Annotated in this window: 45 protein-coding genes and 3 tRNA genes (1 of these 48 running past the window's edge); 12 read left to right on the top strand and 36 right to left on the bottom strand. The window is 41.2% G+C overall.

The features are described 5' to 3' along the window. On the top strand, positions 1 to 217 hold a 217-nt coding region (locus B5D29_RS05900), incomplete at its 5' end, for an integrase core domain-containing protein (RefSeq protein WP_143406739.1). 120 nt (positions 218 to 337) lie between these two features. On the opposite strand, the gene B5D29_RS05905 is transcribed toward B5D29_RS05900, so the two are convergent. The 4 genes from B5D29_RS05905 to B5D29_RS05920 all read right to left on the bottom strand — a co-directional run bounded on the left by B5D29_RS05905 (position 338) and on the right by B5D29_RS05920 (position 4,686). Then, the gene (locus B5D29_RS05905; protein ID WP_078768663.1) at positions 338 to 844 is read right to left on the bottom strand and encodes a flavin reductase family protein; all 507 of its coding nucleotides are present in this window, start codon (positions 842 to 844) and stop codon (positions 338 to 340) included. Positions 845 to 979: 135 nt separating this feature from the next. Further along, entirely contained in the window at positions 980 to 2,053 is a 1,074-nt protein-coding gene (locus B5D29_RS05910; RefSeq protein ID WP_078768664.1) for a fibronectin type III domain-containing protein, read from the bottom strand. Between the two features lie 215 nt (positions 2,054 to 2,268). Continuing rightward, complete coding sequence (locus B5D29_RS05915) at positions 2,269 to 3,924, bottom strand: PASTA domain-containing protein (protein ID WP_078768665.1); 1,656 nt, start codon at positions 3,922 to 3,924, stop codon at positions 2,269 to 2,271. Between the two features lie 66 nt (positions 3,925 to 3,990). Continuing rightward, the gene (locus tag B5D29_RS05920; protein ID WP_078768666.1) at positions 3,991 to 4,686 is read right to left on the bottom strand and encodes a JAB domain-containing protein; all 696 of its coding nucleotides are present in this window, start codon (positions 4,684 to 4,686) and stop codon (positions 3,991 to 3,993) included. Positions 4,687 to 4,880: 194 nt separating this feature from the next. On the opposite strand from B5D29_RS05920, the gene B5D29_RS05925 reads away from it, so the two are divergent. Then, positions 4,881 to 4,956, top strand: a tRNA-Asn gene (locus B5D29_RS05925). Between the two features lie 114 nt (positions 4,957 to 5,070). Here B5D29_RS05925 and B5D29_RS05930 read toward each other — a convergent pair. Further along, positions 5,071 to 5,760 carry an alpha/beta hydrolase gene (locus B5D29_RS05930; RefSeq protein WP_078768667.1) on the bottom strand — a complete coding sequence of 230 codons (690 nt, stop codon included), beginning with the start codon at positions 5,758 to 5,760 and terminating at the stop codon, positions 5,071 to 5,073. A 326-nt stretch (positions 5,761 to 6,086) separates the two neighbouring features. On the opposite strand from B5D29_RS05930, the gene B5D29_RS05935 reads away from it, so the two are divergent. The 3 genes from B5D29_RS05935 to B5D29_RS05945 all read left to right on the top strand — a co-directional run bounded on the left by B5D29_RS05935 (position 6,087) and on the right by B5D29_RS05945 (position 9,339). Further along, a complete protein-coding gene (locus B5D29_RS05935) occupies positions 6,087 to 7,433 on the top strand; it encodes a citrate/2-methylcitrate synthase (RefSeq protein WP_078768668.1) in 1,347 nt (448 codons plus the stop codon). A 1-nt stretch (position 7,434) separates the two neighbouring features. Continuing rightward, on the top strand, positions 7,435 to 7,860 hold the full coding sequence (locus B5D29_RS05940; protein ID WP_078768669.1) for a MarR family winged helix-turn-helix transcriptional regulator: 426 nt from the start codon (positions 7,435 to 7,437) through the stop codon (positions 7,858 to 7,860). Positions 7,861 to 8,346: 486 nt separating this feature from the next. After that, positions 8,347 to 9,339 carry an aldo/keto reductase gene (locus tag B5D29_RS05945; RefSeq protein ID WP_078768670.1) on the top strand — a complete coding sequence of 331 codons (993 nt, stop codon included), beginning with the start codon at positions 8,347 to 8,349 and terminating at the stop codon, positions 9,337 to 9,339. A gap of 264 nt (positions 9,340 to 9,603) precedes the next feature. On the opposite strand, the gene B5D29_RS05950 is transcribed toward B5D29_RS05945, so the two are convergent. From B5D29_RS05950 to B5D29_RS05965, 4 genes are all read right to left on the bottom strand, one after another. Then, positions 9,604 to 10,431, bottom strand: a complete 828-nt coding sequence (locus B5D29_RS05950; protein WP_078768671.1) for an alpha/beta hydrolase family protein — start codon at positions 10,429 to 10,431, stop codon at positions 9,604 to 9,606. Between the two features lie 30 nt (positions 10,432 to 10,461). Next, on the bottom strand, positions 10,462 to 10,731 hold the full coding sequence (locus B5D29_RS05955) for a type II toxin-antitoxin system RelE/ParE family toxin (RefSeq protein WP_078768672.1): 270 nt from the start codon (positions 10,729 to 10,731) through the stop codon (positions 10,462 to 10,464). Continuing rightward, a complete protein-coding gene (locus B5D29_RS05960; RefSeq protein ID WP_078768714.1) occupies positions 10,721 to 10,981 on the bottom strand; it encodes a type II toxin-antitoxin system Phd/YefM family antitoxin in 261 nt (86 codons plus the stop codon). Before B5D29_RS05960 ends, B5D29_RS05955 begins: the two co-directional genes overlap by 11 nt. Before the next feature lie 271 nt (positions 10,982 to 11,252). Continuing rightward, complete coding sequence (locus B5D29_RS05965) at positions 11,253 to 13,181, bottom strand: glycoside hydrolase family 127 protein (RefSeq protein WP_078768673.1); 1,929 nt, start codon at positions 13,179 to 13,181, stop codon at positions 11,253 to 11,255. 611 nt (positions 13,182 to 13,792) lie between these two features. Between B5D29_RS05965 and B5D29_RS05970 the strand changes: the two genes are divergently transcribed. Continuing rightward, positions 13,793 to 14,704, top strand: a complete 912-nt coding sequence (locus B5D29_RS05970; protein ID WP_078768674.1) for a restriction endonuclease — start codon at positions 13,793 to 13,795, stop codon at positions 14,702 to 14,704. A 131-nt stretch (positions 14,705 to 14,835) separates the two neighbouring features. On the opposite strand, the gene B5D29_RS05975 is transcribed toward B5D29_RS05970, so the two are convergent. From B5D29_RS05975 to B5D29_RS05995, 5 genes are all read right to left on the bottom strand, one after another. Next, positions 14,836 to 14,909, bottom strand: a tRNA-Gln gene (locus B5D29_RS05975). 164 nt (positions 14,910 to 15,073) lie between these two features. After that, complete coding sequence (gene fucO, locus B5D29_RS05980) at positions 15,074 to 16,222, bottom strand: lactaldehyde reductase (RefSeq protein ID WP_078768675.1); 1,149 nt, start codon at positions 16,220 to 16,222, stop codon at positions 15,074 to 15,076. Between the two features lie 309 nt (positions 16,223 to 16,531). Next, a complete protein-coding gene (gene gnpA, locus B5D29_RS05985; protein ID WP_078768676.1) occupies positions 16,532 to 18,754 on the bottom strand; it encodes a 1,3-beta-galactosyl-N-acetylhexosamine phosphorylase in 2,223 nt (740 codons plus the stop codon). 12 nt (positions 18,755 to 18,766) lie between these two features. Then, the gene (locus tag B5D29_RS05990; RefSeq protein ID WP_242941754.1) at positions 18,767 to 20,053 is read right to left on the bottom strand and encodes a polyhydroxyalkanoate depolymerase; all 1,287 of its coding nucleotides are present in this window, start codon (positions 20,051 to 20,053) and stop codon (positions 18,767 to 18,769) included. Continuing rightward, positions 20,019 to 20,465 carry a hypothetical protein gene (locus B5D29_RS05995; RefSeq protein ID WP_078768678.1) on the bottom strand — a complete coding sequence of 149 codons (447 nt, stop codon included), beginning with the start codon at positions 20,463 to 20,465 and terminating at the stop codon, positions 20,019 to 20,021. Before B5D29_RS05995 ends, B5D29_RS05990 begins: the two co-directional genes overlap by 35 nt. 248 nt (positions 20,466 to 20,713) lie before the next feature. Here B5D29_RS05995 and B5D29_RS06000 point away from each other — a divergent pair, with 248 nt between their 5' ends. Further along, positions 20,714 to 22,876, top strand: coding sequence for a Tex family protein (locus B5D29_RS06000; RefSeq protein ID WP_078768679.1), 2,163 nt, complete (start codon positions 20,714 to 20,716; stop codon positions 22,874 to 22,876). 45 nt (positions 22,877 to 22,921) lie between these two features. On the opposite strand, the gene B5D29_RS06005 is transcribed toward B5D29_RS06000, so the two are convergent. The 18 genes from B5D29_RS06005 to B5D29_RS06090 form a co-directional block, all read right to left on the bottom strand. Next, positions 22,922 to 23,488: a 4'-phosphopantetheinyl transferase family protein gene (locus B5D29_RS06005; RefSeq protein WP_078768680.1), complete on the bottom strand. Its 567-nt coding sequence runs from the start codon at positions 23,486 to 23,488 to the stop codon at positions 22,922 to 22,924. Next, complete coding sequence (locus tag B5D29_RS06010) at positions 23,488 to 24,267, bottom strand: SGNH/GDSL hydrolase family protein (protein ID WP_078768681.1); 780 nt, start codon at positions 24,265 to 24,267, stop codon at positions 23,488 to 23,490. The genes B5D29_RS06005 and B5D29_RS06010 overlap by 1 nt, the downstream gene beginning before the upstream one ends. Before the next feature lie 77 nt (positions 24,268 to 24,344). Continuing rightward, positions 24,345 to 35,312 carry a TadE/TadG family type IV pilus assembly protein gene (locus tag B5D29_RS06015; protein WP_159443414.1) on the bottom strand — a complete coding sequence of 3,656 codons (10,968 nt, stop codon included), beginning with the start codon at positions 35,310 to 35,312 and terminating at the stop codon, positions 24,345 to 24,347. 49 nt (positions 35,313 to 35,361) lie between these two features. Then, on the bottom strand, positions 35,362 to 36,009 hold the full coding sequence (locus B5D29_RS06020) for a DivIVA domain-containing protein (protein ID WP_078768683.1): 648 nt from the start codon (positions 36,007 to 36,009) through the stop codon (positions 35,362 to 35,364). A gap of 24 nt (positions 36,010 to 36,033) precedes the next feature. Next, on the bottom strand, positions 36,034 to 36,378 hold the full coding sequence (locus tag B5D29_RS06025; protein WP_078768684.1) for a DUF192 domain-containing protein: 345 nt from the start codon (positions 36,376 to 36,378) through the stop codon (positions 36,034 to 36,036). Positions 36,379 to 36,380: 2 nt separating this feature from the next. Beyond that, positions 36,381 to 37,325, bottom strand: coding sequence for a type II secretion system F family protein (locus tag B5D29_RS06030; protein ID WP_078768685.1), 945 nt, complete (start codon positions 37,323 to 37,325; stop codon positions 36,381 to 36,383). Positions 37,326 to 37,335: 10 nt separating this feature from the next. Then, entirely contained in the window at positions 37,336 to 38,307 is a 972-nt protein-coding gene (locus B5D29_RS06035) for a type II secretion system F family protein (protein WP_078768686.1), read from the bottom strand. Then, positions 38,288 to 39,643, bottom strand: coding sequence for a TadA family conjugal transfer-associated ATPase (locus tag B5D29_RS06040; protein ID WP_078768687.1), 1,356 nt, complete (start codon positions 39,641 to 39,643; stop codon positions 38,288 to 38,290). The genes B5D29_RS06035 and B5D29_RS06040 overlap by 20 nt, the downstream gene beginning before the upstream one ends. A 30-nt stretch (positions 39,644 to 39,673) precedes the next feature. Then, entirely contained in the window at positions 39,674 to 40,879 is a 1,206-nt protein-coding gene (locus tag B5D29_RS06045) for an AAA family ATPase (protein ID WP_159443415.1), read from the bottom strand. 37 nt (positions 40,880 to 40,916) lie between these two features. Then, entirely contained in the window at positions 40,917 to 41,627 is a 711-nt protein-coding gene (gene cpaB / locus B5D29_RS06050; protein ID WP_078768689.1) for a Flp pilus assembly protein CpaB, read from the bottom strand. A gap of 115 nt (positions 41,628 to 41,742) precedes the next feature. Then, the gene (locus B5D29_RS06055; protein WP_078768690.1) at positions 41,743 to 42,408 is read right to left on the bottom strand and encodes a TadE/TadG family type IV pilus assembly protein; all 666 of its coding nucleotides are present in this window, start codon (positions 42,406 to 42,408) and stop codon (positions 41,743 to 41,745) included. Between the two features lie 127 nt (positions 42,409 to 42,535). Beyond that, complete coding sequence (locus B5D29_RS08795) at positions 42,536 to 42,754, bottom strand: Flp family type IVb pilin (protein WP_078768691.1); 219 nt, start codon at positions 42,752 to 42,754, stop codon at positions 42,536 to 42,538. Positions 42,755 to 42,796: 42 nt separating this feature from the next. Beyond that, positions 42,797 to 43,486, bottom strand: a complete 690-nt coding sequence (locus B5D29_RS06065) for a prepilin peptidase (protein WP_078768692.1) — start codon at positions 43,484 to 43,486, stop codon at positions 42,797 to 42,799. A gap of 166 nt (positions 43,487 to 43,652) precedes the next feature. Then, entirely contained in the window at positions 43,653 to 44,804 is a 1,152-nt protein-coding gene (locus B5D29_RS06070) for a class I SAM-dependent methyltransferase (protein ID WP_078768693.1), read from the bottom strand. A 118-nt stretch (positions 44,805 to 44,922) separates the two neighbouring features. After that, the gene (locus tag B5D29_RS06075) at positions 44,923 to 46,707 is read right to left on the bottom strand and encodes an L-fucose isomerase (protein ID WP_078768694.1); all 1,785 of its coding nucleotides are present in this window, start codon (positions 46,705 to 46,707) and stop codon (positions 44,923 to 44,925) included. Positions 46,708 to 46,729: 22 nt separating this feature from the next. Continuing rightward, positions 46,730 to 48,139: a rhamnulokinase gene (locus tag B5D29_RS06080; protein WP_078768695.1), complete on the bottom strand. Its 1,410-nt coding sequence runs from the start codon at positions 48,137 to 48,139 to the stop codon at positions 46,730 to 46,732. Continuing rightward, positions 48,136 to 48,576, bottom strand: coding sequence for an RbsD/FucU family protein (locus B5D29_RS06085; RefSeq protein WP_078768696.1), 441 nt, complete (start codon positions 48,574 to 48,576; stop codon positions 48,136 to 48,138). The genes B5D29_RS06080 and B5D29_RS06085 overlap by 4 nt, the downstream gene beginning before the upstream one ends. Positions 48,577 to 48,578: 2 nt before the next feature. Further along, a complete protein-coding gene (locus B5D29_RS06090) occupies positions 48,579 to 49,289 on the bottom strand; it encodes a class II aldolase/adducin family protein (RefSeq protein WP_078768697.1) in 711 nt (236 codons plus the stop codon). Between the two features lie 115 nt (positions 49,290 to 49,404). Here B5D29_RS06090 and B5D29_RS06095 point away from each other — a divergent pair, with 115 nt between their 5' ends. Both B5D29_RS06095 and B5D29_RS06100 read left to right on the top strand, forming a co-directional pair. Further along, the gene (locus tag B5D29_RS06095; protein WP_078768698.1) at positions 49,405 to 50,253 is read left to right on the top strand and encodes an AraC family transcriptional regulator; all 849 of its coding nucleotides are present in this window, start codon (positions 49,405 to 49,407) and stop codon (positions 50,251 to 50,253) included. 37 nt (positions 50,254 to 50,290) lie between these two features. Further along, a complete protein-coding gene (locus B5D29_RS06100) occupies positions 50,291 to 51,364 on the top strand; it encodes a hypothetical protein (protein WP_078768699.1) in 1,074 nt (357 codons plus the stop codon). 50 nt (positions 51,365 to 51,414) lie between these two features. Here B5D29_RS06100 and B5D29_RS06105 read toward each other — a convergent pair. After that, a tRNA-Pro gene (locus B5D29_RS06105) sits at positions 51,415 to 51,491 on the bottom strand. A gap of 121 nt (positions 51,492 to 51,612) precedes the next feature. Further along, positions 51,613 to 52,251, bottom strand: coding sequence for a TM2 domain-containing protein (locus tag B5D29_RS06110; RefSeq protein WP_078768700.1), 639 nt, complete (start codon positions 52,249 to 52,251; stop codon positions 51,613 to 51,615). Between the two features lie 243 nt (positions 52,252 to 52,494). On the opposite strand from B5D29_RS06110, the gene uxaC reads away from it, so the two are divergent. Genes uxaC through B5D29_RS06125 form a run of 3 tightly spaced genes read left to right on the top strand, consistent with a single transcriptional unit; the run spans position 52,495 to position 55,713 of the window. Then, positions 52,495 to 53,895, top strand: a complete 1,401-nt coding sequence (gene uxaC, locus B5D29_RS06115) for a glucuronate isomerase (protein WP_078768701.1) — start codon at positions 52,495 to 52,497, stop codon at positions 53,893 to 53,895. Between the two features lie 25 nt (positions 53,896 to 53,920). Further along, positions 53,921 to 55,018 carry a sugar kinase gene (locus B5D29_RS06120; protein WP_078768702.1) on the top strand — a complete coding sequence of 366 codons (1,098 nt, stop codon included), beginning with the start codon at positions 53,921 to 53,923 and terminating at the stop codon, positions 55,016 to 55,018. A 38-nt stretch (positions 55,019 to 55,056) separates the two neighbouring features. Next, on the top strand, positions 55,057 to 55,713 hold the full coding sequence (locus B5D29_RS06125) for a bifunctional 2-keto-4-hydroxyglutarate aldolase/2-keto-3-deoxy-6-phosphogluconate aldolase (protein WP_078768703.1): 657 nt from the start codon (positions 55,057 to 55,059) through the stop codon (positions 55,711 to 55,713). Positions 55,714 to 55,785: 72 nt separating this feature from the next. On the opposite strand, the gene B5D29_RS06130 is transcribed toward B5D29_RS06125, so the two are convergent. Further along, positions 55,786 to 56,634 (bottom strand): SDR family oxidoreductase, encoded by an 849-nt coding sequence (locus B5D29_RS06130; RefSeq protein ID WP_078768704.1) that lies wholly within the window; start codon positions 56,632 to 56,634, stop codon positions 55,786 to 55,788. A gap of 29 nt (positions 56,635 to 56,663) precedes the next feature. Next, positions 56,664 to 57,671, bottom strand: partial view of a mannonate dehydratase gene (uxuA, locus tag B5D29_RS06135; protein WP_078768705.1) — the 3' portion only. It continues 57 nt past the right edge of the window; the window shows 1,008 of its 1,065 coding nt (coding positions 58–1,065); the start codon falls outside the window, past its right edge; its stop codon occupies positions 56,664 to 56,666.

Below are 57,671 nucleotides of genomic sequence, written 5' to 3' on the forward strand. Positions count from 1 at the left end.
TATCAGACCAAGAACACCTTGGCATAACGGAAAGGTTGAAAGAAGCCACAGAAATGACCAAGAAAGATTTTACAATTATTTGAGCTTTTACTCTTACGATGATTTAATTGTTCAAATGAAACAATATCTCAAACGTTCAAACAACATACCTATGTCTGTTTTGGGTTGGAAATCACCATTACAAAAACGAGCAGAACTCGAATACATCGTTGATTAAAGCCGCCGACAATGTGATGATTTCACTTCGCTACGCTCCGTTTAATCATCACATTGTCCTTTTCCCAATACTTTTTATTTTAATATCTCGGTGTCACATCATTGACAAATGAACATATTTTTATTCTTTAACAAGAACCTTTTCAATTGCTCCGTAATAAATATTGTGATAGTCCTTTTGAGGATACCATCTTTCATCAACGGTTTTGTCGATAAATTGTTCAGGCTCAAATTTGCCCTTTGCCATTTTTCTGCAAACAAGAACAAGTTTTGCTTCCTCAAAATACGGTGCTTTTTCATCAAAAACAGGAGTAATTCCGGCTTCCTTTGCCTTGTCTACATCTCTGCCGCTTTTTGAACCGCACACACCGTGAATTTGATTTTTTAGTTCGGCAGGATAAAAGCTGACTGTGAAATAATCGTTTTTCTCAATAAACTGCTCCGTGTATCTCTGCGGACGGATATAAACGGTTGCTGTGTCAACGCCCCAAAGTTCGCCGACTGCGCCCCAAGACACTGTCATTGTGTTGTAGCCGTCTTTGTCGCCTGCCGTAACAAGTGCCCACTGCTTTGCAATAAGGTCAACAACATTTTCCTTGACCTCGCTGAATTCTATTTCCTTAAACATATATGTCACCTCGTTAATTATATACATTATATACTAATATTATAACACAAAACGCAGTGCTCGTCAAAACGAGTTTGGTCCATTTCAAAAGCGAACAGCCCTCCAAAATTGAAGAGCTGTTTGTCATACATTTGATTACAACGAATATCTTTCTATTTTAACAATTTCTCCGCTGAATTGTTCAAGGTTTCCGTAATTGCCACGAACATTTGACGGGATTTTGCCCTTTTCAACATAGAATTCCATAATATCGCAATTTCTTACTGCGTACTGATGGTTACTGTCGGTGTGTCTGTCCGACTTTTGATCACAAAGAATAACTTTTATGGATTTGCCTGTTGAAAATGTAATGCGGTATCTTGTGCCGATTGTACTGCCATAGAATGAGCCGAGGGCAACGCAATAATAGTCGCCTATCATACGGATGCCTGTTTCCTCATCGGTATAACATTCGTCTGAATTGAGAAGTGCGTACTGCGGTGAACCTTTGGCAGTTACAGCAGTGTAGTAGGCATAGGTTTTTGTTTCGCCCGAAACTTCAGGCAAGCCCATTTCTTCAGGTATTTCCGCTTCAACCGCATCACTGAATCTGTCCTTATGAGCGGAAACCATTTTCACCTTGTAGGTGTAACGAACATTAACTTTTGCTTGCTCATCAACAAATGAGTTTTCACCTTTTACAACACCTATTTTTTCAAATTCCTTGTCGTTGTCGCTTCTGTAAACAACAATTTTTGAATCGTCATAGATATTTTCAACCGTCAATTTGATTCCGTCAGACGATATTTCATCAATCTTAAGTTGTGGTTTCAACGATGTTGTCTTAAAACTTACAATACCCAATGATTCATCGCTGATAGCGGATGCCACCATAAATTTGTATGTTGAATCATCACACAAACCGCTGATTGATATGCCGGTTGTATTTGTGGTTGCATACTCTTCAAAGCCATGCGTAACAGGGTTAAACATATAAATGTTATAGCCCAAGTAAATCTTGTCGCCCGACCACTTGATTTTTGCAGTTGATTCGCCGATGTCATAAGCCTCAACGCTGAACACTTCCGTTTTTTTCGGTTGCATCATATCGAATGTACTTTGAACAAGCGGGGCTTCACCTGTCATTGCCGTTTTTACTCCCGTGTAGTCCTGATGAACCGAGCCGGCATAAGCCGGAACAGACGCACCAAAAACAACGATTGCCGTCATCACGAAAGAAACGATTTTTATTGATAGTCTACTGATAACAAAATCTCCTTTACAAACTTGTAATTTTTGTAACCTTTTTGTAACCGACTAATGTTATATCAAATTTGAAACCAAAAGTCAAATTTTTTTGAAAATAAACTACCTTTTGCACTTTTTAAGTTTAGTAAACAACAAAAACGCCCCTCGAACGAGAAGCGTTTTATCTTTTTTATAACTTATTCGGTTTCAGCCGATTCTGTCACAGCAGGAGCGGTTGTTGTTTCGACTTCGCCGTAAACCTGAAGAATAACCTCTTCGCCGACAGCGGCAATTGAACCTGCTGCCGGAGCAGATGCGTCTGTGTTTTTAACGGTATTTGCAACATGAGTTCCGTCATTGTAAACAGCAACAGTGCTGACCTTGAAACCAAGTTCTTCAAGCTGTTTTGTTGCATCTTCAAGGGTCAAGCCTCTAACATCGGGAACGGTTTGAGTTTGGATACCCTTTGACACGGTGAGAATAATCTCTGTGCCCTCGTCAACAGTTTCGCCTGCATTGACGCTTTGCTTAAATATTATACCCTCCTCGGTATCGGATGAATATTCGCCTTGGAAAGTGAACTTGAACTGCTCATTCCAAGCGCCGTTGTTTTCAATATCGCTTTGGGTGTAGCCTGCGCCGACAAAATTCGGAACTTGGTGGGTTTTAATCGGTGCGGAAGTTGTGGTGTTATCCTTGTTGTTATCAATCAATCCCGAAAACTGCACAACATAAACAGCAGCGGCAATTGCGGCAACAATCAAAATAACAAGCACCCAAACGACTGCCTTGCGTTTTTTGTCGCCCTTGGCATCATCGTAATCGGGATAACCGCCCTTTGCGCCCTCTTGATAAACATCCTCATGCTCAACGGCTGCCTTTGCTCTTACGGCAGGAGCGGCGTCAAGAAGTTCTCTGAAATCATCAACGGTCTTTACTCTCTTTTCAGGATAAACCTGCAAACCGCCGACAAGCGCCTTGATTACATGCATAGGGATTTTTTCGGCAATAGTATTCGGAATCATCAACTTGTCATTTGCCTCTCTTGAAACAGCAGACGGCGGATTTGCTCCGACAAGTGCTCTGTATATGCAAGCCGAAAAGCTGTAAATATCCGTTGCCGCACAAATTCTGTGCTTATTGTCATACTGCTCAAGTGCTGTGTAGCCTTCGTTTTCGGTGAATTCCAAAGCGGTCGCCTTGTCGCTTGCCTCTGTGATTGGAAACGGAGCAAGATGCACCTTGCCGTCTCTGCAAAGAACAAGATTATCCGGTGTGATTGAGCCGTGAACAATACCGTTTGAATGAAGTGCCTCGATTGTTGTGAGAACAGGCATAAACATAAGTCTTGCAGTATCCCAAGAAATATAGCCTTCCTCGTTGCGGAGCAAATACTCACGAAGCGGAACAGATTCTGTTTTTTCAATAATTGCATAATAAGTGCCGTTTGCTTCAACAAGGTCATAAACAGGCACAACGGCAGAAAGGTTGTGGAGCTTTTGCATGGTTGTCCACAAATTGAAAAATGATTTTTTGTATCGTGCAAACTCATTCACAAACTTTTGGCGAACATGAATTTCGTCGCCGTCGTCAAATCTGCTTGCAATCCCCTTTGGGAAAAATTCTCTGATATAAATAGGCTTTTCGATTTGTCCGTCATAACCTGAATAGGTGACGGAATCGCTTTCAACCTTAATAACCTTGCCAACCACATATTTGTCGGCAAGGAGCGTTTTTATTTTAAGATTAATGCTGTCGTTTTGAGTGTTGTTGTCGTAACCGCATTCGGCACAAACAGAACCTTCTGTGAGTTCTTCCCAGCAATTTGCGCAAAGATTATCAAAATCTCTCATAGTATCACTCCGTATATAGTAATCTATTATTTATAATATCAATATAGTTAATCAATGTCAACAATGTCAGTCAAAAATAAATTTGTATTCTTCTTCCATCGCCATTGATGTTGAACAGCTTTTGCAGACAATTATGTGGTCAAGCAGTTTTATTCCGAATTGACTTAACCAATTTGTCAAATTTATTGTAAAATTGATATCCGAAAAAGAAGGCTCGCCGTTGTCAACCAAATGATTGTGAGCCACAACAACATAGCAAGGCTTTTCGGCAACCAACCGTTTCGAAACCTCAACAGGCATTACATTTGCGAAATTTGCCGTTCCCTGCGAAATGTAATCGGATTTGATTACCCTGAAATCCTCATCAAGAGTTATCAACACAACCCGTTCCACATCTTGAAACAAGAGCATATTTTTTGCATACTCAATTGCGCTGTTGACATCAGCGAGGACATCGACGCTTTGATTTTTTCGGAGCTCGATTCTTGCCAAAATATCACGCATAAGCGAAAGATAAGTTGCAACTTGTTCGTTGACCCCGTCAATTTGCATCAATCGCTTGGGAGAAGCAACCGAAACACTTTTCAGATTGTTAAACTCATTCATCAAGTTATCGGCAATCTCTTTACTGTTATTCTTTGCAACAGCAAGTGAAAGTGCTTTTTCAAGAAGCTCAAAATCAGACAAATCGGAACTGCCGTTGAGCAAATAATCATCTTGCAGATTTTCGCACATTTGCTTTTTCAACTCTGAATCCGTCATAGCCTGCCTCCATAAAATACTTATTAAAGTGTACCATTATTGTCGCTTTAATTCAAGAGCAAGTGTGCCATAAAACCACGAGAAAAGCGACAAAAAACCACATCTCAAAAAAAGTTTAAAAAAATTCAAAAAAAGGCTTGACATATCGTTAATAAAGTGATATTATGTGTAAGCACTCGAGAGAGAAGACACATTCCTCCTTAGCTCAGTCGGTAGAGCACTCGGCTGTTAACCGAGTTGTCGTTGGTTCAAGTCCAACAGGGGGAGCCACAAAAAGACAAGTCTATGACTTGTCTTTTTTCTTTATTTAACACCAACAAATGACAAAGCCCTCAGAATTTTTCGAGGGTTTTGTTTTATATACGCTTTTGCTTTTTGTTTGGATTAATCCAAATGCTTTTTGAGGAAGGTTTCGACTGTATTCCAATAAAGTTTTGGGGCAACGGATGACGAAAGTGCGTGGCCTGCGCCTTGAATTGTCAGGATTTCTTTTTCGCAATTCGCTGCCGAATACAGTTCGTTCAACATTCCGTATGGCACAAGTTCATCCTTTGAACCATGGTTGAACAAGGTTGGAATATGGCTCTTTTTGACCTGTTCAACTGCACTTGCCTGCTTAAAATTGTAGCCGTCACGAACCTTTGAAATTGCAGAACTTGCGTTGAGAACAGGAAACCACGGAATGTGCAAAACATTATAGCCGAGCGAGTGAAATTTGTTGACAAAGCCTGCCATATGCTTTGCCTTGCTTGTATATCCGTGGCAGACAAGAGCATATTTTGTGCCGGGATTTTTGAATAATTTGCCGTGCAAACGAAGTGAATCGGACATAATGTAAACATCTTCACCGTTTTCGCCATACCATTTTTTCATCTCCGGAGTGCCGGTCAGTCCGCTGTATTTTGCGCTTGCGTCTTCTTCACTGCCGTTGGTGTTTGTGGCTTTTTGAACAAGGTTGTTGAGCTTGCTCATATGTATCGGTGATTTTGTGTTTATTGAGAAATCATAAAACACTTCTGCCGATATTGCAGTCAAAGCCGTCAGCCCGCAAATTGCGCCAAAAATTGTGCCCACACCCTTTTTTGTTCATAAAAATCCCTCCTGCCTTTTTTTAAATTATATTATAACCGCAAAAGCCGTTGCAAGATTCTTCAAATTATTTTATTATTACAAAAACGAGTTTTTAGCTAAAAATATAACAGCGTGTTAGTTATATGAGATTTAACAGTTTGTTTTATTTTTGTTCATTGTTAGTAGATTTTTTTGCGATATTATTAAATTTGGGATACATCATCAAATTTTTGGATTTTGTTTAGGATGGAAAGTTTCAAATAAAATCTCGAGAACTTATTGGATATACTTGATATAAAATCGAAACAGAGCAATGAAAGGAAAATAAAATGACCAATTTAGAAAATTATATGAAGCAACAGTCTGTTCTCTGCGAGCAGAACGACAGCATTAACAAAAATTTATATGCAGAATACGGCGTTAAGCGTGGACTGCGTGACGAAAACGGACAAGGCGTTTTGACCGGACTTACAAACATTTCAAACATCAAGGCTTTTGACTACCACGATGGGGAAAAATACCCGTGTGACGGCGTATTGTCTTATCGTGGATACAACATTGAAGATTTGGTTGCAGGAAGCAAGGGCAAACGATTTGTCTTTGAGGAAGGCGCATATCTTCTTTTATTCGGTGAGTTGCCGAGCGAAGCACAGCTAAAGGAATTTCAGGACCATTTGTCCGAATGTATGGAACTTCCTACCTACTTTGTAAGAGATGTTATTATGGATTCGCCGACATCGGATATTATGGGCTCAATGACAAGAAGTATTCTCACTTTAGGCTCTTATGACAAGCAGAAAGAACTGCTTGAAATTCCAAATGTTTTGAAACAAAGTATGCAGTTGATTGCAACATTTCCTATGCTTGCCGTTTACGCATACCACGCATATAATCACTACGAAAAGAACGAAAGTATGTACATCCACAGACCTGAAAAGAACCTGTCGTTGGCAGAGAACTTTTTGCGTATGTTAAGACCTGATTTGCAGTTCACAGAGCTTGAAGCGAGGGTTTTGGATGTTGCGTTGCTGTTGCATATGGAGCACGGCGGAGGTAACAATTCAACTTTCACAACAAGAGTTGTAACATCATCGGGCTCGGATACATATTCTGTAATTTCTGCCGCCATGTCATCATTGAAGGGCAAAAAGCACGGCGGTGCAAATCTTATGGTAATGAATATGATGGATGACATCAGAGCACATGTCAATGATTACGCAGACGAGGAAGAAATCGCAGCATATTTGAGCAAAATTCTCAACAAGGAAGCGTTCGACAAAAAGGGGCTTATCTACGGAATGGGTCACGCTGTATATTCAATTTCCGACCCAAGAGAAAGGGTGTTCAAGGGATTTGTTGAACAGCTTGCAAACGAAAAAGGCCGTGGCGATGATATGCTTCTTTATAACAATGTTGAAAAGATTGCACCGATTTTGATTGCCGAACAACGCAAAATATTTAAGGGTGTCAGCCCTAACATCGACTTTTACAGCGGTTTTGTTTATGATATGCTCAATATTCCGAGAGAGCTGTACACTCCGCTTTTTGCAATTGCAAGAATTGTCGGTTGGAGCACTCACCGTTTGGAAGAATTGATAACCACAGACAAAATCATCCGTCCTGCTTACAAGAGCTTGATGGAGCCAAAGGATTATATCACAAGAGAGGAACGATAATATGGGAATTACTAATAATGCGGAGGAATTTTTGCTCAGGATACTCAATTTTGAGATTGTGTTTGAGTTTGCGGAAAAAACAGACTATCTGTTCCTCTACAAAATCAAGGAGTGCATCAAGCATTCGGAATGTCCGGAGGGTGCATATCTTTCCGAAGTGGCAAATTATATGGATTTGTCTATGCCTGCAACATCAAAAATGATAACCAACCTTGAAAAAAAAGGCTACATCATTTGGAAGCTGGACGAGAAAAAAGAGCAAACCTACATTGCTTTGACAAGCAAAGCAATTGAATTGACAAATTGCGAAAAAAACAAAATCATTTCTATTTATGACAAGGTGGTGTCCGAAATCGACCCTGACGATTTGGAAACCACACGAAACACGCTTGAAAAAATCAGGCAGGTTATGGAAGAAACGAAATAAACAAAATGCTGTAAGTTCGACACTTACAGCATTTATTTTTAGTTATACGACATTTAAAGATTAGGCATATTTTTTCTGTTCAAAACTATGCTATAAAACGACAAAATTGACAGAACAGTTTTTTCTCACAGAATGTGCTTGCCCTTGCTTTTGCAGTAATTGTTCACTCTATTCATAAAATAGCATTGAAACTCATCCTCGTGCTTCGGCTTGTCCTTGATTGGTAAGGTACTTCTTCGCCGTACTAAAAAAGGATTTGTTTCAGCGTTTTAGTTTCGCTTATTTCCGCAAATTTCGGTGTCGGAATAAGTTTTAACATAATGTATATCCTTTTATTTATTGGAGTTTATTATACAATTATTTTTAATTTTTGGTAACTGCCAAACGCCCATTGATTGTTGCAGAATTATGTGCTATATTTGTTATGTAGAGCATAGAATTTTGATGTTGCTCAATGAATGATTTTTATTTATAGGAGGAAAAATTATGTACATTGCGTCAAAGGATAGATATTCGGCTATGGAATATAATCGTTGCGGAAGAAGTGGCTTGATGCTTCCGAAAGTATCGCTCGGATTGTGGCATAATTTTGGTGACACGGCTAATTTTGAAAATATGAAATCACTGTGTTTCACGGCTTTTGACAACGGAATCACTCATTTTGATTTGGCAAACAACTACGGTCCACAGCCTGGAAGTGCGGAGAAAAACTTCGGCAGAATTATGAAAGAGGACCTGCGCCCTTATCGTGACGAAATGATAATTTCAACAAAGGCGGGCTATCTTATGTGGGACGGTCCTTACGGTGACTGGGGCAGTCGCAAGTATCTCCTTGCAAGCCTTGACCAAAGTTTACAGCGTATGGGACTTGACTATGTTGACATTTTCTATCATCACAGAATGGACCCCGACACACCGCTTGAGGAAACTATGGGTGCGCTTGCAACAGCAGTCAACAGCGGTAAAGCGCTTTATGTCGGACTTTCAAACTATGACGGAAAGACGCTGAAAAAGGCAACTTCGATTTTGAAAGATTTGAATTGCCCGTTTGTAATCAATCAAAACCGTTATTCGATTTTTGACAGAACGGTAGAAAACAACGGCTTAAAAGAAGCAGTTAGCAAGCTACACAAAGGCTTGATTACATTCAGTCCGCTTGCACAAGGTCAGCTCACCGACCGTTATTTGAACGGAATCCCGGAGGACAGCCGAATCAGAACAGACGGCAGATACCTCAAGGAGAGCACTCTTGACGAGCACAGAATGGAACAAATCCGTCAACTCAACGATTTGGCAAAACAGCGTGGAGAAAAACTTGCCGATATGGCACTCGCTTGGTTGCTCCAAAAAGAGGAAGTCACCAGCGTTTTAATCGGTGCATCAAAGCCACAACAAATCCTCGACAACATCAAGGCAACCGATTCCGCACCGTTCACCAAGGAAGAACTGCAACTCATCGACAACATTTCATTAGGTTGATATAAAACAGTCAAAACCCCTAAAGGGAAACTGAAAACTTTGCCGACTGCATTGTTTTTCAGACTATCCCTCAAGGGGTTATTTTTGTTCATTTCACTTTCTTTACTAATCGCTTTATTGCCATTTCAATTTTCCACCTCTGTTTTATCATTTTTTACCTCATTGAACAACAAAAAGGCTCGATTTCTCGAGCCTTTTTCGACAATATAGATTATTGTTACAAACTATATATTTCCTATTTGTCCATATGGTATCAGATGAAAATTATTCGTGTTTTGCAGCGAATTCTTTTAATAATTTCATTGCAATGACATCATGCTTTTTCGAAAACATATGCCCTCCGCCATCTATAAAATGAAGTTGCACCCGTTTGGACTCTTGCATTCCGATAGGCATCGTACTTTTATATGCTTCTGCCGCACGGTTGGCATAAGAAACATCTACGATTTTATCCTTTGTGCCATGCACGATGCACACCCTGCCGGCGTAGTTCTTAATTTCTGCAAAGGCATCCATTTGCATGACATCCATTGCATAGCAACGCCCCAATTTCATCAGTCCGCAGCGGAAAGTATCGGGAACATTTTGCGGATCAAATTTTACTATCATCATTTTTCCGGCTCTGGCGTCATCCGGGATACACAATGCCGGATAAAACAGGACAAGTTTTTCTATCGGAAAGTTGTTTTTTGCTGCCACCAAAGCAGACACAAAACCGCCCTGACTGCATCCCATCAATAAAATTTTTTCAGAATCTGTATAGGAAAGATTTCTAACATATTCAATGACCGCTTCCAGATCTTTGGTTTCTGTCAGAACAGACATCTCTGTAGTTTTTCCGTCACTTTTTCCACACATAACAGAACCGCCGCAAAAATCAAATGTAAATGCAGCATATCCCATTTCAGCCAAAAAAGCCGCATAATGTTTCACACTGTCTTGCCATGCCATAAATCCGTGACATACGATTGCAATTGGAAGATGATCTCCTTTTGGACGGTAGATTGTTCCACGAATCGCCAATCCATCTCTTTTGCATTCAAAGGTGCTTTCTGTAATTCCATCTGACAAAACAGGTTTCTTAAAAATCATAATTTTTCTCCAAATTCAGTTCTTTAATATCTAATTACTAATTGTTTGTTTTTCTTCATCGACACGATAAAATGTTATATAATTCTTTATAACTGCTTTTCTGTATTTCTTACTTTTCAGCCTATCATTATCGCAAAGGGCATACATCAAAGGATTCAACGAAATATTATCATAACATTTTAATATATCGTCCAACAAATCATTTGCCGCCTTTGGAGCAGACAAATCTTTTGATATATATTGTAGTATATCTGCTAAATCTTTTTCCGCCGGTTGAGTTATTACAAGATTATAGTTCACATTGTTTTCTTAAATCAGAAAGTGCTTTTCTTGCACCTCTGACTTCTCCCTTGCTTATTGCTTCCTCGGCCTCAGCTAACTTTTCCTCTACATCATGAACGAACATATTTTTCTCATATGTTTCCATACTCATAACAACCATATCGCCATAACCGTTTTTAGTAATAAAAACAGGTTCATTACTGCTATGACACATAGCGGATATTTCACTCGTGTTTTTTAAATCTCTGATAGGAATAATCTGTGGCATAAAATCAACTCCTTTATCTTGTGGTTTAATTATACCATAATTATTCCGCATTTTCAAGAATTTATTCAAATAAATAAACATCTATCTTTAAAGTTTTATTACTTTAATCCCTCATTATTTTTTGAAAAGTCTCTCAAATTTTTTGCTCATTTCAATTCGTGTTACGATTTTGATTTGAGCGATGTCTCTCAAAAGCTCTCACGATATTTTAAGGCAAAGAAAAATTACAACAGTTATAATCTTTTTATTCATATTTTTACTTCTAAATATTTTAGACACGCAAATACACACTCATTTCCGTTTCTCCCCTATTTCCCCACGAATTATAAGGGATTAATGTAATCTTACATTTTTTTAAAGGAACCGGCTTATATTCGTCGTACAAGCTTTCATCCGGTTGTTCAACAAAACCGTCTGCAATTATTGTGCCGTTTTCGTTAAACACAAAATCACCATTTGGATTAATTTTTAAAAGCTGCAAGTTTTCACAGTTATCAATGCTTTCTGCACAATATACAACAGGACCTCTTGCAACAGCAACCTTACCTATATTAGCTCTGACAAGATTTGAGCATCTAATTAATTTAACTTTTAAATCAAAAGATATTTCAACATTAGTGTTTTTATTAATACTCAAAACTGCGTAGCCGTTTATCATTTCGTAATCACAATTTATTGTGAAGTTATCACACCAAGCAGGAATTCTTAGTGCCAATTTAAACGGTTTATTAGGCTTAACATATAAAATCACATTACCGCTTGACAAATAATTTGACTGAACATCAATACAGCCGTTTGTAAATTGAGCATTTGCTCCAATATAAAGATTCACAAACAAGGTGCTGCTATTTTCACTAAAGCAATACTCTCCTATTGATGATAAAAAGCGTGCTAAATTAGGAGGACAACAAGCACAACCAAACCATTTTTGCCGCCTTGTTTTAACGTGATTTTTTCTTTCATCCTTTTTTGAAGCAACAGGCAAAACTTCAAGAGGATTAACATAGAAAAAAGATTTTCCGTCACTGCCCATAGAAGCAAGAACCGTATTATAAAGAGCTTGTTCAAACACATCAAAATATGAAGAAATGGGATTAATTTCAAACATACGGCGTGAAAACATTGCAAGACCGATTGAAGCACATGTTTCACAATAAGCCAAATCATTCGGCAAATCATAATCAAATGAAAATGCCTCTCCAACTGCAGTGGAACCTATACCGCCTGTTATGTATAATTTTTTATTTACAATATTATTCCAAATATTTTTACAGGCGTTAAATACACAATCATCTTTTTTAACTTTTGCAATTTCAGCCATACCACGATATAAATAAACACCTCTGACAGCATGACCTACAGCTTCATTCTGCTTAACAGCAGGCATATGTGCCTGATTATATTCATAATCAATACTGTTATCTGTACGATTATAACAGCGCTCAATATCAAAATAATATGGCTTTGTGCCCCTTCTTTTTATAAATAATTCTGCCTGATTTATGTATTTTTCATTTCTTGTTATATAGTATAATTTCACCAAGGCAGACTCGGCTATTTCATGACCCGGATAGCCCTGATTTTTATTATCTCCAAAATAATCACAAATTAAATCAGCAAAGCGAATGGCGGCATTTAATAATTTATTATTGCCGGTGGAATTGTAATATGCCACAGCAGCCTCTGTTAAATGTCCAAAACAATAAAGCTCATGACGGTCTTTTAAATTAGAAAATATTTTACTTCTGTCATTAATTATATAGAGAGTATCAAGATAACCGTTTTCAAGCTGTGCGCTGCAAATTAAATCTACCAAATCATCAACTTGCTTTTTTAAAGCATCATTTTTTTCGTTTACTAAAACATACGAAGCGGCTTCTATCCACTTATATGCATCTGTATCCTGAAAGCACCAACCTAAAAAAGAATTGAAACTGCATTCTGTTTCTTTATATTCCCATTTATCAACCGGAAAAACAGGAACGGGAATACCGGCTTTAAGTGATGAACATACAGAAGATGCCTTTATAAAATTTGAAATACAATAACTTTTAGGTGCACCCGGAATCAAATCGTTTAAAGCATTATACTGATATGGAATAACAACTGTTTTAATTAAATTCAAATATTCATTAAAATAATTGTCATTAACTTTAACTTTATTTAAATGCAAAGGATTTGAAAAATTGTTTATATTCATATTTACCCCTTAAACAAACAATTCACTAACTTTACTTTATCATAAAAACAGCGTGTTTTCAACAACAATCAACAGATATGTTGCAATTCAATCAAAGTAGATTTTGATTTGAGTGATGTCTCTCAAAAGTTTCAGTCATAAATGCCCCAAATCGCAATAAAATGACTTTGAAATTTTGAAATTTGCTGTCTCTTAGAATCTCTCAAAAACTCTCACGATATTTTAAGACAAAGAAAAAATGCCCGAACACCGCTGTAAAAAGCACTATTCGGGCATAAAAATAGGCTGAAAGCAAAACTTCCAGCCTTGTGGCAGATTATATCAACCTGTCAAGTCACGGTAGTATTTGCTTTGCAAATCTCCACCTTAAAGACTTGACAGAACGATGTTACGGGTTTAATTGCACTATAAACCCGTAATAAGAACATCACCCATTACAAAATCACAGATTTTAAATGGGTCCCGATAACCTTGTTACTCGCTTTGCTCGTAATAAAAATCCAAAAACAATATATCGTCAAATTTGTAATATATATTGTGAGTGTTTGTTGTAATATTCAATAATTTGTGCTAAAATATTTTTATTATTAATATTAGTTAGGAGCAAAGATATGGCTGTTCCAAAGTTTTTTGAATTTTTTGAGGCATTTTTAAAAGCTGTTAGCGACGGTGAATTGCATTCGGCTAAAGATGTAAGAAACAATATCGCAAATTCAATGAAATTAACTGAAGAAGATCTTGCTGAAATGCTACCAAGCGGTTCACAACGAACATTTGATAATCGTGTCGCATGGGCAAGGACTTACCTTGACAAAGCTGGTTTAATTGAAACGCCTATGCGAGGAAAATATCATATTACTGAAGAAGGAATACGTGCATTAACCTCAAATGAAAAAATTGACCTTGCATATTTGGAAAAGTCAGAAAAATTTAAAGATTTTCATAATGTAACAACACAAAACACTTCAATTGAAATTCAAGATGAAAAAAATGAAACTCCGCTTGAAATATTAGAATCTGCACACAAACAATATTTAAGTGCTCTAGCCAGTCAATTGATGGATGAGGTAATGAAATTAACGCCTGTTGAATTTGAACGACTCGTAGTAAAATTACTGTTGAAAATGGGATATGGTAGTGGAATTGAAGGTGCAGGAATGGTTACGCAAGCATCCAATGATGGTGGAATTGACGGTATTATCAAAGAAGACCAATTAGGCTTTAGTCATATCTATATTCAAGCAAAACAATGGTCGCTTGAACAAACAGTTGGAAAACCTGAAATTCAAAAATTTGTAGGCGCTCTTCAAGGGCAACAAGCACAAAAAGGACTATTTATTACGACGGCAAGATTTTCATCAGGTGCTATACAGTATGCTAATAATCTTCTTGGTGTAAAAGTAGTTTTAGTTGATGGAAGTGCATTAACAAAACTTATGATTAAGCATAGTGTTGGAGTTTCATTAGAGCAAACATATGAAGTAAAGAAAATTGATAGCGACTTTTTTGCAGAGGAATTATAAAAAGAGGTATAAGAACCTGAACGCAAGCGTTCAGAACCTTGTTACTCGCTTTGCTCGTAATAACGATTCTGCGAATCCTTACTTCTTCGCAGAAGAAGAAAACAGGCACCTGATGGTGCCTGTTTTCCTCTTGGCAGAGGTATAAGGATTCGAACCTTAAATGACGGAGTCAGAGTCCGGAGTGTTACCGTTACACTATACCTCTATATATGCTAATCGCTTTTGCCTAATTATTATAACATACAATTTCAAAAATGCAAGGGTTTTTTTGAAATTTTTGAAAAAAGGTTGACGCAGTGAGTGGGGTGCTCACTGCGTCCTGCTTACAGAGGAGGGGTGTGCCTCTGTTTATATTATGAAGCAAATTAATTATGCCATAATTTTTTTGTAAAGTTCTTTGAGTTCTGCTTCATTTGTATCTCTTGGGTTGCCCGGACGGCAAGCGTCTGCATAAGCGTCTGCTGCAAGAACATCAAGGTCTTCTTCTCTTACCTTTTCATTAACAGCCGGAATGCCTACATCTGCCGAAAGCTTCTTAACAGCGTCAACGGCAGCCTTTCTGTATTCTGCCTGTGACATTTCGTCAACGCCTTCAACACCCATAGCACGAGCGATTTCTCTGTACTTTTCGCCTGTGAAGTCCTCGTTGTATTCCATAACGATAGGGAGCATCATAGCGCAAGCTACACCGTGGGGTGTGTCGTAGTGAGCACCGAGTGTGTGAGCAATTGAGTGAGCAATGCCAAGACCGACATTTGAGAAGCCCATACCTGCGATATACTGTGCAAGAGCCATTCCCTCTCTGTCCTCGGGATTGTTTTCAACTGCACCACGGAGATGCTTTGCAATAAGTTTGATTGCCTCAAGGTGGAACATATCAGACATTTCCCAAGCGCCCTTTGTTATGTAGCCTTCGATAGCGTGTGTGAGTGCATCCATACCTGTTGAAGCTGTGAGTCCCTTTGGCATTGATGACATCATATCAGGGTCAACAACCGCATATTCAGGAATATCGTTTTCGTCAACGCAAACAAACTTTCTTTCCTTTTGAACATCTGTGATTACATAGTTGATTGTAACCTCGGCAGCTGTGCCTGCTGTTGTTGGAACTGCGATTGTAGGAACAGCGTGATTCTTTGTCGGAGCAACGCCCTCAAGTGAGCGAACATCTGCAAATTCTGGGTTTGCAATGATGATGCCGATTGCCTTTGCTGTATCCATTGATGAACCGCCACCGATAGCGATGATTGAATCAGCACCGCAAGCCTTGAAGCTCTCTACGCCGTCAACAACATTTTCGATTGTTGGGTTTGGCTTGATACCCGAATAAACTGTGTATGGAATTTTTGCTTCGTCAAGAAGGTCTGTTACCTTTGAAGTAACGCCAAACTTGATAAGGTCAGGGTCAGAGCAAACAAAAATATGCTTCCATCCCTTTGACTGAGCAATTGGAGCAATTTCCTTGATTGCGCCCTTGCCATGATATGAAATTGTATTAAGTACGATTCTGTTAGCCATAGTGAAAACCTCCGTTTTTCTTTATCAATTTTCTATATTATACCACAATATTTTAAATAAGTATTGTTAATTTTTTAACAATTATTTAAGAATTTTTACTATTTTGGTAAATAATTACAAACTGTTGAGAAAATTTCTGAATTTCGTTTTCTTGCGAGCGGGAACTGTACGATGGTACCGTCCCCGAGCAAAAAACGAAAAACGCCAAAAATGCTGTAAGTATTAAACTTACAGCATTTTTTAAAGTCCCACTGTCAACACTTCGTGTTGCCGCCTCCGTTTAAGGATGCATTAAGCGGTTAGTTTATTTTATTGGCGTGGTTCAGGAACTTTATCGGCAGTTTGATACCACTTGATTTCGTTTGCTTCAAGGTGCAATTCAAAGCTTGTGCCGTCACCGACATAAACAGTTGTGTCCTGTGGCTCATAAGTGTTGTTTACAACGCAGTACTTGCCGTTCTTTACATAAGCGTGAACCTCAACATTGTAGTTTGTTGAATACCAACGATGAAGCTCGTCCTCTGCCGAAGCACTCCACAAAACCGCACGGTAAAGCACACGGCTGTTTTCGAACGAATACGGAAGTCCGCTGATGTAGACACCTCTGCCCTTGCCGAATTCTCTGACAGCCATTTGAACTTCCTCTGCGTGTCTTACGGCAAACGGAAGCTCGGTTGCATTTTGAACAAGAACAGTTGTGCCGTCAAGAGCAACGATATTCTTCTTGCCCTCGCCGAAATCAACATTTCCGCCCTCGGTGTCTGCAAGGATGAAGTGGTCTCTGTGTTCCTCGGTGTTGTATCTGCGAGTGTTGAGAGTGAATCCGTTTTCTTCCTCAACGCCCAAAATATCATTGAGTTGGAAGAACTTGCCCTGCCAATGATGAGCGGCAGGCTCGCCGACACCGATAAATCCACCGCCGTTGAACACAAACTTCTTAACGGCTGTGATGATTTGCTCATCTGCCCAATATTCGCCACCCGACTGTGCTGTGTCTGCATCGCCGACATTGATGATTACATCAAACTTGTCGAGGAAATTGCTGTCGTTCTTAATATCATCAAAGCTGATGAACGAAACATCAAACGGCGCACCGCTCAAAGCCTCGATAACTCCGAAATAAGAATAATTCTGTCTGTAATAAAGACCGTGGTGAACCATATGGTTTGACCAAGAACGCATCTTGCCCCAACAGTTGAGCACTGCAACTTTCTTTACGCAATAAGGTGTTACACCTTGGATATTATCATAAAGTGTGCGGAACTCATCACAAACACCCTTGATATATTCAACAAATTCAGGGAACTTGAGCGCAAGTTTGAGATAACCGCCATAGCCGATACGCTGGATAGGACTTCTCAAAATTGCTCGTCTTGCAGTCACCCAATTTACCTTTGCTTCATAAATAGGGTCGCCGCCCTCACAGAAAACATCAGGGAAGAAATATGGCAAAAATCTGCCCTCGGTATATTTTACATTTTTAATATCGCTGAAAAGACGAAGTGTTGCACCGTTGCCGACACTGCCTACAACAGCGTCAAGACCGATTGATGCAAAGTCATCCATAAACGGCTCCATACCAATCCAGTGGTCGCCCATAAACATCATTGCTTCCTTGCCGTACTCGTGAACAATGTCCACCATTTCTTTGGCAAGTTTGGCAACCTCACGCATTTGGAACTTTTGGAAATCCTTGAATTCCTTTGACGGAATACGATATGTATTGTTCATATAACCCTGGTCAATGATAAACTCCGGACGGAACTTGTAGCCGACTTCTTTTTCGAATTGCTCAAGGATATACGGGCTTACGGATGCCGAATAGCCGAACCAATCAACAAACTTTTCTCTTGCGAATTCATCAAACACAAGAGTGAACTGATGGAAAAATGTTGTGAATCTGACAACATCAACATAATCGTGAGTGTCAAGGAATCTGCGAAGTCTGTCGAGCGAATGTGCTCTTGTCTTTGGCTGACGAACATCAAAGGTAATCTGCGGTTCAACATCTTTCCACTCGTTGACAACAGCGTTGTACATATGAACCGGGTCCCACATAATGTAAGCAAGGAAACTTACTGTATATTCGTGGAACGGTGTGCATTTGTTGATTGTTACATTGCCCGTTGCCTCGTCATATCCCCAATCGGTCGGAGCAACAACCTCACCTGTTGTGCGGTCGATAACCTCCCACCATCTTGTGATGTCGTCACGGTTGTTGACCTTGAGCATATCGGGATAAAGATGGTTCATAAGATGAATTTCAAGAGTTGACTCGGTTGCTGTGTAGAACGGAGTCATAATGTACATCTGCTGAATTTCATCAGGGTTAGCCTTTGCCCATTCGTTATCTTTTCTTGTGGTGTAATAGGTTGCATAAATCTTTGCGCCTGTGTCCTTAAGTTCCTGTGGAAACTCTGTGCCGTCACAGTCACGGATTGCGTCTGCACCCCATTCGTCCATAATTTCAAGGGTTTCCTTAACCACATCCATATCGGTTGGAATGGTTACTCTGCCTTTGCTTTGTGCCATAGTTATACCTCGTTAATCTATAATTTCTATTTTATTATTTTTAAGCGTCATTTTGCCGTGATTTCTCTTGCGTTTGAGCGGAACACTCTTGCGCATATAGAATTCGTTGTCAGCAACATAAGCGTCAGGATTGCCCGACGGACTTAAAATTCCGCCCAAATCGTCATAGCTTACATTATTGACAAATGTATTATGCACGGCTTCGCCAAGGCAGAACATCATACATCCGCCCTCGTTAAGTCTTGAATAGTTATACTTATATGTAGTGCCGTCACCCGAATCGGCATCCCACGGCATACCGTCTTGATTGAGTTTTGTGTCCACACCCTCGTTGTATTGGAGCAAAGCATTTTTGCACTTCCACGGCCAAATCGCAGCCGCAACCTTGCCCATTCTCTTGCCCGGCTTGGTATAAACACGATCGTTCATCTCGGTTGCACAAGTGTCCGAAACATTGTGTTCAACAAGCGGAGTGAGTGCATACATAGGCGTGATTGCGTCACCGCCGATATTCTTTGTGTAGTTACCTGTAATCAAAATGTTGAGGTTGCCGTATTTTTCAAAAGTTTCCTCTTTAAGTTCCTTGCCTGCAAAATCTGCGTGGCGATAGGAATAGCCGACTGCAATTCCCCATCTGCTGACATTCTTTACAAAACAGCCCTCAACAGTTACGCCGTCATATCTTGCAACGCCTGTTTTGCTTTCGTCCTCCGGCTTGAAAGCGGTCATATAAATACCGCCGTTGTTCATATGCTTGTTGTATACATTGCCGTTGACATCGTGAACAAAAAGATTTTTGAGTGTGATTGAGTGAATAGTTCCTCTGTTTTGAGCAACAACGGCAACGCCTGTTCTGTCCCTCTTGTCAGGGTCGCTGTACGCCTCGGGAGTTGTAAACTCCTCTTTGTTTGCAATTTCTATATCACGGATGATGATATTCTCCACATCATAAAGAAGAACGGAGGAAGAAACATCACCCTTGTAAATATGCCCTGCATTGTCGAGCTTTGTGCCGTAATCCTGATACCAAATGCCCTCGCCGTTTGTGTTGATGAACGGAGGACGCTCACCGTCACCGTAAGGTGCAATCTCGATTGCCTCTCCGTCAATGCTTCCGCAATTTTTGAGGTGCAAAAACTGATTGTTGAACACCGAGCCTCTTTCGAGCAAAATCCTGTCGCCTGCGTTGAGCTTGAGCGAATTGACCTTGTCAAGAGTTAAAAAGGCGGTTTGAGGAGTCAAGCCGTCATTATTGTCGTTTCCGTTAAGAGAGCTTGCGTAATATGTTGTTGATTTCATTTTCATATTCCTCCTCTCTTATTTTCTTGTACACAACATCTCGTGATTCTTTGAATCTGAACCTGTCGCCGTTATATCGGGTGAACAAGTCCTTGTTGAGTTTGTAGTATTCCTTAAGCTGTGGTTTTTCAATAGGCTTGTAGCTATACTTGATGCCCTTTTGTTCCGACACAAAATCAAGTCTGAAACGAGTGAGTTCCCAATCAAGATACGCTGTCGGTGTAAACTGCTTCAAGCCATAAACAATCTCGCCGTTATCAAAAGCAGTTTTGCGCTTGGCATTTTCGTTTTTACATCTTGACACAACTGCATCAAGACTGCTGTCGTCAATCAGTCCGAGCTGTTCGGCAAAAACAAGGCACGCTTTTGCGTATTTTTCTTCCCTATCGCTCGTGAAAAAAATATTATTCATAGTCCCTCTCCGATTGTTATTTATGCCAGACTGCAAGCCACAATTTTTGAGCTAAAAGTTGCAAATTGACATATCCCGTTTAATTATAATATATAATACAATCAATATTCAAGGTACAATCAAAACTATATGGTAAAAAAACTGTCGGATTTTTTGGCTATTATTACTAAAAAATACCGCCTTATTTTGCTTGAAAGAACGCCCGATTTTTGGTAAACTGAATGTATCACACAAAAAAGGAAGTAACTATGGATATAGTAAAACAATTAGAGCTTGAATTTTCGTTAAAGCCTTGGCAGGCAGAAAACACGGTGAAGCTCATTGATAACGGAAACACAATTCCGTTCATTGCACGATACAGAAAAGAAGCCACAGGTTCGCTTGACGACCAATTGTTGAGAGAGCTGAACGACAGACTAAACTATCTCCGCTCATTAGAGGAGCAAAAAGAAAAGATTGTTGCATCCATCACCGAGCAAGAAAAGATGACGGACGACATTGCAAAATCTATCGAAAACGCAAAGACGATGACGGAACTTGAGGACATCTACCGTCCGTTCCGTCCAAAGAGAAAAACAAGAGCCTCCGTTGCAAAGGCACTCGGACTTGAACCGCTTGCAGAGGCAATCTACGCACAGGAAAAAGGCACTCCTGAGCCGGAAATTTTGGCAGAGGACTACCTGACCGATGAGGTTGCAGACATTGAAAGTGCACTTCAAGGTGCAAAGGACATCATTGCAGAGCTTGTGTCCGACGACCCGAACGGCAGAAAACTCATCCGCTACGCTGTGCACAACAACGGTATGCTCACATCAAAGGGAGCAGATGACGACCTCGGCGTGTACGAAATGTACAAGGAATACAGCGAGCCTGTAAAATCCATTGCAGGGCACAGAGTTTTGGCTGTCAACAGAGGCGAAAAAGAGGGCAAACTCAAGGTCGAAATTGAATTTGACAAGACCATTGCCACCGACCTTTTGTTCAACATCCACTGCAAAAACAACACCAAGGCGACCGACCTTGTTATCGAAGCTGTTGAAGATTCATTCAACAGACTTATCTTCCCATCTATCGAAAGAGAAATCCGCAACGAACTGACCGCCAACGCCTGCGAAGCATCAATCAAGGTATTTGGCGAAAACACTCGTCAGCTCCTTATGCAACCGCCTGTAAAGGGCAATGTCACAATCGGGCTTGACCCGGGCTATCGCACAGGATGCAAGGTTGCTGTTATCAGCGAAACAGGCAAGGTGCTCGACACGGGAGTTATTTATCCTGCACCGCCACACAACAAAATTGAAGAAGCAAAAAAGACAATCACCGCACTTGTGAAAAAATATAATGTAAAGATGTTTGCAATCGGCAACGGCACGGCATCGCACGAAACCGAGGTGTTTGCGTCCGACCTTATCAAAGAACTTGACTGCGGAATAACCTATATGGTTGTCAGCGAAGCGGGTGCATCAGTTTACAGTGCATCAAAACTTGCGGCGGAGGAATTTCCGCAATTCGATGTCAGCCTGCGTAGTGCGGTCAGCATTGCAAGACGACTTCAAGACCCGCTTGCAGAGCTTGTAAAAATCGATCCAAAGGCAATCGGAGTTGGTCAATATCAACACGATATGCCACAAAAAGAACTGTCGGCAGAGCTTGACGGCGTGGTTGAAAGCTGTGTAAACAGCGTCGGCGTTGACCTCAACACCGCATCACCGCAATTGCTGTCAAGAGTTGCAGGTGTTTCAAGTGCAGTGGCAAAAAATATTGTTGCATACCGTGAAGAAAACGGCTCGTTTACATCAAGAAGCGAATTGAAAAAAGTTGCAAAATTAGGACCAAAAGCATTTGAACAATGCGCAGGTTTTCTGCGTGTTGCAGAAAGCAAGAATGTGCTTGACAACACCGCCGTTCACCCGGAAAGTTATTCGGCGGCAAAGGAGCTTTTGAAGGTTTGCGAAGTCTCTGAAAGCGACATCAAATCGGGCAACATCACAAAACTTCAATCGCAGGTGCAAACAATCGGAACATCGGCACTTGCACAAAAACTTGACATCGGTGAGCCGACCCTCGTTGACATTGTGAGCGAACTTTCAAAGCCGGGTCGTGACCCAAGAGATGAACTGCCGAAGCCACTTTTACGCACAGATGTTATGGGCATGGAGGACTTGAAAGCCGGAATGGAGCTCAACGGCACGGTCAGAAATGTTATCGACTTTGGTGCGTTTGTTGACATAGGCGTGCATCAAGACGGACTTGTGCACATCAGCCAAATCACAAACCGCTACATCAAGCATCCGTCGGATGTGCTCAAGGTGGGCGACATTGTGACCGTTTGGGTACTCTCCGTTGATGTTGACAAAAAGCGAATTTCGCTGACCATGAAAAACCCTAACGAAATGAAAGACAAAAAATAACAGCAAAATAAAAATCCGTAAGCATGATGTTTACGGATTTTTTGCTTATGAAGTTATAATCGCCAACACATAATCGCCGAGAAATTGAAGTTCGGCGGTTATTTTTTTGCCGTCAAGGATAATCGACTTGCCTCGGGTGAGTGGCAAAACTTCAACCCCGTCAAACAGCATTTTTATGCCATCTCCCGTGAGTTTTGACAACGCCTCTTTGAGCGTCCACAGAACGGTCAACCTCACCTCATCATCGCTTGCCCACTCTTGTTCCGACGAAGTGAAAAATCGGGAAGAAACAGTCGTTTTCACCCTGCCGACTTCTTCAATATCAATCCCGACCGGACAATCAAAAACAGCCAGAACACAACGATTTCCGCTATGCGATATGCTGATATATCTGCCATCGGTCAGATACGGCTTGCCGTTGTCGGTATACTGAATTTCGCCCTCGCTTATTCCGGCTTTGTCAAGCAAAACAGCGGTGCAAAGGCACAAATCCGCATCCGATTTTTCTTTATATCCGAGTGATTTTTTGTATCTCTCGGGATAGTTTTTTTCAATAAATTCAACCGCTGTCGGAGTTAATTCAACAGCGGTCATCATATAAATTTTGCTCATTAAAAATAAAAATATCTCTGCATAAATTCTTCTACTTTAGGGGCATAAACCTTGTTGTAGCCCGCCTTTGTAGGTGATGACGAGTCAACCATATAGAGTTTTCGTTCGCTCTTGTCAAACGAAATTTCATCATTGTTATAAAAATTTATCACCTTTGAGCCCCATTTTTCGGCAACTGCATCGGCAGCCTCTGCAATCTCGGCATACTTCTTGTCGTCATTGGTAGGGCAAGTAATGAACACTACCTTACAACCCCAATTCAAATCTGCGCTTGCACAAAGATATTCCATTGCTCCGTAAAGAGTAGTTGTGTCGTAATCGCCAATGTAATAGCTTGAGGATAGTTCGCCGTTGTTTTGTCTGCCCTTTGCATTGCAAGCAGGAACTTCGCAAAAAACGACTTTTGGATTAGTGTTTTCTTCGACCGCTTTGCTGAAACTATAAGCAAGAGTTTCCTCACCTTTTCCGTTGAGTTTGTAGCCCTCACCGCCGTATTTTTTGCACTTTATGCCATCAACAGCCTCAAGATAATCAACAAACGACTGACCGTCCGACTTTGCACCAAAGGTGAAATCCGAACCCAAAAATACATATGGGTCGCCCTGCATAACAGAATCCTCGTTCTTTTTGAGTTTTTCAACATTGTATTCATCGTTGTTTCCCTTGCTGATTGAACCTGTTTGCTTGCCGTTAATCAAAAAAATGCCAACAAACACAAGAGCCAACGCCAATGCGATTGAAACAAATTTTATAACTTTATTTTTGGTTGCTTTATTCATCAAATTTATTCCTTAAACATTATATAACAAGGCAAAAACGACAATTACTCATCGTTTTTGCCCGTTATTTTGATTTGTTAACCGATCGAAGTTGTGTCTAATTCCAAACCGGTACCGCTCTTTGAACCGCCGGCTAAAATTTCCGGATCAAAGAAGATTGAAGCGCCGCCCTTGGATTCGTCTTCAGTATTTCCGGTGTGGAGATACGACTCGTCAACATTGTTTTTGTGCTTTTCATATTCTTCCTGCGAAATCAAATATACGCTACCCGATTCGGCAATTTGAAGGTCCATAGTTCTCCAATTTGGGAATCTGTGAATATTAATGTAGAAAGTCTTAATATCAACTGTGTCGCCAATAATTGAGCCCCAAATCTCTTGATAGAAGCCGTCAAGCGTTACCTTGCCAAGAGGAGCATAGAACAATGCCGTCATCTTGCCATAAATAGCATTGTATGTGATGTTGCCATTATACGATGCAATAGCATTCGGAAGCTGATAAACATTGTTTTCATCATGACTTGAGCTGTTATAGAATGGGTCAGAAATAGTTACATCGCCATTGCAAGCCACAAGATAGCACATTTTCATATCGGTTGATGTTGAGATGTAAATCTCGTTGTTTGCATAAACCGTTGCAGGACAAGTTACATTGTTCTTGACCGTGCTATGGCTGAGTGTTGCACCGCACTTGTCACACTTATAAGTTATGCTTGGATCATAATTCTTTGTGTAAATCGTGTAGCCGTTAGGGTGCTTTGCCTTATTTGTGCACTTCAATGTTGTATAAACATCACCCGATGCCTTAAATCCGGTCCAGCCATTTCCGGTTGAACCGCCTCCTAAATCAAGGCTTGTTGTTGAGCACTTAACATCGTGACCAAAGTAGGTCAACGAATCGTGGCAAAGTAAGGTTTTGCCAAATGTACGCAAATCATATGTACCCATAAGAGAAGCGTTCTTGTTCAATGTGACATTGCCCATTGCATAAACAGAACCGTTCTTAAACGAGAGTTTTTCCTTAAGATTATATGCAAAAGTCTTAAGAGCCTTAAGAATATCGCCTGCGATAGTTCCGTCACTTTCAAATGATGCGTCTACATGCTTGTAGGTGTCATTATTGTAAGCCTCAGGAAGTACCCACATATTAGAACTGCTACGGAGAGTGACATATCTGTTTGCAAATACATACTGACCTACAACCGTATCGGAGAAGCCATACTGCCTGATATAGCCCGTGTATGAAGCAAGAACTTTGCCGATATAGAACACACCGCCATCAGCAGAGTCGGTATAATCCTCAAGCAAATCGTTGTTAAGTTCCGTTGCTTCATCGCCGGATATAGCACACTGACTGAAATCATTTTTACATACAGGACAATTTGGATTTGCCTCGCTACATCTTGAAGTACAAGTACAAGCAGTTGGATTTTCCTTGTCCGGATCCTCGGCTCGACACTTGGTGTAATCAGTGCCGTTAGAGCCATTGCAGACAGGACAATCTGAACTGTAATTATCATTTGTACACAATTCTGAACAGATACATTCATAAGGTGCTTTACAAGCTTCGGCAGGCTTACTTGCCTTGCCACAAACAGGACAGTCTGCATCATAGTCGCCATTTGTACAATGACCGGTACAAGTACAAACATTGTCGCCTGACTTTGGAGTTACATCACGAAGGGTATCCTTGTATCTTTCGTCATGCTTACCAAGTTCAATATAGCTAAATGCTGTCATATTGCCACTGCAAAATACAGTGGAATTGTCACGAATCTTGATGTTGCTCAAGGTTGCCTTTATTGAGCCGAGAGTATAGATTATGGACTTTGTTTTAGCTTCAAACGAAGTTCCGCACTTTACATCTCCGCCACTATAAAGTGTGCCGTGTTCACGAACGCAGATGTAATTCCAAGCGTTGATATTTTCCTTTGCAAAAAGTTCTGAATACTGACCGACATCAATATATCTGTGAGTAGCAATCTTTCCGCCTGAATATACGCTTGTGTCGTGCATCAACTTAACCATTCCACGAGGAGTGTAGTCCTTTCCGGTTCTGATTTTTGTGCCCGGATAGATATTTACCTTTCGGTCAAGGTCAAGTTTGCCCTGAACATAAAGATAGCAAGCGTTTGCATAGTTGTAATCAAAGTTTGGATTTTGAACAACATTATTGCCATCTCTGATGAAACGAGGTTCGTCATTTGTATCAACAAATGTGCCCTTTGATGCCCAAGTGTCACCGTCATCAGAAACATTGAGCGCTCTGCCGACTTCGAATGCGGTAATCTTGCCCAAAACATCTGTTCTGTTAACGAAATCGCCGTAAACATAGAACTTTGTCATATCGGCAATTCTTGCTCTGCCGTTAAGGAATACACTTCCGTGAACATAGAAGCTGTTGAACATAGATTTTGTTCTGCCCTCACGGAGAGTTTGCTGAACATCAAATCTGTTGTTTACAATGAACTTAAAATTATCATATTCATAGCCGTCAATCTTAAGGCTTAATCCGTTAACAACCTTTTGAAGCCATGTGATAAAGTTAGTTGATGTGTTAACTCCGCCCTTGTCAAGACCGTCAACAATAAGTGTTACATTCTTGTGAGGGGTAAAGATACTATTTGTGAAGAACGAACCGCCAACATAGATATTTGCATTTGAGAAAATATCAAGGTAGTTCCATGTAGCAACACCACCGTAGCTTCCGGCAATATCACCTGCGCCACCGGTACCGTTGGTACTTGTTGCCATATTTCCGCCAACATAAAGATAACTGCTTGCATTGAGGTCATCCTTGCTGTCTACCTTTTCGGAAACACAAATTCTTGTGCAACGCTTTGAAATGAAGTTGCCGTCGCACATAAACAATGTGTTGCGCATCAAAACCGTACCACTGTTTGAGAAGCAGTTGCCTGCAATAAAGGTATTTGAATCAAGCTGTGCAGAAAGGGCAATATAGTTGATTGCATATTTTTCATAAGTATAAGCATCCAAAGAACCGTTAACATACATTGTGCCGTAGTTTTGAACCGTACCGCCTATCTTGTTTTCGGCAGCTCCTTTTTCGCTTGTACCAACCTTAAGATTTCCGCCTGCATAGAATACAGCGTTCTTAATCGGTGCTGAATATTTGCCGTTTCGTCTTGGATAGAAAGTAAAGCCGTTTACGATAGAATATGTGCCCTTCCAGTCACCTGCACCGGTGGTGTTGCTTGCATAGTATCTAATCCAAATGCTCTTTATATAGTAGTTTCTGAACGGATCTTGTTCTCCAAGTTTATTTACATCCTTGGTGAAACCTGCTTCGCCGGTGTAGCCTACTGTACCCTTGGCATGGAAGATACCACCGTTGAAAATAGCCTGACCGTAAGTTGCATCGCCTTCGGATGAGAATATCGGCATTTCATCCTTGTTTCCCGATGTATCGGTATTGAATGTTACATAAGCACCAAGCATAGCGATATTTCCGCCGAAGTGTGCTCTTGAGCCTTGCTCTGCAACTATGGAAGCCTTTGCACCGTAATCATCGTTGTTTGTGCAGTATGCGGCAATCGGATCTTCACCAATGGTTCTCATCCACAAGTAAGAACAAGAATTGTGACCCTTGATGTATGTATCCTGCATAATGTTAATCTTGCCGTAGTTTTGAACATAGCCTACAAAAATAATTGTATTCTTTGATTGCTCGCCGTTTTTGTTCAAGCCACCGATATAGATGCTTGCATTGCGGTTATTTGAGCTACCGTTAAGAATAGATCTGCCCAAATAGTTGCTTGGATCATTTTCTTCAGTACCATAATCCGTTGGCCATGCTCTTGCGTCTGATTCTTCTGTTCCGTCTGCCTTTTTGTAATTTACAAATTCGCCGAATACATAGAACTTGCCGAAATTATAAATTGCAGAGTCGGAATAGAATGCACCGCCACAAGAAAGTGAGCAGTTTTCGCCGACATAAACAGCGTTGCCCTTATTGTTGTTTTCGCCGTTTGAAAAAACATTGCCTGTTACATAAAGGTTTGAATTGCCCTCAACAATAATTGATTCGCCTCGGTTTGGAACAAGATTGCTGCCGCTGATTCCACCCTTGCTATTCTTATCGTTTGCAAGGTTGCCGTTTACGATTATATCATTGTCAAAGAACAAGGTTTGTTCGCCGAAAGCATCAAGTTGACTGTTGAACTCGAGCTTTCCGCTCTTTGTCTTGCCGATGAACACATCAGCCTTTGGACCCGTGAAATCAATGCGGTTTTCGATATTAGAAAGCGCAGATGTTGTTGAGCCGTTATCATTCAAAATCTGACCTATAACATACAATGTACCCTTGACATTGAGTTTGCCGTTGTTAGCAAACTTTATGTTATTGGCACAGAGCATCTGACCTTCTTTGATTGTGATTTCTTCAGTAATCAAAATATTACCGCTTGTGACAATTCTTACACCGTCAGAAACAAAGTTCCTTGACGAGATTGAAATATAAGCTTCAGGGTCAGGAGCATAGAACGAATCATCGGATTTTTCCAATTTGTGTGACGGAATTCTTGCATCCATAGGAGTGAACAATACACTCGCATTCTCTAATGTAACTTTGAAAAGCGGTTGAACAACATTGCCACCGTCTGTTATCTTCAAAAGATAAACAAATGATTTGTTTGCATAAATTTCGTGGAATTTAACACTCTTTCCAAAGCAATAAATTCCTGCAAAATTTTCAAGATACAAATCAGTTGTTAATGGACAGTTAACATTTCCCTCGATATATACAACGCCGCCGTCCTTGATGTAGAATGTCATCAAGTAAGCACAAGTGTATTCGCCATAAACAAACATATTACCCTTTACGGTTTGCTTGTTGCTGGCACCAAGATATTGCGGTGGCTTAACCTTTAAGTCACCGCCGAAATAGAGGTGTGCGCCTGTTTGATAGCAGTTAATCAATCCGCTACTGTGACTGTTTTTGGCGCCTAAACCTTGATAGCCATATATACTGTATACAGCTTTTTCATCCTCGGCATCTGAACTTTCGGCAATCATCATACCGTCACTGTTATTTGAGCGCGGAATATCGCCGTAAACATAGAGTTCTGCCGAGCCTTCCATATAGACATTATTCTTAACGCCGTCTACAAAATACGAAACAGAGTTAGATACATCAGCGTTGCCGTAAACATAAAGTTCTCCGGCAGATGCACGAATTGCACCCTTAGCCGATATATTTCCTTTGACATACATATTACCCTCGTTCCAGAGAGAAACATTTTTGCTGTCATTTCCTATAAACTGAAGTCCTCCCGGACCCGCAAAGGCAAACTTAGCATCTTTCTTATTCCAAATATAATCAATTAAGAAATCTTTATTGCCGGAATCAACAAAGAGTGTGCCCTCATTTTGGATTTTCTGTGCAGAAATCTTTGTGAGTTTAAGATTTGTTCTGTTGATAAGGGTACTGTTTATAGCAAAGTTTTTGCCATATTTGAGAGAGCATTTTGCGTTAATCTCAAAATTATTGGTTGTGATGTCGCCTGTGTCAACATAAATCTTACTACCCTCATAGCAACTGAAAGATTCAACAACACGAACATTAATATCGTGTGCAAAAAAGTTTGCATAGTTTTCGATATTAGTTGCATAAATCTCCGCCGAAGTGCTTGCACTTGCATAGAACATTGCATCGTGATTGTCAAGTGTTCCGTTGGTAATTGTGCCGTTGACGGTAACATTTGAATGGCAATAAACCTTTCCGCAGTTATTGAGATTACTGCCGACCGATACGCTATTCAATGTGCCGAAGCACTCCAACTTGCCATAGTTCAAAATATTGCCGAAATCTTCAATATTAACATTCGATACAAAATCACCGTTGTTTACAAGGGTGTTTATATTGCTGACGCAACCGCCACCGTAAACTTCAATTAAGCCTGTAGCATCATTGATGATATTACTGCCCGACTTAAATCCACCGATGCTGACAACACCGCTGTTTTGAAGACTATTGAAATAGCACAAATTGTTATTTGAGCAAACAAAATTGTTGTTTTCAAACAAGCCTTTTGCAACGATAGAACCTGCAATGCTCATTTCGCCGTCGTTGTCAATATTTGAATTGAATGTTGCGCCAAACGAAGTACACTGAAGTTTACCTGTGCTTGCGTTTGTTACGCTTCCCCCAAATGTTGCGTTTCCGCCAATTTTCAAATTAGCTGTGTTATTAATAATATTGAATATAGCATTTCCGCTTACTTGCAAGAAACCGTTGTTTTCAAGCACACCGTATGTAGAAGCGGTAACATCAACTCTGATTTCAGCACCTGCATTGTTAACAAAACTGTCGTTTACCAAAAGAGTGCCGACCTGAAGTTTACCGCTGTTTGCAAGATTCTTCCAATAGAAGCTTGATTTATCAGAACCGATAATCTTACATTCTTTTTCGTTATTTACAGAATTGAAGTTAGCGGTTTTGCTTATATAAACAGTTGAGCCTCTCGACTTATTTATATTGTATTTATTATTAAGTTCTCCGCAATTTACATAGCCGTAAACCTGGAACAAATTGCTGTTGTTGATTGTTCCGCTGCCTTCGAGATTGCCTTCGTTACCCGGATTTGTTCCGCTCGGAGCAAGACCGACAAGAATCTCACCGAAGTTTTCAGCCGTGCCGTTTATTGTGAGGGTTTTTGTTGCGAGCAATTTTCCGTTTGGAGAAACATTGACATCCTTAACCGTACAACTCTTTTCAACCAAAAGTTTAGCGTTGTCGTTTACTGTAATGCTGTTTGCAGAACCAACCTGCTCAATCTTTACATCCGAATTGACAACCAAATTATTGACATTGAGAGTGCCGATATATGTTGATGTGCCGTCATTGATTGTAAGATTATTTACGGTAATACTGCTATCCTTTGGAACGCAGAATCCACCGCCCTGTTCAACTGTGAGGTCGTTAATATTAAGACCCGGAACCGAAAGGTAGCTTCCGTTATAAAGTATATGGTTGCCATTGCCCTTTTGGAAACCGGAAATTGTACCTGTTGCGCCAAGTGCAAAGACTTTGTTTTCAGGGCTTCTTTTGAACACAAGACCTCCGCAATTAGAAATTGATTGACCTGAAGAATTTTTGCCAAGGAGAAGTTTTACACCCGGATTGAAAGTGAGTGTCTTACTGTCCTGAACATAGATTTCTTCTGATGCAAAAATGTGAGCATTCTCGGCAAATTCTGTTGTTCTGACATCCATCTTTTGGCAGATAACATTGCCAAATACAGAGGTGTACTCTTTACTGCCGGTATTGCTTTTAATCATATCGGTAACAATGAGCGAACCGGAGTCGCAATAATATCTTGTTGCTTTGATTCTATGCTTCTTGTCACCTTGAGTTACAAGAACAGAATCTGTTTTCATAGTAAGGGTGTATTCACCGCTGACATCAACAACGCCCTTGTCGAGATTGTCTGCCCATTCAGTAGGTCTGTTTACAACAACAACAGCATTTTCTCCAATAGTGATGTCACCACTGCTGTTTGTTGAAAGGTCTCTGCCAAGGAATGTTTGAGAACCTTCGCCAAAAATCATATTTCCGCTACCGCCACCATAGAAAATGGCTCTTTGACAGTAAATTTTACCGTTCATAACAATGTCAGAACCGGAAACCTTTCTGATATCGCCGACTGCATAGATTTCACTACCTTTTTCGGCAACCATAGTATTCATAGAAACAGAGTATTTATCTTTTGTGTTTGCTTGATATGAAACAACAACGGAATTTTCTCCAACGGTAAATCCTCCGCCAACTCGGATTTCATATCCGCAAATGAGCTTTGAGTTTTTACCGATAGTGAGAGAGTGACCGTCAACATATACATGACCGTCAACAATTACAGTTGTGTTGTCGCCGATGAAAACATCACATCTTGAAATTTCAACATTACCCTTTACATAAAGATATGTTTGCTTAAGTTCATCTTGAGCATCTTCATCAAAATCCGAATATGATTTGTCGCCGATGATGGTTGTTGCATGACCGCTACTGTTATCCAAGCTAAATGCTCCATCAACCTGAACCTTCGAGCCGGACTTTACGAGAATACCGTATCTCCACGGAGCAATACCGTGTGACCAAGCATTTTCAATTTTTTCATAATAACATTTATCTTCAAGAACAATTCTGTTATCTTCGTGTGGAAAATTATCAGCCGCATATTTTCCGACTGTGCCCTTTTTTGTCCAACCTGTTGTGGATTCAAGAACACGGAGTTCATTGTATTTGTCATTTACCTTTTTGCCGATTTGTTCAGCATTCAGTTTAAAATCATTACGAGTTTCCGCAACAATGCTGTCAACAGACTTTTCAACATTGTTATCCTGTCCCGGGAGCAAACTTTCGTAAGAATACTTCTCGTTGACAACTGTGCCGTCAAGCTTGGTGTAATTCTTTGAAATATTGGCAGTGTTTGTTGTTTCCACACCAACGCTGTTTTCAAGTGTATATCCAAGGTCGGCAAGAGATGCCTCAATCAAAGTTTTGTATCTTGACGGAACTCTATCTGTTCTCAAATCAGCAGGAATAGTGAGTTCTGCTTCATCAATAGAATCGGTAGCGTCCTCAATTTCCTTAATTTTCTTGTCAAAATACGACTTCTTTGTGCCCGATGACATAAGGAACACATCGTCCTTTTTAGGGGCAGAATCCTCAAACCTACTCTCACTTGAAAGAGTAAGTGTGTTTTCGATATAATGCTTTTTCTTTGCTACTGCATTACTGCCGTAGTGCTTGTCATAATCGTGAACAGACGGATTGTTATAATCATCATTAACAAGCACATATTCTTTTTCAAACTTCTTTACTGCATCTTTGCCGTATTTATCTGCATTTTTCTTTGCATAAGAATCAACGACATTTTTAGCGGTGTTGAGTTTGCCGTTTTTGTCATAAATATTTACACCGTTGAACTTGGTGTGATGCTCATCATCACTTCCGTACTTGGCAAGTGTGTATGAATTAACATCCATACTATTACCGGATGAGTCGGTTGAAGTGAGTTTGAACTTAAAAAGAGGAGAAGTTTCCTTGCTTGTAAGCACACCCGATGTTGAGAACGAGTTGTCAACATAAGTATTAGCCTCGCCTTCAGGAACTTTAGACGGGTCATTTGTTGCATCTGCGGCGCTCTTTGAAAATGTGTCGTCTTTGTTTTCAACAGTTGCAAGAGTGTTTTTGAGATTAATTGTTTTTTCAAGCCCGGCTTGTGCCTTTCTGACTGCATCCTTTATGCTTGTTGCATCTGATGTGTCTGAATTTTGTTCATTATCAGCCTTGAGTGTTGTTGAATTTCTTATAGAACGATTAACCGCTCTGATGAAGTACGGCTTAAAGTTTGGTACTTCAATATAACTTGAATATTGTCTGAATGTTTTTGCAATTGCAAAACGATAGCCTGCTTCTGCCTGCTCTGTTGTTTGGTTGAGCTTATGCATCTGCACAACATTTCTATTGGTGTTTTCGCAATCAGCAATATAAAGTTCTGCAGTTTGGTCGCTATCGGTTTTTGTAAATGTGATAACACTGTTTTCCTTGTCTACCTTTGTGCCGTCATACTGAAGCAATGTTGTTTCGTTTGCCACAGGGTCAATGCCCTTTGACAAAACAGGCGCAAGGAAATTGGTCAAAGTGTTGCCACCCTGAGCCTCAAGCATAACTTGGTTTGCCATAGCATTTGTTGCGGCATAAACAATCGACTTTTGGTTTACAAATTCATACTTTCCCTTTGAAATATAATTTAAATTATCAGCTTGATTGATAACAGCATTGTATTGAACCTCCGGAAGAGTAACACTGTTTTCCATATATTCTTCTGCTGTTTCTCTATAGGCGTTTCTCAAGCTCTCTGTGCTTGTAATTCTATCAAAATCCAAATGATTGATTACATTGAGTGCAACTTGTGTTTGCTCAACATACTGATAGTTTCTTACAAAAACACGGGTATTAATGTCTTGTTGAGAACCAATGACAACGCCGACAAGAGAATTGTTTGCAATCTTGCCTGCTGAAAAATCAATCTTATTAACAGCGGTGAAATGAACCTGATTGTAATCATCTTCGGTTTGAACATCGCCTATACATTTTCTATAATCACTTTGGCAAACATCACAATAAGTATTTACATAATTCCTTTTACACAACGACTGACAGATACATTTTTCTTCCTTACCCTCGTAATCTGCGTCTTTGCTGCGGCTTGCCTGAATTGCGTTTACACCGATGCTGATATCAGAGTTTGAGTGAACATCGGCATTGATAATAGCGTGAGAAAGGCTGGCATTTACAAGTTCGTTATAGTTTGGTTCTCCACCGGTCCAGCCAATGATTTTTTGAATAAGGTCCTCATTGATTTTATTAATGAGGTTAACAAATATATTTGTAATTTCCTGTGCATTATTTGTTCTGCCGTTAATCTTAAGTGCCATTTCTTTGTAATTATCTTTTATTTCCGGTGAATTGGCAAAAATGGAATACTTAAGAGTTTCCGGCATTTTGTTATATTGAATATCGCACTTGGCATAACCGGACTTGACGAGAGGTCTGTCTCCGATTCCCGAAAGTGCGGTAAGGTAGCCTTTACGAGTTATTTTTACAGTAACTTTAAGATAGCCTGATGAAATATACTGCCCGTCATCTGCGTCTTTTGCCGCCTCGGTCAAAATACCTTTACGGTCAATTACAACAACAGAACTTGGTTTGTCAGCATCGCCATAGGAGATTTTGGTTTTCAGGTTGCCTGAAGTGATTGTACCAACTTTTCCGTTAGCGATATCAACGCCATTTTCCTTCATATATTTTTCAACGGTAGTCTTGATCGCAGTATCATCTGCCATAAGATTATGCGCAACGGAAACAGTCGCAGAATCCACCGCATTCTGCAACTTTGCCGATTGATAATATATCAAACCGAAATCAACGATAAGCGCAAATATAGTTAAAATAAGAATACTTGCAAATACCGAGATAAGCGCTATATCACCGTTTTCTTTTCGTCTAAACAACTTTTTCAAGGCAATCACTCCTCTTGTTTATTGTTGATAGTTACTGTTTAGGCAGGAATTATTGGATATCCTCTGCCTTTGAGTGAGCAAGCGACAACTCTGTTTGAAGTCTGAAAATCAAATCTTCACACTTGTCAATTGCATCCTCATATATTCTTGAAATTTGAATGAAGCGCTCATCGGTAACATTGGTGTAGTTTTCCTCTGCGCTTGTTCTCAAATTGTTAATTTCCGAACGATTTTTGTCAACCTTCTTTGTAAGGTGAGCCACATCTCTCTTCAAGTTCTCATTTTCTTTTGAGAGTTTTCTGTTTTCATCTCCCAAAAGTCTGTGTTTGCTTACAAGAGAGTCATATTTTTCTTGCAATTCCTTGAGTTGAGAATCGTCAACAACCTTGACAGCCTTTGGAGCTTCGTTGATTTTTTTCATCAATCTTTCTTTTTCTTCAGCTGCAAATTCATTTTTTGCAGTGAGGCTCTTAACCTGTTCTTTAAGCTCATTAACCTCGTATTCAAGCATAGAATTTGTGTTTCGAAGGTCTTTAACCTGATTGTCAAAGTTCTCCGAAGCGTTCTTTTGCACTGTGATAAGGTTTGAAATATATTCATCAACCTGTGCCGTGTCATAGCCCCTAAGTGATTTGTCAAATTCTACCTTGTTATTGCCCAAAATTTGGCTTCTGTCTACAATTTCTTTGTTACTCATTAATCTCCACTCCAAGTTTATAGTTTATTTGAAAGCTAAAACATCACCGACATTTATGCCGAGTTTTTCAGCTGTACCCGCATTCAGTTCGAGGATTTTCCTTGCATTTTTAACCTTTTTTCTAACCTTGTGCGGAGGAACTGCAGGGTCAATAAAAAGTACCCTGTTGTCCCTGTCAAGTGCAACAGTATCTATGGCAAAACGCATACCGAAAGTGTGAATTTCATCGCACGGGGTAAGAAGCAATCCGTGATTTTCCGCCATATTTTTGCGGTACATCAAGCCCATAAATCTGCGCACAAAATGATTTGCATTTTCTACTTCTTCTACAAGCAGTTCGTCGCCCTTGTATGCCTTTAACATTTTCATAATCAGAACATACCACCGCCACCGAATTGATCCATTACCTGAATAATTACCGGACCCATAATGATACAAATGATAGCCGGCAAAATCAAAAGAACGGTAGGAATAGTCATTTTTGTCGGAACTTTTGCTGCCTTTTCTCTGATTTCTTCTCTCTTCGCAACACGAAGCTGTTCAGACTGTGCGGCAAGTACATTTGTAATCGGAATACCAAGTGTGTTCGCCTGAATAACGGCTGAAACAAAGGTTTTAAGCTCGTCAACATCAGTTGAATCCGAAAGTGCCTTGAGTGCGTCATTTCTGCTTTTACCAAGTTGAATTTGCTTAAATACAGTTACAAGTTCATCAATAAGCGGACCTTCCATACGCTCCGACACCTTGAGAAGTGATGCGTCAAAGCTAAGACCTGCTTCCATACAAACGCTGAGCAAATCGAGTGTGTCAGGAAGTTGTGCTCTGATTGCATTTTGGTGACCTTTAATCTTTTGCTTAAGAATTAATGTTGGAGCAAGCACCGAGAACACTGAACCAATAATAATGACGAACCAAAAATAATTTGTTACATCCATCAAAAGCACGCCGATACCGGTGAAAACAATTGTGCCCACAACAGCAACAGCGGTTTTAAGATAGGTAAAACTACCTGTTGACATATGTATGCCTGCTTTACGAAGCTGGAGCGCAAGTTTTTCGGTTTCCTGTCTTTTACGAGCGGATTTTGTTTGCTTATTGCCCTGAGCGTCAAGGTTTGAAAGTTTTTTAACAAGTGGCTTAATATTACGGTCATAGAAAGAAGATTCAATATTTTTATACTCTGCTGTAACAACCTCTTTGCCGATAGACTTCATTCTTTTAAGGTTGTTGTCTTCTTCTTTACCTTTTTTGCCAAATATTGCTATGCTTAAAACCAAAATAAGCAATGCATATGCAATTACCAATACAGCTACCATAGCGTTTCTCCTACATCTTAATGGTGATAATCTTCTTTACAGCAACGAAGCAAAGAACCTCAAGTCCTGCTGCAACGCCCAAAAATACATGTCCCAAAGTTGTTGTGAACAACGGCATAATAAAATCTCTGTTTATAAATAAAAACAGCAGACAAAGAATGATTGGCATAGAACCTACCATGATGGCAGTTGACCTACCGGAAGCGGTAGAAGCCTTAAGTTCTTGCTTAAGTTTCATTTTTCCCTTAATAGAATTTGCAATACCTTCCAAAATTGATGAAAGGTTACCACCGGTTTGTCTTTGAATAAGAACAGATGAAACCATAAGTGGCAAATAGTCGCTCTTGATTCTCTTGTTAAGTCGCTCAAGAGCCTCATCCATAGGCATACCCATTGACATTTCTTCAAGAACAATCGAAAATTCCGAAGCAATTGGATCCGGCATATCCTTTGAAATAGCCTCCATAGCCTGAGTAAAGCTAAGACCGGCACGAAGTGAACTGCAAGAAAGCATAAGTGCGTCCGAAAGCTGAACATCAAACTTTTTTACTCTCTGCTTTTGCTTGATTTTTACTATTGCAAACGGAATCATTGCACCGATAACTGCGGCAATAATTGCAACGGTAATTAAGCTGTCGGATATAAGAAGAATAAAGAGTGCCGGCAAAACCGCGACTATTACCCAAATGAGCAAAAACTCCTCGGGACGCATTTTTATATCCGCACTTTGAAGCTGACTGTAAAGTGCCGATGCAAATTTTACAAAAAAGCCGTTTTCGGTTTCTTTTTTTCTTCTCGTTTTCTTTTTATTTTTTACAAGAGAAACCTCTGTGTAGCCCTCCTTCTTTTTAAATTCCTCCATTCTCTTGTCAGTGGCGATTTTTGAGGCGCCAAAAGTATATGACAAGATAAAAGCAATAACAAAAGCAAGCAGAGCAAATGCCACTGTAATTATGATTACACTAATCGTTGAACCAGTCATTGTTAACCACTACTCCGTTTTCTTTGATTTTTTCAACACATTTAGGAATGATACCGGTAGGCTTAAACACACCCTTAAACTTACCGTTTGAATCATATTCACCCTCGGTTTCATAAGTGAATATATCCTGCATTCTGACAACATCGCCCTCCATACCGACAAGTTCGGAAATAGAGGTTACTTTTCTTGAACCGTCACGCAAACGAGCCTGCTGAACAATAAGATTAATAGCAGATGAAACCTGATCTCTGATAGCCTTTGACGGCAATTCGGAACCGGACATCATAACCATTGTTTCAATACGGGAAATGGAGTCTCTCGGCGAGTTGGCGTGGATTGTTGTAAGTGAGCCGTCGTGACCTGTGTTCATTGCCTGAAGCATATCCAAGGTTTCTTCGCTACGAACCTCACCTACGATGATACGGTCGGGTCTCATACGAAGGGAGTTAACTACCAAGTCACGGATACTGACTCGGCCCTTGCCCTCCATGTTAGCCGGACGGGCTTCAAGAGTGAGAACATGCTCCTGGTGAAGCTGAACTTCGGCAGAGTCTTCGATTGTAATAATTCTTTCGTCCGAAGGAATGTATGACGAAAGTACATTAAGAAGTGTTGTTTTACCCGAACCTGTACCGCCGGATACGATAATATTGAGCTTACCTTTTACGGCAGCCTCCAAAAATTCAAGCATTTTTGGTGATATAGAGCCCCATTTTACAAGGTTATCGGCTGTAATCGGAGTTTTGCCGAACTTACGAATTGTAAGAATAGGACCGATAAGTGAAAGGGGCGGGATAATTACATTTACACGGGAACCGTCAAGCAAACGGGCGTCACACATAGGGCTTGATTCATCAACATGTCTGCCAACCTTTGATACGATTCTGTCAACAATCTGCATAAGATGGTCGTTGTCTTTAAACTGAATGTCGGTAAGAACAAGCTTACCTTTTGATTCAACATAAACATGGTCGTAGCCGTTTACCATAATTTCGGAATATTTGTCGTTGTCAATAAGCGGTTGAATCGGACCGAAGCCCATAATGTCGTCAAAGAGTTCCTTTTTGACCAATTCTCTGTCAACTCTCGGAATACTGAAATCCGGTCGTTCAACATATTCGTCAATGAGCTTTCTCATTCCCTCATCGGAAACATCGGCATTATCGCTACCAAGCTGTTGCTCAATAATCATTGAGTGAATTCGTGCCTTAACATCTGAATATCTGTCCTCAAGAACCGGTCTGATTTTGTCCGAGGATTCGTGATTTGCAAACGCCGACTGTGTTGCTCCCTCCTCGTTTGTAGATGTTGAACTGTATCTGTCAAGTAATCCCATTTATTTATCTTCTTTCATCAAACTTAAAAATTATTTAGCAAAAAGTCCTTTTTTCTTTTCCTTGCCTTTTGCCTTTGCAAGTCCCTCTTTGCCCTCTCTTTCAAGAATTACCTTTTCGGTAAAAGCATTGAGTTCCTTTGAAAATGCGGCTCTCGGCTTGTACGAAACAGCCGGTTGACCACTGTTAAGAGAATCGTTAATTGTTTTAAGGTCGCTTGAGAATATTGCATAAGCGTCCATATTCAAAATATTTTCGTAATCGCTGATTTTAACATTGTTTTTCTTTGTGTTTTTATTGATAATAAGCTTAACCTTGTCGCTTTGATTGATTTGATACAAAACATTTTGGCAAAGTTTTGCACGCTTAAGCGACAAAATGTTGACATCGTTTACCATAAAGATTGTATCACTTGATTCAAGTGCCGTAATAACCGGGTCGGTAAGGTTACAGCCGCAATCAAGAATAATGTATTCATAATAATTTCTGGCTACATCAATAATAGCTTTTACATGACCTGACTGCACATATTCTGCAAGCTCCGGTGATGAAGGAGAAGCAAGCACCGAAAGACCCGAAGCGTGAGTAACGGTGCAGTTTGTAAGATTGTCAATAGAAATACCGAGCGTATCTCTTACAACATCAACTATGGTTTCGGTTGGATTAAGGTCGAGCGCCATATCCGAGTCGCCAAACTGAAGGTCGAGGTCAACAAGAAGTGTCTTTTTGCCACGGCTTGCAAGATTTACTGCAAGGTTGGTGGAAATTGTTGTTTTGCCAACACCGCCCTTACCGCTGAAGAAAGAATAAACATGAGATCTTGTCTTGCGTTCAACATTGATTTTTTTGCTGAGTTTTCTTTCGCTGTTGATGACGCCTTCAAGATTTTTTGTAAGTTCTTCGGTTAAAATGTCAAGGCTCATAACCTGGCGAACACCGTAACGAGCTGCAGCATTAACGAGGTCAACAGTCACTTCATCGGTCATAATAACCGGGGAGCATCCGTTTGATGCAAGCTCCATATCCTCAATAAAGTCAAAGAACTTTTCATCAATATTTTCACTTTCGGTTGCAAAAATTACAACATCAGGTGAATATCCCAAAATTCTTGTTTTTGCTTCATTATTAAATTCGCTGTAACCGATGATTTCAAGTTTTTCGGGATCAATTTTGTTTTTGATGTTTACCTTAATTTCCGTTTGTTCAGCACAAACGACAATATTTATCAAATCAGCCATATGTTTTCTCCTAATATTTTTTATTCTGCAAAAATCATTATTGAGCATCCGCAGGCTTGGTTGTCGGCACAGGAGCATTATTTCTGTGCTTCAAAACAAGCTTAAAGGAATTCTCATTTTCGATTTTATAAAGTGCGAGTGCCTGCTTTTCGGTAACAACAACAGTAAGTGTGTTGTACTCGGTGAGTGCTGTTCCCGAAGCAGAAGCGTTCTTGCTGGCAGTAGCTGTTGAAACTCTCAAAATCGGAAGATTTTTGTATGCAACCTTGGATTTTTTCTTGTTGCCGTCATACACCAAAACATCAACCTTGTCACCCTCATTGATGTAGCCGTCAACACTTGTTACGCTTCCCGCATTAAACGAATAAGCAACCTTGCCCTTTGGAAGTTTAAGTGAAAGAGCAACATCTGCACCGTCAAGGTCTTCAATTCTCTTTATATTAATCGGCTCACCTGCATAAAGCGGGTCAATTGTTACCTTTCCGATAAGTTGATCTTGTTCGGTTACAACAGTTTCGGTATTAACATCTGCGGCAACAACAGTCTTTTTTGTGAATACGCCTGCATCTTCTGCAAACATTTCCTCTGTGATGCTTGAGTTCTGTGACATATCGTTTACAGGAACGATAACTTCAACTGTGTCGGCATCCTTGATGGTCGTCTTTTTGTCGATTTCGCTTGCAAAGAAATATGTTGCGAAACCTGCGATTAATGCAAAAACTACTGCGATCAAATAAACTTTTTTCATTTTGTTCTCCTTATGTAAGTTTTGTGTTGACAAAACTTTTTAATTATTATTCAGAGAGCATTATAATTATATATGCTCTCAAAATTATTATATATAAATATTAAGTGTAGAAATCTTAATGTCCGACAGTAGGCTGTTCAACGATACTGTTGGCTTCCACTTTGTAAACCGACTTGCACCTAAGCGTACGAGTCATACGGCTTTGTCCGGGTTCTGCATCCCAATTTACAAGCGGACTTATTGCGTGGTGAGTGCCGGTAACAAGAACGGAAACATCTCCGTTTGAGCGATTTGACACCTTATATTCTGCAACGGACGGGTCGGTAAGGTACTCTTTGTCGTACGAATAAGCAATAGTAACCTTGACATCCGTAAAATTTGACGGTACGGATGACTTGACCTGATACAATATTCTTTTTTCTTGGTCTGTCAAAGGGCAATTTTCATCTTCAACCGAAACATTTTCGTCAGTTAAATAATTATCATATTGAGAAAGATCATATGTTTTGCTGAAAGATGTGGCTACGCCTGTTGGAGAATACTCAACATCCGGTCGTTTGGCTGATTGATCATACGCAACACGAGTATATTCAACACAGGCAATACGAGCTGCATTTCTTGCTGAATTTTCTACTCCGAGTTGGGTATAAAAAAGCCATCCAAAATCAAGTACCAAAGCCAACAAAAGCATAAACACGGGCAATACAAGCACAAATTCAAGCATTGATTGACCGTCTTCGGCTTTTCCCCTTTGATAAAGTCGATAATATAATTTTTTCAAGAGATTTCACCTCTTAATACTTATTTACAATAATTTAACATAAAGCCTAATTATGAATAGTGGGGCAGGTGACCCTGCCCCAAAATCATTTTGAATTTTTACGAAAATTCAGCACATTGCAAGAAACTTATGCACCAGCTGCACCAGCACCACCAGCACCACCAGCACCACCAGCAGCACCAGTTTGATCAAGCTGATTAATTTGATTTTCAGCATCACTCTTGATCTTGCCAGTCTTCTTATTGATGAGAATAAGAACGCCGATAAGTACAAGTGCTACAAGAGCAATGATAAGAACATACTCAAGCATGCCCTGACCGTTTTCGTCTTTAATAAACTTCATCATAATAATTTACTCCTTTATATTAATTTATTTATGATTTGATTATTAAATCTCAATCTGCCCAACCATATTTTCGATAAATGGGAAGCAAATAGAAATTACCGAGCCTAAAGAGATTAGCGGGCCGAGAGGAATCATTGTTTTGATTCCGCCCTTTTTGGTTGCCTTGAGATAGATGAGGCAAACAATGGCGAGCAATCCCACAAGCACCATTGATTGGAGAAATGCGGTGAAATAAATACACAAGCCAAGCACGGCGCAGTATTTTGTGTCACCGGCACCAACCGGCACTTTGAGCAGAGTGGTAAATGCACAGGAAGCAAATCCTATGAAGAAACCGAACCCTGCGGTGAGCAATATCGTTACATCCTTTTCTGCTACGCAATAGTATGTAAGATAAACTGCCTGAATTATTATCATAAGCAGAAGCAGAGGATTTGGAATTTTCCTAACCAACGAATCCACAACTGCTATTGATGCGATTGGAATGAGGAGCAACTCGTTTCTTATTGCGAGTGCCGTATCCGTTGAGGTCAGCATAACTGCCACGGAGGCAACTACTGCGACAACTATCGACATCACCTTGAAAAGCGGTGTGTCAATCGGTGCAGCCTTGACGGGGTCTTCTGTTCGTTTGAGTGTCAACTTCTTTGAAAGGAAGATTGTGACAACTCCGATGATTAAGCCCCAGCCCGCTCCGATTAAAATCTTAATCAAAATTGAATCTGTAAACATTTAATCTCCTGTGGAACATTTGCTGTTCCTTAATACAAGATTACTACTTTTTAAACAAAAATTCAATGAAAAATTCACAGATTCTTAATTTTTGTAAGGTTTTCCTATTTGAAAAAGTGATTTTGTGCAAATTGCACAAAGAAAACAAACTTTCGTTAATTTTTAGTTAAGAATTTATTGTATATTTTTTGATTTCAAACTCGGAATTATTGTACATTGCAAGTTTCCTGTCAAAATCTTCTTGGGCTTTTTGGCTCTTTTTTTCGTTGCAATACTTCAATTTTCGGTCATCAAGATCTGCCTCATAGAACATAAATTTGCCACCCTTGGATTCCGCTTTTGCAAACTGATGTATGAGCTTTTCGCCTTTTTTCACATCTGTGAACTCAATTTCGGTTGAATCAAAATACAAAGAAAATTCTGCATCGGCTCCTGTTACACCTGCTCCGCTCTTGAAATTTTGTTCCATCACATAATTATACGCTTCAAGTGGAGTGGACTTGCTTGATTTTTGTGCAAAAGTAACAGAATAGTCTTTTTTTGTTGATATATCCTGCGCCACCATTCGTGCACATTTATCCATAACAGGAGAAACGCCTACTTCGGCGAGAGCCTGCATCCAACCGAGCCAGCCATAAAGGGCAGTGTATCTTTCAACGCTGATAACTGCGCCGTCATCGGTCAAATTGTTTGCAATTGCCGTTGCAAGAGGAGAAAAAGCCTGCTGATAAGCATTTTCTCTTTCGCTTCTTTCGCCGATAACGCTGACTCCGCTTGTCTGCTTTTGTGCAATGTCAAGAAGTCCTCTGAACGAAGTGGCAACGCTTGCCTTTTCGTCAAGCACAAAATCGTATATATCCGCTGTGACAAATTCCACATTTGAAAGACCGAGTCTTTCGGCAAGAGCCTTGGCATTGTTGACGGCAAGTTCGTTTTTGTCCACACCGACAACTCGGCACTCCGGATACTGCTGTGCGATGAAGCAAGTTACAAGACCGCAATCGCAACCTACATCAAGCACTGTGCCGTGGAAATACTCCGCACTGTCAATAATCATATTGCCGAGATGCCTGAAAAGTCCGCTGTCAAATGCGGCAGAAATACAGAGTGAGCCGTCAAGCGTTCTGTTTTTCAATTTATAAAAATATTCGTTATTCGAATTTTGCCCCTTTGCTCTCGAATTGAGAGTGTCGGCAAGTTCCTTGACATAGCCCTTGTCGGTTTTCATCATAAGATTTGCCAAAAAGTCGTTTGTGTTCTTGTAATACTTCAGGTCAAGCGCCTGCATATAATTGTCTACTTGCTCGTAAGTTTGCATAACATAACCTCACATATATTAATATATGTATATATTACCAATAAGATTATACCCCTGTCAAGTGGGCATAACAAAAGCCTCCCCTATAATTAGAGGAGGCATATTGATAGATTTATAATTATTTATATAGAGCACCGTATGTTTTGCAAGCCTCGTAATCTGCTGACTGAACATCATCTGTGCCGAATGCTGCCCAACACTGCGGACGGAAAATTCTGTCGTCCGAAACATTGTGCATATTTACAGGAATGCGAAGCATTGAAGCAAGAGTGATGAGCTTGTCGCCGACATGACCGTAGATTGTTACGCCGTGGTTAGCGCCCCAATTTGCCATAACGCTGTAAACATCCTTGAATGCGCCCTTGCCTGTGAGGGTCGGAGCAAACCAAGTTGTAGGCCAAGTCTTGTCTGTACGCTGGTCGATAGTGTTGTGGATTTGGTCAGGGAGGTCAACAGTGTAGCCTTCTGCAAGTTGAAGAACAGGACCGATACCGTCAACAATATTGATACGGAGCATTGTTACAGGCATTTCTGCCTTGCAACGGAAGTGTGATGAGAATCCGCCGCCACGGAAATATTCATAGTTTGCTCTGCACCAATCTGTTGCATCAATGCAAGCCTTGATGTCGGCTTCTGTCATCTTCCAGAACGGTTTCATGCAGCCTTCGCCGTTTTCGTTCTTTGAAGCACCGCAACCGTCAAGAGCAGTTGCACCCGAGTTGATGAGGTGAATGAAGCCGTCTTTTGCAACACCATCAGGACGCATACCTGTTACACGCTCGCAAGCGTCAGGACTCCAATATGTACGAACATCGTGGAAGCAAGGTGCTGTGTCTGAAACAAGAGTGCCGAGAATCATTGAAGCACCGTTGAGTGTGTCGTTTTCTGTTGCGAAAGGAGTAGGCATCTTCTTGCCGTTCCAGTCGAATGTTGAAGCCATAATAGCCTCTGTGAAGTCTGCGTTCGGAAGCCAGTCTGTCCAGTTTCTCTGTCCTTGGAAACCACCTGCAACAGCGTTTTTGCCGAGTGCTTCCTCGTGCCAGCCCATTTCGTCAAGCTTCTTGTTGCCGAAAAGAATGTCACGAACGATAAGTGTCATCTTTGTGATGAACTCCCAATCCTTGTCAGGAGAAACAACCTTTGACTTCTTGATAATTTCAGGGAAGTCCTTGCCTGCGTTTACATCAAAGCCTTCCTTGCAGTTAGCCTTTACCCAAGCGATAGCCTTGTCGTATTCATCGTGGTCGTAGATTTCAAGAGTTATTCTGCGCACGATTTCTGTCATATCAACCCACTCGGGACGGATGCCGAGATACTTCTGGAAAAAATCAGCATCACAATATGAGCCTGCGATACCCATTGCGATACCGCCGAGGTTTACATATGACTTGTTTTTCATCCAGCCAACAGATACGGCACATTTTGCAAAACGCAAAATCTTTTCCGCAACATCGGCAGGAATTGACTTGTCGTCCATATCCTGAACATCGTGGCCATAGATTGAGAATGCAGGCATACCCTTTTGTGCATAAGCAGCCATAACAGCGGCAAGATAAACCGCACCCGGTCTTTCTGTGCCGTTAAAGCCCCAAACAGCCTTGATTGTTTTTGGATTGTTGTCATATGTTTCCATACCGTAGCACCAGCAAGGAGTTACGGAAAGAGTTGCAACAACATTTTCTGTTGAAAACTGTTCCTCGCAAGCAGCAGCTTCTGCGCCACCGCCGATAGTTGTGTTTGAAACAACGCACTGAACAGGTGTGCCGTCAGGATAGCAAAGAGTTTCTTCAATGAGCTTTGCGGCAGAAGTTGCCATACCCATTGTTTGCTCTTCAAGGCTTTCACGCACTCCGCCCCATCTGCCGTCGATTACAGGACGGATACCGATTTTAGGATAATTCATAAAAATTTACTCCTTTACAAATTTATTTTATAGCGTTTAAAAATTTTTCGTAAGCCTCCTCAAAACTTTGAGGATTGATTGGCTTGTACTCTTTTAGATTTTCTTGTGACTTGATAATTACTCTGCCGGCATTGACATCTTCAATATCGCCGAGTGCAATGAGCTGAAGAATGATGTTGCCGAGAGCGGTCGCCTCTGTCGGACCTGCAACAACAGGCAAATTGAGGCTGTCGGCTGTCATTTGACAAAGGAAGCTATCCTTTGTGCCACCGCCGAGGAGATGAAGCACATCAAAGCGTTTGCCCGTGTTTTCTTCAATCTGTTTGATTGCAAAACGATACTTCATTGCAAGGCTCTCGTAGATACATCTAACCAACGCACCGTCCGATTGAGGTTCGCCCTGACCCGTCTTTTTGCAATAATCACGGATTTTTTTAGGCATATCCTTTGGAGAAGCAAAAATGTCCTCATCCGGGTCAATAAAGAATCCAAACGGCTTTTCATTCCTTGCAAGCTGTTCCATATCATTATAGGAATAGTCCTTGCCCTCTTCTCTGAAATTGCGTCTGATTTCCTGAATCAACCACAAACCGCTGATATTCTTTAGGTAATTGATTTTGCCGTTTGCACCGAGTTCGTTTGAAAGCTCGTCCTCCATACTCTTTTGAGTGAGAATCGGCTCGTCACATTCACAACCGATAAGCGACCAAGTTCCGCAAGAGAGGAACGCCGGCTCTTCGCCGTCAACGCTCGGCATTGCACAAACAGCGCATTGTGTGTCGTGGCCCGCAACCTTGATTACCTTTATACCATTGTACTCGCCTGCAACGGTTGCACTTTCAACGATCGGCGGAAGCATATTTTCGCTCTTGCCGGTGAGTGCAAAAACATCCTTTTGCCACTTGACATTTTTCAAATCAAGCATTTGAGATGTTGAAGCGATTGTTTGCTCCGCTGTTTTTGCTCCGCAAAGTGCATAAGCAAAGAGGTCGGGCATAAACAGGAACATATCGGCGCTGTCGTTTTCCTCTGTCAAAAGCTGAAAGAGGGTGTTAATCGGCATAATCTGATTGCCTGTTTTTTTGTACAAATCTGTTTGAGAAATGCTCTCAAATATTTTTTGCGGTGCGTCCTTTGTTCTGCCGTCACGGTAGCAAATCGGCAAGTCGGCAATTGCGCCGTCAGCGTTTACAAGTCCGTAATCAACGCCCCAAGTGTCAAAAGCAAGAGAGTCCGCATTGTCGGCAAGCTCTATCGCCTTTTTTACTTCACCCAAAAGATACGGAAAATCCCAGCGGAGATGCCCGTCTTTTTCGGTGAGAACATTGTCAAAACGGTGAACCTCGTTGTACTCGATTTTGCCGTTTTTGTATTCGGCAAGGATTGCCCTGCCTGTTGATGCACCAAAGTCGAATGCTAATACTCGGCTCATACTGTTACTACTCCTTTTTTGAGCAAAACATTTGCATAAATTGCGGTTTCGCCTGTTGCGATGATGAGATAAGCGTTCTTTGCTCTTTCATAAAAAGCAAAACGCTCTGTCATTTCAATATCGTGATGGTCAGGCTCGTATTTGTTTAAAACCTTGTCGTACTCTGCCCAAATTGCAGGTGTAGGGGTATTGTCACCCTTAACAACTTCCATAAGTGCAACAGGCTTTTCGGTGTATGTATCAAGCGGAATGAGTGACAAAACAGCGTCCAAAACATCGGTTGTTGAATGTCCGTCCGCACGAACAACGATTGCGTTTTTGCCAACGCTTTCGCAAGGGAAATTGCCGTCTGCAATTACAAGTTCGTCACCGTGCCCCATCTCGCAAAGAGCCTTGAGGAGTTCGGGTGAAACGATAGGATTGATACCTTTGAGCATAATCAGTCCTCCTTTTTGTGGAGCATTTCGTCCTCAGGATTGAATACCTTATATCCCGGATGACGACCTGTGATTCTGTAATAACTTCTGAGGTCAATGAGCTTTTGGATGTTTTCGTGGTCAATGTCGTGGCTTCCGCCGAGGATAACGGCATTGATTGTGATTTTTGCCCAAAGTTCAAGGCTTTCCATTCTGTAAAAAGCTGTGATTACATCACTGCCAACTGCAAGAGCGCCGTGGTTTTCAAGAAGCATAACATCGTGCTCCTCAAGATAAGGCTCGATTGCATCGGGAACTTCCGTTGTTGACGGAGTGCCGTACGGTGTGAGAGGAACTGCGCCGATTGCAGCTACATCCTCAATCATATTGTACATATCCATTGCCTTGTGAGCCACAGCAAAACCTGTTGCTCCCGGTGGGTGTGCGTGGATTACGCTTGTTACATCAGGTCTTTTGTCGTAGCAACGAAGGTGCATTTTGATTTCGCTTGACGGACGAAGACCCTCTGCTGCTTCAAGAACATTACCCTCTCTGTCAATTCTGATGAGCTTGTCAGGAGTGATGAACGACTTGCTCATACCTGTCGGTGTTGCAAGGATTGTGCCGTCCTCAAGCAATGCACTTACATTGCCGTCATTGGCAGCAACCCAACCGAGTTGCCACATCTTATGGCACACATCACAGATTTGCTCTTTGATTGTTTCGATATCCATAATTAAACTTCCTTTCGGTTTATAATACTATATTTATATTATACTGTTGATTTTTACCGATAACAAGGTGTATAATGATAAGTAGTAGGACAATATTGACATTTTAGGTGAAATTATGCGATACATAGGCTATCAGGAAAATCAGGTGCGTGGCACTTTTGGATTTCCTATACAATTATATTATGTTGACGCCAATCATCCACAATACGAAATGCCGTTTCACTGGCATATGGAATGCGAGCTTATCCTTGTGCTTGACGGCAAACTTCAGCTGACAATCAACGGCACGGCATACACCTTGCAAAAAGGACAGAGCGCATTCATCCCCGGAGAGTTCATTCACGGCGGAGTGCCGGAGAGTTGCATATATGAATGTGTTGTTTTTGACATTGAACGATTTTTGGCTCAATCTCCGCAATGCCTTGAAAAATACACCTCGGCGCTTGACAACGGCGATGTTGCGGAAATGATATTTGACGGCAGTTCAAAGTGCGGTCAAATCATTGACGAACTGTTTGTGAATATGGAAAAAGAGGGGTCAAACTACACCTTTACCACAACAGGTTTGCTGTGGCAGTTTATTGGTGAATTGCTTGAGCAAAAAGCACCGCACAGCACAGATGATTTTGACACGGTTTACCGCAAAAACAAGCAGATAAAACGAGTGCTGACAAAAATCAGGAACGACTATTCAAAGCCGCTCACCCTTGACGATTTGGCAAGAGAGGCTCACCTCAATTCGCAATATTTTTGCCGAGCATTCAAGGAACTTACGGGCAAATCGCCGATTGATTACCTCAACTATTACCGCATTGAATGTGCGGCGGAGCAGTTGCGACTGCCCGATTTGTCGATAACGGAAATTGCTTTGTCGTGCGGTTTCAACGATTTGAGCTACTTTAACCGAATGTTCAAACGCAGAAAAAATATGACACCGTCACAATACCGAAACAAAATAATGTAGGCGCGAACTGTTTTCGCCTAAAAAAGGAGATGTTTTTATGAAAAAATTATTATGTGTACTTATGGCAACGGCAATGATTTTCGCTGTCTTTTCAGCCTGCTCAAAACCGACCGAAAACGACAAGCCGACCACCGAAGCACCAACAACCGCCAAAGCCACCACGGGTTTCAACACCGACACCGAGGGACTTATGACGCCCAATGAGGTTATGAACGACGCATCAACCGTTGATTTGAATCACTATATGGAGGTTGAGGGGCTGAAAAAAGTTGAGAAAAAAGATGACGAATCAGCCACAGGAACAATCGGTTATTACGACAAGAACGGCAATATTGTATACAAAAAGTATATCGGATACGGTGAAGATTCTTTTGATTATTACATCAAGTCGAATTCCGGCAAGAATTTAACCGTTAAATATATTTTGGAAGACGGCAAAACAATCGGTGTAAACGCCGAGTGCGAGTACTACACAATCTCTTTCAACAAGCTTGACGGCAATGCAAAATACGGCGCAAACGACATATACATCACTTCACAAAAGAAGTATGACAGCGATTTTCCGAAAATTGCAGAATACCAATATGACGGCAAAAAGTTCAATCTTGTCGGCAACACATTTTACGGCAAAGACGGTTATTGCAGATATTCGTGCACCGATGATAACGGCTCAAAAGCTGAAGATGAACTTATACTTTTTGAAAAAATCGACACCCCGCAGGTCAACAATGATTTGGCAGAAATGGCAAACGACCACAGGGTTTTGAGCGTTGAGTTCATTGAGGGTCAGCACGCAATCAAATACACCGAAGATAAAAATGGCAAAAAATCGTGGTTTATTGACGGTAAAATATACTTTGTGTTTAACAGCAAAAAAGGTGCAGAGCAATTTGCAAGCAAATACGGCTTGACTGCAAAGAATTCGGAATACAACGACAGATACTACACCTGCACCCTCACCGCTTCAATTCCGATTGACGAGGACTACACCGAGTTTTACAGCTTTTCATCGCAGGATTTCAATGACTACATCTTCGGCAGACTTCACCTTTCAAACAACGGCACAGTCCTCAACATCACCGAAAACGACACAAACCTTGTGTTTTATTGATACGGTTAAAAAAATAAGACCTTAGGAAGCATTTGCTTTCTAAGGTCTTTTGGTCGAGGTGACAAGATTCGAACTTGCGACCCCCACGTCCCGAACGTGGTGCTCTACCAAACTGAGCCACACCTCGATATTGATTTGTTACTTGTGTATTATAGCACAATCATCAAAAAATACAATAGTTTTTTCAAAATAATTAGTTCAGCTCCCGATTGAAAACGCAGTCGAGAGCTGAATTTTTGCTTTTTTTATTACTTTTGTTCGTTGCTTTGAGCCTTTGCAAGTTCCTCGGCGAAGGTCATAATCTTATAATTATTGCTGTCTGCCTCGATTTTGTCGGTGAGGATTTGCACGGTTTCAACAAGTGCCCAAACCTCTGCCGCAACCAAACCGAGCCCAAAGAAAAGTGAGCCGATGAGTGCAACAAGAAGCTGTGCTGTTGCTTTGCCGTTGTTTCCAAGATAAAAATTGTGGATGCCAAACGCACCGAGTGTTGCACCCAAAATGACTGCAACATACTTCTTCTTTGGCTTGTAACCTTCAGGATAATCGGTCATCGGAGCAGGCGCTGACATAACAGGATTGTAATAAGGCGCTTGCTGAGTCGGGTCGTAATAATTCTGCTGTGGCGCACCGAACGGCTGTGCATACTGCTGATTGCCGTCAAATGAATTTTGATATTCGCCATAGTTCATTTCAGGCTGGGTTGGTGGCTGATAATATGTATTTTCCGGCTGTGGTTGCTCTGCTGTTTCAATAGGAGCCTCGACCTCCGGCTGAACCTCGTTTTCAGGCTGTGCCTGTGCTGTTGTTTGAGCATCTTGTTCAACGGTTGTGCAGGTGCAAATTTCACCCTCGAGCAAATCTCTGCCACAATTAGGACATTTCATAGTTATATCTCCCTTCAAATATCTTTATTGTCTATGGGTATATATTATGACAAATTATCGACAAAGTCAAATTTATTTAATTAACAAATATTATATTTTTTGTAAACACGAACAAAATCAAATCGAATTCTTCAAAATCTACCGAAAATTTATACAAAGTTTATAATAATGTAATTAATAAATATTGAATTGTAAAAGATATAGTTATATAATAAACTTGATTAAACTATCAGGAGAACTGCTATGACAGAATTTATGGGTGAGGACTTTTTGCTTGACACGGATTGTGCAAAAAAGCTGTTCCACGAATTTGCGGAAAATATGCCTATTTGCGACTATCACTGTCATTTGAGTCCAAAAGAAATTTACGAAAACCGTGAACCGAGCGACATATCGGAGCTTTGGCTGTCGGGCGACCACTACAAGTGGCGAGCAATGCGAAGCGCGGGAGTTGACGAAAAATATTGCACGGGTGACGCTACCGGTGAAGAAAAGTTCATCAAATTCGGCGAAGCGTTGCAATACTGCATCGGCAATCCGCTTTATCACTGGGCGCACATTGAGCTTCAACGATACTTTGGAATCGACACTCCGCTGAATGCAAAAACTGCGAAAGACATCTACAAAAGGGCAAACGAGGCAATCAAAAACGGCGATTTTCGTCCGCAGAGCCTCATCACAAACAGCAATGTCAAAGTTGTTTGCACCACGGACGACCCGATTGACAGCCTTGAATACCACAAAAAGCTGAAAAATGTTGACGGTTTTGACTGCAAAGTTTTGCCGACATTCAGACCCGAAAAAGCGCTGAACATCCACATTGACGGCTTTGCGGATTACATCAAGGAATTGGGCAAGGTGGCAGAAATTGAAATTTCATCATACAAAGATGTGATTGACGCCCTGCTGAAAAGATGCGATTATTTCAACGAAGTCGGTTGCAAAGTTTCCGACCATTCGTTTGACTATGTGCCGTTTGACATTGCAACGGATGACGAAATTGAAAAAGTGTTCCGCAACGCTATGAACGGCGAAATTCCTACACAGGCTGACGGCGACAAATACAGAACAGCCGTGCTCCTTGCACTCGGCAAGAAATATCACGAGCTTGACTGGGCAATGGAAATCCACATCGGCGCACTGCGCAACAATTCCACAAGAATGTTCAATGCAATCGGTGCGGACACAGGATTTGACAGCGTTGGCGACTGCGAAATTGCATACACGCTTTCAAGATTTTTGGACGCACTTGATGTCAGCAACTCGCTTCCGAAAACGATTTTGTTCAACCTCAACGACAAGGACAACACCGTGCTTGCAACAATGCTCGGCAACTTCCAAGGCACAGAGGCAGAGGGCAAAATTCAGTTTGGACCTGCGTGGTGGTTCCTTGACACAATGGACGGTATGACCGCACAGATGAAGTCGCTCGGCAACCTCGGTGTGCTCGGCAAATTCATCGGTATGGAAACCGATTCACGCTCATTCACCTCATACGGCAGGCACGAATATTTCAGACGAATTATGTGCCGTTTGCTCGGCAGATGGGTTGAGGACGGATGGTATGCCTATGATGAGGACATACTAAAAGAAATCGTTTGCGGAATTTCCTACAATAACGCAATAAAATATTTCGGATTTTAATTATATTATCAAAAGGTGATTTACTATGGAACTTAATTTAAGACCAAAAGAAGAATGTATGTTTGACGAAGTTTCGCTCGGTGAGATTATGCTTCGACTTGACCCGGGCGAAGGCAGAATAAAAACTGCACGCTCATTCAGAGCCTGGGAAGGTGGCGGAGAATACAATGTTGCCCGTGGACTTCGCAGATGCTTTGGCATGAAAACATCTGTTATCACTGCTTTTGCAGAAAACGAAATCGGATATCTTATGGAAGATTTGATTCTTCAAGGCGGAGTTGACACATCACTAATCAAGTGGGTGCCATATGACGGTATCGGCAGAACCGTAAGAAACGGCATTAATTTTACCGAAAGAGGCTTCGGCATCCGTGGCGCTGTCGGTGCTTCGGACAGAGGCAACACAGCCGCTTCACAACTTAAACCTGAGGACATTGACTGGGACTACATCTTCGGCACTCTCGGTGTTCGTTGGCTCCACACAGGCGGAATTTATGCCGCACTTTCCGAAACTGCCGCTCAAACAGTTATCACAGCCGTTAAAAAAGCAAAGGAATACGGCACAATCGTGTCTTACGACCTCAACTACCGCCCGTCACTTTGGAAAGGAATCGGCGGTCAGGCAAAGGCACAGGAAGTCAACAAGGAAATTGCAAAATATGTTGATGTTATGATTGGCAACGAGGAGGACTTCACCGCTTCTCTCGGCTTTGAGGTTGAGGGCAACGACGCCGACCTCAAAGAGTTGAATATGGACGGCTACTACAAAATGATTGAAACCGTCACAAAGGCTTATCCAAACTTCAAGGTTATTGCAACAACACTCCGCACAGTAAAAACAGCTACCGTAAACGACTGGAAAGCTATTTGCTGGGCTGACGGCAAAATTTACAATTCGCTTGAGTATCCGGGACTTGAAATTCTTGACCGTGTCGGTGGCGGTGACAGCTTTGCATCTGGTCTTATCTATGGCTTGATGACATATGAAGACGCACAAAAGGCTGTTAACTACGGTGTTGTTCACGGCGCACTCGCAATGACCACTCCGGGCGACACATCAATGGCTTCGCTCAAAGAAGTTGAAGCAAAGGTGAACGGTGCAGGCGCCCGTGTTCAAAGATAATCACAATCAATCTATACTAAATATGGGAGAAAATAACTATGTCAAATAAAATTGAAACTCTTGCAAAAATTCAAGAGGTTGGTATTGTTGCAGTTGTTCGTGCAACATCCATTGAACAGGCAGAAAAAATCACAGACGCATGTATTGCCGGCGGTGTGGCAGCCATTGAGCTTACTTTCACCGTTCCTCACGCAGACAAGCTGATTGAAGCAATGAGAGCAAAGTACAATTCGGGAGAAATCATCATCGGTGCAGGCACTGTTATGGACGCCGCAACAGCAAGAATTGCAATCCTTGCAGGCGCTGAATATATTGTTTCGCCATACTTTGACCCTGAAACCGTCAAATGCTGTAACAGATACGGAATTCCGTCAATGCCGGGCATTTACACACCGACAGAGGCTGTGCACGCAATGGAATGTGGCGCTGATGTGCTCAAGGTGTTCCCGGGTGACATTGCAGGTCCTCGCTTCATCAAGGATATTCACGGTCCTATTCCAAACGCTGTTATGATGCCGTCAGGCGGTGTTGATGTTGACAATGTCAAAGAATGGATAAAGGCAGGCGCCGTTGCTTGCGGTGCAGGTTCATCGCTTATCGCAGGCGCAAAAACAGGCGATTACGACAAAATCACCGAAACCGGCAAGCTCTTTGTTCAGAGAATCAAAGAAGCAAGAGAAGAAATGAAGAAGTAAAAAAATGATAACAAAAAACCGTAAGTTCGATACTTACGGTTTTTTTATTTGCCATAAAATCTTATCTGAAGTTTATACTCCGCTGTATGCGTTGAAGCCTCCGTCAACAGGGATGTTCACGCCTGTGATGAATCCGCTGTATGCCTCATCGCAAAGGAACAGAAGTGTTCCGTCAAGTTCCTCCGGCTCGCCAAAACGATTCATTGGAGTTGCGGCAAGGATTTTGCCTGTACGGGCGGTCGGAGTGCCGTCCTCATTCCAAAGAAGTGTTGCATTCTGCTTGGTTGAGAAAAATCCCGGAGCGATTGCGTTTACTCTGATTCCCATTGGTGCAAAGTGAACAGCCATCCATTCGGTAAAGTTCTTTACCGCAGCTTTGGCAGCCGAATATGCAGGGATACGGGTGAGCGGTCTAAACGCATTCATTGAAGTTATCATAACAATGCAAGCGTGCTCTTTTTCCACCATATCTCTTGCAAAAACCTGTGTTGGAATAAGAGTGCCGAGGAAGTTGAGATTGAATACAAAAGAAATTCCGTCTGCATCAAGGTCGAAAAAGGTCTTTACATTCTCGTCCTTTTGAACAAGGTCGATTTGCTCAAGAGTGTCCTTTGTGGTTGTGCCCTTTGGATTATTGCCACCTGCACCATTGAGAAGAATATCGCAAGTGCCGAGTTTTTCGTTGATGATTTTTCTTGCATTTTGCATTGATTCGCTGTCAAGAACATTGCAACCTACTGCAATAGCCTCACCGCCGTTTGCAACGATTTCGTCAGCACAAGCCTGTGCAGCTGCCTCGTTCAAATCAAGCACGGCAACCTTACAGCCCTGCTTTGCAAGAGTTTGTGCAAACTGTCCGCAAAGGACTCCGCCGCCGCCTGTAACAACGGCAACCCTGCCCTTTAAATTTTCATGTGTCATTTTATTGTCCCCTATATCTGAATTGATGTTTATTTTCTTGATTTTTCAACTGCTTCCCAAAGTCCGTTGAGATAGCACGCACCGAGTGCTCTGTCGTAAAGTCCGTAGCCCGGTCTTGCAACCTCGCCCCATATCATTCTGCCATGGTCAGGGCGGATATATCCGTCAAATCCGACCTCCTGCAAAGCCTTTACAATCTCGTACATATCGAGTGAGCCTGCATTGCTCTCGTGTGCGGTTTCGTTGAACCATTGATTGTTAATCTGCACATTGCGAAGATGCGCAAAATAGATTCTGTCGCCTGCTGACTTGATGATTTCCACAATGTCATTGTTTGGACTTGCACCGAGTGAACCTGTGCAAAGGGTCAAGCCGTTATATTTTGACGGCACTATTGCAAGCAATTTTTCAACAGCGGTTTTGTCTGTGATGATTCGTGGAAGTCCAAAAATGCTCCACGGCGGGTCATCCGGATGTATTGCCATTTTGACATCACATTCCTCGCAAGTCGGCATAATCGCTTCAAGAAAATACTTGAGGTTTGCCCACAAATCGTCCGCAGTAACATCCTTGTATTTTTCAAAAAGCTCCTTGATTTCGCCCATTCGCTCGGTTTCCCAACCCGGCATTGCATAGCCGTTTGAGTTGTCGTCAATCTCTCTGAACATATCCTCGGGTGACTTGCCCTCTACCTGCTTGCCGTCATAGCAAAGGCAGGTTGAACCGTCAGACAAAGGCATATAAAGGTCGGTTCTCGTCCAGTCGAAAACAGGCATAAAGTTGTAGCAAATCACCTTTACGCCAACCTTTGAAAGATTGCGAATAGACTCCTTGTAGTTCTCGATATACCTATCTCTTGACGGCAGACCGATTTTGATGTCCTCGTGCACATTTACACTTTCGATACATTCCATTGTAAGTCCTGAAGCGGTGATTTCGTCATACATTGCCTGAACTCTGTCCATAGTCCAAGCCTCACCGGCAGGCAAATCGTGGAGGGCAGGAACAACGCCGACCACATTTGGTATTTGTTTGAT

It is taken from the genome of Eubacterium coprostanoligenes, from assembly GCF_900167205.1.
Classification (GTDB): domain Bacteria; phylum Bacillota; class Clostridia; order Oscillospirales; family Acutalibacteraceae; genus Eubacterium_R; species Eubacterium_R coprostanoligenes.

Coding starts and splice junctions, on each gene's coding strand:
- B5D29_RS06075 (WP_078768694.1), bottom strand. CDS start 46,707: ATGAATTATCCTAAAATCGGTATCCGTCCTGTAATCGACGGCAGATGG.
- B5D29_RS06025 (WP_078768684.1), bottom strand. CDS start 36,378: ATGAAAATGTTAAAGGCATACAAGGGCGACGAACTGCTTGTAGAAGAA.
- B5D29_RS05920 (WP_078768666.1), bottom strand. CDS start 4,686: ATGACGGATTCAGAGTTGAAAAAGCAAATGTGCGAAAATCTGCAAGAT.
- B5D29_RS06085 (WP_078768696.1), bottom strand. CDS start 48,576: ATGCTCAAAGGTATCAATCCTATCGTTTCACCCGAACTCCTCAAGGCT.
- B5D29_RS05905 (WP_078768663.1), bottom strand. CDS start 844: ATGTTTAAGGAAATAGAATTCAGCGAGGTCAAGGAAAATGTTGTTGAC.
- B5D29_RS06070 (WP_078768693.1), bottom strand. CDS start 44,804: ATGCAAACTTACGAGCAAGTAGACAATTATATGCAGGCGCTTGACCTG.
- B5D29_RS06100 (WP_078768699.1), top strand. CDS start 50,291: ATGAAAAAATTATTATGTGTACTTATGGCAACGGCAATGATTTTCGCT.
- B5D29_RS06125 (WP_078768703.1), top strand. CDS start 55,057: ATGTCAAATAAAATTGAAACTCTTGCAAAAATTCAAGAGGTTGGTATT.
- uxaC (WP_078768701.1), top strand. CDS start 52,495: ATGACAGAATTTATGGGTGAGGACTTTTTGCTTGACACGGATTGTGCA.
- B5D29_RS05910 (WP_078768664.1), bottom strand. CDS start 2,053: ATGACGGCAATCGTTGTTTTTGGTGCGTCTGTTCCGGCTTATGCCGGC.
- B5D29_RS05960 (WP_078768714.1), bottom strand. CDS start 10,981: ATGCCACAGATTATTCCTATCAGAGATTTAAAAAACACGAGTGAAATA.
- B5D29_RS06110 (WP_078768700.1), bottom strand. CDS start 52,251: ATGAAATGTCCTAATTGTGGCAGAGATTTGCTCGAGGGTGAAATTTGC.
- B5D29_RS06130 (WP_078768704.1), bottom strand. CDS start 56,634: ATGACACATGAAAATTTAAAGGGCAGGGTTGCCGTTGTTACAGGCGGC.
- B5D29_RS06010 (WP_078768681.1), bottom strand. CDS start 24,267: ATGAATAAAGCAACCAAAAATAAAGTTATAAAATTTGTTTCAATCGCA.
- cpaB (WP_078768689.1), bottom strand. CDS start 41,627: ATGAAAAAAGTTTATTTGATCGCAGTAGTTTTTGCATTAATCGCAGGT.
- B5D29_RS06035 (WP_078768686.1), bottom strand. CDS start 38,307: ATGACTGGTTCAACGATTAGTGTAATCATAATTACAGTGGCATTTGCT.
- gnpA (WP_078768676.1), bottom strand. CDS start 18,754: ATGGCACAAAGCAAAGGCAGAGTAACCATTCCAACCGATATGGATGTG.
- B5D29_RS05995 (WP_078768678.1), bottom strand. CDS start 20,465: ATGAATAATATTTTTTTCACGAGCGATAGGGAAGAAAAATACGCAAAA.
- B5D29_RS06090 (WP_078768697.1), bottom strand. CDS start 49,289: ATGGATATCGAAACAATCAAAGAGCAAATCTGTGATGTGTGCCATAAG.
- B5D29_RS05965 (WP_078768673.1), bottom strand. CDS start 13,181: ATGAATATAAACAATTTTTCAAATCCTTTGCATTTAAATAAAGTTAAA.
- B5D29_RS05990 (WP_242941754.1), bottom strand. CDS start 20,053: ATGAAATCAACAACATATTACGCAAGCTCTCTTAACGGAAACGACAAT.
- B5D29_RS06005 (WP_078768680.1), bottom strand. CDS start 23,488: ATGAGCAAAATTTATATGATGACCGCTGTTGAATTAACTCCGACAGCG.
- B5D29_RS06095 (WP_078768698.1), top strand. CDS start 49,405: ATGCGATACATAGGCTATCAGGAAAATCAGGTGCGTGGCACTTTTGGA.
- B5D29_RS05915 (WP_078768665.1), bottom strand. CDS start 3,924: ATGAGAGATTTTGATAATCTTTGCGCAAATTGCTGGGAAGAACTCACA.
- B5D29_RS05935 (WP_078768668.1), top strand. CDS start 6,087: ATGACCAATTTAGAAAATTATATGAAGCAACAGTCTGTTCTCTGCGAG.
- B5D29_RS06045 (WP_159443415.1), bottom strand. CDS start 40,879: ATGGCTGATTTGATAAATATTGTCGTTTGTGCTGAACAAACGGAAATT.
- B5D29_RS06020 (WP_078768683.1), bottom strand. CDS start 36,009: ATGAGTAACAAAGAAATTGTAGACAGAAGCCAAATTTTGGGCAATAAC.
- B5D29_RS05970 (WP_078768674.1), top strand. CDS start 13,793: ATGGCTGTTCCAAAGTTTTTTGAATTTTTTGAGGCATTTTTAAAAGCT.
- B5D29_RS06065 (WP_078768692.1), bottom strand. CDS start 43,486: ATGTTTACAGATTCAATTTTGATTAAGATTTTAATCGGAGCGGGCTGG.
- B5D29_RS06120 (WP_078768702.1), top strand. CDS start 53,921: ATGGAACTTAATTTAAGACCAAAAGAAGAATGTATGTTTGACGAAGTT.
- fucO (WP_078768675.1), bottom strand. CDS start 16,222: ATGGCTAACAGAATCGTACTTAATACAATTTCATATCATGGCAAGGGC.
- B5D29_RS06030 (WP_078768685.1), bottom strand. CDS start 37,325: ATGGTAGCTGTATTGGTAATTGCATATGCATTGCTTATTTTGGTTTTA.
- B5D29_RS05950 (WP_078768671.1), bottom strand. CDS start 10,431: ATGATTTTTAAGAAACCTGTTTTGTCAGATGGAATTACAGAAAGCACC.
- B5D29_RS06080 (WP_078768695.1), bottom strand. CDS start 48,139: ATGAGCCGAGTATTAGCATTCGACTTTGGTGCATCAACAGGCAGGGCA.
- B5D29_RS05945 (WP_078768670.1), top strand. CDS start 8,347: ATGTACATTGCGTCAAAGGATAGATATTCGGCTATGGAATATAATCGT.
- B5D29_RS06040 (WP_078768687.1), bottom strand. CDS start 39,643: ATGGGATTACTTGACAGATACAGTTCAACATCTACAAACGAGGAGGGA.
- B5D29_RS05940 (WP_078768669.1), top strand. CDS start 7,435: ATGGGAATTACTAATAATGCGGAGGAATTTTTGCTCAGGATACTCAAT.
- B5D29_RS08795 (WP_078768691.1), bottom strand. CDS start 42,754: ATGATGAAGTTTATTAAAGACGAAAACGGTCAGGGCATGCTTGAGTAT.
- B5D29_RS06000 (WP_078768679.1), top strand. CDS start 20,714: ATGGATATAGTAAAACAATTAGAGCTTGAATTTTCGTTAAAGCCTTGG.